This window comes from Streptomyces regalis (assembly GCF_001509475.1).
GTDB classification, from domain to species: Bacteria; Actinomycetota; Actinomycetes; order Streptomycetales; family Streptomycetaceae; genus Streptomyces; species Streptomyces regalis.
On sequence record NZ_LLZG01000392.1, the window covers coordinates 1 to 45089 of the forward strand.

Annotated in this window: 44 protein-coding genes, 1 tRNA gene and 1 pseudogene; 17 read left to right on the forward strand and 29 right to left on the reverse strand. The window is 70.5% G+C overall.

The window, feature by feature from the left end; translation table 11 throughout:
• Positions 1-760, forward strand: a 760-nt coding sequence (locus ADL12_RS54585; protein WP_208614722.1) for a hypothetical protein, incomplete at its 5' end; no start/stop codon positions are given.
• A 29-nt stretch (positions 761-789) separates the two neighbouring features.
• Here ADL12_RS54585 and ADL12_RS41145 read toward each other — a convergent pair.
• Positions 790-1770 carry an NAD(P)H-quinone oxidoreductase gene (locus tag ADL12_RS41145; protein WP_062713064.1) on the reverse strand — a complete coding sequence of 327 codons (981 nt, stop codon included), beginning with the start codon at positions 1768-1770 and terminating at the stop codon, positions 790-792.
• Between the two features lie 167 nt (positions 1771-1937).
• Here ADL12_RS41145 and ADL12_RS41150 point away from each other — a divergent pair, with 167 nt between their 5' ends.
• Together ADL12_RS41150 and ADL12_RS41155 are read left to right on the forward strand one after the other, a co-directional pair.
• Positions 1938-2984, forward strand: a complete 1047-nt coding sequence (locus ADL12_RS41150) for an ATP-binding cassette domain-containing protein (protein ID WP_062713065.1) — start codon at positions 1938-1940, stop codon at positions 2982-2984.
• Positions 2981-3829 (forward strand): ABC transporter permease, encoded by an 849-nt coding sequence (locus ADL12_RS41155; RefSeq protein ID WP_062713066.1) that lies wholly within the window; start codon positions 2981-2983, stop codon positions 3827-3829. Before ADL12_RS41150 ends, ADL12_RS41155 begins: the two co-directional genes overlap by 4 nt.
• Before the next feature lie 12 nt (positions 3830-3841).
• Here ADL12_RS41155 and ADL12_RS41160 read toward each other — a convergent pair whose 3' ends face one another.
• The 6 genes from ADL12_RS41160 to pdhA form a co-directional block, all read right to left on the reverse strand.
• Positions 3842-4939, reverse strand: a complete 1098-nt coding sequence (locus ADL12_RS41160) for a potassium channel family protein (protein ID WP_062713068.1) — start codon at positions 4937-4939, stop codon at positions 3842-3844.
• Positions 4936-6306, reverse strand: coding sequence for a molybdopterin molybdotransferase MoeA (locus ADL12_RS41165; protein ID WP_062713070.1), 1371 nt, complete (start codon positions 6304-6306; stop codon positions 4936-4938). The genes ADL12_RS41160 and ADL12_RS41165 overlap by 4 nt, the downstream gene beginning before the upstream one ends.
• Complete coding sequence (locus tag ADL12_RS41170) at positions 6303-7274, reverse strand: NTP transferase domain-containing protein (protein WP_062713079.1); 972 nt, start codon at positions 7272-7274, stop codon at positions 6303-6305. The genes ADL12_RS41165 and ADL12_RS41170 overlap by 4 nt, the downstream gene beginning before the upstream one ends.
• Before the next feature lie 67 nt (positions 7275-7341).
• Positions 7342-8841, reverse strand: a complete 1500-nt coding sequence (locus ADL12_RS41175) for a dihydrolipoamide acetyltransferase family protein (RefSeq protein ID WP_079052551.1) — start codon at positions 8839-8841, stop codon at positions 7342-7344.
• Positions 8841-9845, reverse strand: a complete 1005-nt coding sequence (locus ADL12_RS41180; protein WP_062713083.1) for an alpha-ketoacid dehydrogenase subunit beta — start codon at positions 9843-9845, stop codon at positions 8841-8843. The genes ADL12_RS41175 and ADL12_RS41180 overlap by 1 nt, the downstream gene beginning before the upstream one ends.
• Positions 9842-10978 carry a pyruvate dehydrogenase (acetyl-transferring) E1 component subunit alpha gene (gene pdhA / locus ADL12_RS41185; protein ID WP_062713085.1) on the reverse strand — a complete coding sequence of 379 codons (1137 nt, stop codon included), beginning with the start codon at positions 10976-10978 and terminating at the stop codon, positions 9842-9844. The genes ADL12_RS41180 and pdhA overlap by 4 nt, the downstream gene beginning before the upstream one ends.
• Before the next feature lie 191 nt (positions 10979-11169).
• Between pdhA and ADL12_RS41190 the strand changes: the two genes are divergently transcribed.
• Positions 11170-11655 (forward strand): Lrp/AsnC family transcriptional regulator, encoded by a 486-nt coding sequence (locus ADL12_RS41190; RefSeq protein WP_062713087.1) that lies wholly within the window; start codon positions 11170-11172, stop codon positions 11653-11655.
• Between the two features lie 16 nt (positions 11656-11671).
• Here the strand turns inward: ADL12_RS41190 and ADL12_RS41195 are convergent, their stop codons facing one another.
• From ADL12_RS41195 to ADL12_RS41205, 3 genes are all read right to left on the reverse strand, one after another.
• Complete coding sequence (locus ADL12_RS41195; RefSeq protein ID WP_062713089.1) at positions 11672-11875, reverse strand: hypothetical protein; 204 nt, start codon at positions 11873-11875, stop codon at positions 11672-11674.
• A 98-nt stretch (positions 11876-11973) separates the two neighbouring features.
• Positions 11974-12564, reverse strand: a complete 591-nt coding sequence (locus tag ADL12_RS41200) for a TetR/AcrR family transcriptional regulator (protein WP_062713091.1) — start codon at positions 12562-12564, stop codon at positions 11974-11976.
• Entirely contained in the window at positions 12561-14078 is a 1518-nt protein-coding gene (locus ADL12_RS41205; protein ID WP_062713093.1) for a 3-hydroxyacyl-CoA dehydrogenase, read from the reverse strand. Before ADL12_RS41205 ends, ADL12_RS41200 begins: the two co-directional genes overlap by 4 nt.
• 160 nt (positions 14079-14238) lie before the next feature.
• On the opposite strand from ADL12_RS41205, the gene paaN reads away from it, so the two are divergent.
• Positions 14239-15930 carry a phenylacetic acid degradation protein PaaN gene (paaN, locus tag ADL12_RS41210; RefSeq protein WP_062713095.1) on the forward strand — a complete coding sequence of 564 codons (1692 nt, stop codon included), beginning with the start codon at positions 14239-14241 and terminating at the stop codon, positions 15928-15930.
• A 69-nt stretch (positions 15931-15999) separates the two neighbouring features.
• Here paaN and ADL12_RS41215 read toward each other — a convergent pair whose 3' ends face one another.
• Genes ADL12_RS41215 through ADL12_RS41225 form a run of 3 tightly spaced genes read right to left on the reverse strand, consistent with a single transcriptional unit; the run spans position 16000 to position 18757 of the window.
• Positions 16000-16743, reverse strand: coding sequence for a TrmH family RNA methyltransferase (locus ADL12_RS41215; RefSeq protein WP_062713097.1), 744 nt, complete (start codon positions 16741-16743; stop codon positions 16000-16002).
• The gene (locus ADL12_RS41220; RefSeq protein ID WP_062713099.1) at positions 16740-17966 is read right to left on the reverse strand and encodes an HTTM domain-containing protein; all 1227 of its coding nucleotides are present in this window, start codon (positions 17964-17966) and stop codon (positions 16740-16742) included. Before ADL12_RS41220 ends, ADL12_RS41215 begins: the two co-directional genes overlap by 4 nt.
• A complete protein-coding gene (locus ADL12_RS41225) occupies positions 17963-18757 on the reverse strand; it encodes a DUF5819 family protein (protein ID WP_062713100.1) in 795 nt (264 codons plus the stop codon). The genes ADL12_RS41220 and ADL12_RS41225 overlap by 4 nt, the downstream gene beginning before the upstream one ends.
• A gap of 230 nt (positions 18758-18987) precedes the next feature.
• Between ADL12_RS41225 and ADL12_RS41230 the strand changes: the two genes are divergently transcribed.
• Positions 18988-20121 (forward strand): acyl-CoA dehydrogenase family protein, encoded by a 1134-nt coding sequence (locus tag ADL12_RS41230; RefSeq protein WP_062713103.1) that lies wholly within the window; start codon positions 18988-18990, stop codon positions 20119-20121.
• A gap of 19 nt (positions 20122-20140) precedes the next feature.
• Here the strand turns inward: ADL12_RS41230 and ADL12_RS41235 are convergent, their stop codons facing one another.
• The 4 genes from ADL12_RS41235 to ADL12_RS41250 form a co-directional block, all read right to left on the reverse strand.
• Positions 20141-20470: a rhodanese-like domain-containing protein gene (locus ADL12_RS41235; protein ID WP_062713141.1), complete on the reverse strand. Its 330-nt coding sequence runs from the start codon at positions 20468-20470 to the stop codon at positions 20141-20143.
• A 98-nt stretch (positions 20471-20568) separates the two neighbouring features.
• Positions 20569-21471, reverse strand: coding sequence for a J domain-containing protein (locus ADL12_RS41240; protein WP_062713104.1), 903 nt, complete (start codon positions 21469-21471; stop codon positions 20569-20571).
• A 227-nt stretch (positions 21472-21698) separates the two neighbouring features.
• Positions 21699-23150 carry a DUF2252 domain-containing protein gene (locus tag ADL12_RS41245; protein ID WP_062713106.1) on the reverse strand — a complete coding sequence of 484 codons (1452 nt, stop codon included), beginning with the start codon at positions 23148-23150 and terminating at the stop codon, positions 21699-21701.
• A 141-nt stretch (positions 23151-23291) separates the two neighbouring features.
• A complete protein-coding gene (locus tag ADL12_RS41250; RefSeq protein ID WP_062713108.1) occupies positions 23292-23654 on the reverse strand; it encodes a winged helix-turn-helix transcriptional regulator in 363 nt (120 codons plus the stop codon).
• A gap of 140 nt (positions 23655-23794) precedes the next feature.
• Here ADL12_RS41250 and ADL12_RS41255 point away from each other — a divergent pair, with 140 nt between their 5' ends.
• Positions 23795-24445: an FMN-dependent NADH-azoreductase gene (locus ADL12_RS41255; RefSeq protein WP_062713110.1), complete on the forward strand. Its 651-nt coding sequence runs from the start codon at positions 23795-23797 to the stop codon at positions 24443-24445.
• Between the two features lie 169 nt (positions 24446-24614).
• Here the strand turns inward: ADL12_RS41255 and ADL12_RS54590 are convergent, their stop codons facing one another.
• Both ADL12_RS54590 and ADL12_RS41260 read right to left on the reverse strand, forming a co-directional pair.
• Positions 24615-24821 carry a hypothetical protein gene (locus tag ADL12_RS54590; protein WP_159053457.1) on the reverse strand — a complete coding sequence of 69 codons (207 nt, stop codon included), beginning with the start codon at positions 24819-24821 and terminating at the stop codon, positions 24615-24617.
• A gap of 25 nt (positions 24822-24846) precedes the next feature.
• Entirely contained in the window at positions 24847-26166 is a 1320-nt protein-coding gene (locus ADL12_RS41260; RefSeq protein ID WP_079052552.1) for a glycosyltransferase 87 family protein, read from the reverse strand.
• A gap of 153 nt (positions 26167-26319) precedes the next feature.
• On the opposite strand from ADL12_RS41260, the gene ADL12_RS41265 reads away from it, so the two are divergent.
• On the forward strand, positions 26320-26682 hold the full coding sequence (locus tag ADL12_RS41265; RefSeq protein ID WP_062713112.1) for a DUF1304 domain-containing protein: 363 nt from the start codon (positions 26320-26322) through the stop codon (positions 26680-26682).
• A 133-nt stretch (positions 26683-26815) separates the two neighbouring features.
• Here the strand turns inward: ADL12_RS41265 and ADL12_RS41270 are convergent.
• Positions 26816-26899, reverse strand: a tRNA-Leu gene (locus ADL12_RS41270).
• Between the two features lie 496 nt (positions 26900-27395).
• Here ADL12_RS41270 and ADL12_RS41275 point away from each other — a divergent pair.
• The 7 genes from ADL12_RS41275 (at position 27396) to ADL12_RS41305 (ending at position 36816) form a co-directional block, all read left to right on the forward strand.
• On the forward strand, positions 27396-28268 hold the full coding sequence (locus tag ADL12_RS41275) for an FhaA domain-containing protein (protein ID WP_062713114.1): 873 nt from the start codon (positions 27396-27398) through the stop codon (positions 28266-28268).
• Positions 28269-28278: 10 nt separating this feature from the next.
• Positions 28279-28794, forward strand: a complete 516-nt coding sequence (locus ADL12_RS41280; RefSeq protein WP_062713116.1) for an FHA domain-containing protein FhaB/FipA — start codon at positions 28279-28281, stop codon at positions 28792-28794.
• A gap of 90 nt (positions 28795-28884) precedes the next feature.
• The gene (locus ADL12_RS41285) at positions 28885-30459 is read left to right on the forward strand and encodes a Stp1/IreP family PP2C-type Ser/Thr phosphatase (protein WP_062713117.1); all 1575 of its coding nucleotides are present in this window, start codon (positions 28885-28887) and stop codon (positions 30457-30459) included.
• A gap of 27 nt (positions 30460-30486) precedes the next feature.
• A complete protein-coding gene (locus ADL12_RS41290; RefSeq protein ID WP_062713118.1) occupies positions 30487-31929 on the forward strand; it encodes an FtsW/RodA/SpoVE family cell cycle protein in 1443 nt (480 codons plus the stop codon).
• Positions 31926-33401: a peptidoglycan D,D-transpeptidase FtsI family protein gene (locus ADL12_RS41295; protein ID WP_062713119.1), complete on the forward strand. Its 1476-nt coding sequence runs from the start codon at positions 31926-31928 to the stop codon at positions 33399-33401. The genes ADL12_RS41290 and ADL12_RS41295 overlap by 4 nt, the downstream gene beginning before the upstream one ends.
• Before the next feature lie 169 nt (positions 33402-33570).
• Positions 33571-35574, forward strand: coding sequence for a Stk1 family PASTA domain-containing Ser/Thr kinase (gene pknB / locus ADL12_RS41300; RefSeq protein WP_062713120.1), 2004 nt, complete (start codon positions 33571-33573; stop codon positions 35572-35574).
• Between the two features lie 201 nt (positions 35575-35775).
• Positions 35776-36816 carry a restriction endonuclease gene (locus ADL12_RS41305; RefSeq protein ID WP_062713121.1) on the forward strand — a complete coding sequence of 347 codons (1041 nt, stop codon included), beginning with the start codon at positions 35776-35778 and terminating at the stop codon, positions 36814-36816.
• A gap of 98 nt (positions 36817-36914) precedes the next feature.
• Here the strand turns inward: ADL12_RS41305 and ADL12_RS41310 are convergent, their stop codons facing one another.
• The 6 genes from ADL12_RS41310 to ADL12_RS41330 are packed head-to-tail and all read right to left on the reverse strand — an operon-like array spanning position 36915 to position 41290.
• Positions 36915-37676 carry a class E sortase gene (locus ADL12_RS41310; RefSeq protein WP_062713122.1) on the reverse strand — a complete coding sequence of 254 codons (762 nt, stop codon included), beginning with the start codon at positions 37674-37676 and terminating at the stop codon, positions 36915-36917.
• 13 nt (positions 37677-37689) lie between these two features.
• Positions 37690-38934, reverse strand: coding sequence for a class E sortase (locus tag ADL12_RS41315; protein ID WP_062713124.1), 1245 nt, complete (start codon positions 38932-38934; stop codon positions 37690-37692).
• Positions 38931-39569, reverse strand: a complete 639-nt coding sequence (locus ADL12_RS41320) for an aminodeoxychorismate/anthranilate synthase component II (protein WP_062713126.1) — start codon at positions 39567-39569, stop codon at positions 38931-38933. Before ADL12_RS41320 ends, ADL12_RS41315 begins: the two co-directional genes overlap by 4 nt.
• The gene (locus ADL12_RS53460) at positions 39566-39763 is read right to left on the reverse strand and encodes a hypothetical protein (protein WP_167364469.1); all 198 of its coding nucleotides are present in this window, start codon (positions 39761-39763) and stop codon (positions 39566-39568) included. The genes ADL12_RS41320 and ADL12_RS53460 overlap by 4 nt, the downstream gene beginning before the upstream one ends.
• 17 nt (positions 39764-39780) lie before the next feature.
• Positions 39781-40494 (reverse strand): class E sortase, encoded by a 714-nt coding sequence (locus ADL12_RS41325; RefSeq protein ID WP_062713128.1) that lies wholly within the window; start codon positions 40492-40494, stop codon positions 39781-39783.
• Between the two features lie 19 nt (positions 40495-40513).
• Positions 40514-41290, reverse strand: coding sequence for a DUF881 domain-containing protein (locus tag ADL12_RS41330; protein WP_079052553.1), 777 nt, complete (start codon positions 41288-41290; stop codon positions 40514-40516).
• A 141-nt stretch (positions 41291-41431) separates the two neighbouring features.
• On the opposite strand from ADL12_RS41330, the gene crgA reads away from it, so the two are divergent.
• Positions 41432-41686 carry a cell division protein CrgA gene (gene crgA, locus ADL12_RS41335; protein WP_062713132.1) on the forward strand — a complete coding sequence of 85 codons (255 nt, stop codon included), beginning with the start codon at positions 41432-41434 and terminating at the stop codon, positions 41684-41686.
• A 326-nt stretch (positions 41687-42012) separates the two neighbouring features.
• On the opposite strand, the gene ADL12_RS41340 is transcribed toward crgA, so the two are convergent.
• Both ADL12_RS41340 and ADL12_RS41345 read right to left on the reverse strand, forming a co-directional pair.
• Positions 42013-42897: a rhomboid family intramembrane serine protease gene (locus ADL12_RS41340; protein ID WP_062713135.1), complete on the reverse strand. Its 885-nt coding sequence runs from the start codon at positions 42895-42897 to the stop codon at positions 42013-42015.
• A gap of 103 nt (positions 42898-43000) precedes the next feature.
• A complete protein-coding gene (locus ADL12_RS41345) occupies positions 43001-43534 on the reverse strand; it encodes a peptidylprolyl isomerase (protein ID WP_062713137.1) in 534 nt (177 codons plus the stop codon).
• Positions 43535-43861: 327 nt separating this feature from the next.
• Here ADL12_RS41345 and ADL12_RS41350 point away from each other — a divergent pair, with 327 nt between their 5' ends.
• Positions 43862-44575 carry a DUF5324 family protein gene (locus tag ADL12_RS41350; protein ID WP_062713139.1) on the forward strand — a complete coding sequence of 238 codons (714 nt, stop codon included), beginning with the start codon at positions 43862-43864 and terminating at the stop codon, positions 44573-44575.
• A gap of 103 nt (positions 44576-44678) precedes the next feature.
• Here ADL12_RS41350 and ADL12_RS41355 read toward each other — a convergent pair.
• Positions 44679-45089: pseudogene (locus ADL12_RS41355) on the reverse strand (hypothetical protein); the annotation flags it as partial.

Genomic DNA, 45089 nt, shown 5'->3' on the forward strand with positions numbered 1-45089 from the left:
GCACCGGCCTTCCTCCCCATCCACGGGTCCGAGGTCGTCCGTCTCCCCCCGTGTGGCCGCGTCCCCCTCCTCCCCCTCCGTACCTGCGACCGGCCCCGAGGCCTCCTCCAGTTCCTCGGCCGGGCCCCGGCTTTCCTCCGCCGCTGAGGCTCCATCCGGGGGACCCTCCGCCTCCTCCGATCCCTCGGCCCCGTCCGGGGAGCCCGGGAAGGCCGAGGGGACCGGGAAGTCCGGGGAGACCCGGGATCCGCGGGATACGCGGGAGACACGGGCGTCGTCCACCTCTCCCGCCCACGCGCCCACCGCTTCCCGTCCCGCCCCCTCCGACAAGCCGTCCCGGGCCGGGAGCAGGGCGGGTGAAGGACGAGAGCGGCCGGGGCGGAAGAAGGGGCCGCTGGAGGACGAGGAAGCCGCGGAGGAGGAAGCCGGGGAGGAGGAGTCGGACGGCGGCGTCGGTGACGAGGACGGCCCGGGCTCGGCGTTGCCGGAGGACGAAGGCGACGGCGACGGCGACGGCGAGGACGACGGCGAGGACGACGGTGGGGGCGTGGCCGAGAGCCCGGACGGCGCCGGTGACTCCGGCCGGGACGCCTCCACGGTGCCCTCCGCCCCGTCCGCCCGTCCCGTAGGGCAGCCTGGCCGGCATGCCGAGGGCCCCGCCGAGCCCGTACTGCAGGTCCTGCCCCTCGGCAGCGGGCTGGTCCTGATCGGGCTCGGTCTGGGCCTCGCCTTCGTCGGTCTCCGGTTGCGGCGCGGCTAGGGGTGCCCTCGACGCGCCGGACGACAGTCCTACGGCGCGACGAGGAGCACCTTGCCGACGTGCCCGCTGTCCTCCACCACACGGTGGGCCTCGGCCGCGTCGTTCATCGGGATCTCGCGGTCGACGATCGGGCGTACATGGCCGGCGTCCAGCAGCGGCCAGACGTGCTCGCGTACGGCCGCGACGATCGCCGCCTTCTCGTCGAGCGGGCGGCGCCGCAGCGAGGTCGCGCTGATGGCGCCGCTCTTGCCCAGCAGCGCGCCGATGTTGAGCTCGCCCTTGACGCCGCCCTGCATGCCGATGATGGCGAGCCGGCCGTTGACGGCGAGGGCCTGGACGTTGCGGTCGAGGTACTTGGCGCCCATGTTGTCGAGGATGACGTCGGCGCCGGCCCCGTCGGTGGCCTTCTTGACCTCGGCGACGAAGTCCTGTTCCCGGTAGTTGACCAGGATGTCGGCGCCCAGCTCGGCGCACCGGTCGAGCTTCTCCTTGCTGCCCGCCGTGACGGCGACCTTGGCGCCGACGGCCTTGGCGAGCTGGATGGCCATGGTGCCGATGCCACTGGAGCCGCCGTGCACGAGCAGGGTCTCGCCGGGGCGCAGGTGGGACACCATGAAGACGTTGGACCAGACCGTGCACACCACCTCGGGCAGGGCTGCGGCCTGCGTCAGGCTCACGCCCTTGGGCACGGGCAGCAGCTGGCCGGCCGGCACGGCGACCTTCTCGGCGTAGCCGCCGCCCGCGAGCAGCGCGCACACCTCGTCGCCGACGGCCCAGCCGGAAACGCCGGGACCGAGCGCGGCGATCCTGCCGGAGCACTCCAGGCCGGGGTAGGGGGAGGCGCCGGGCGGCGGGTTGTAGAAGCCCTGGCGTTGCAGGATGTCGGCGCGGTTGACGGCCCCGGCCACCACCTCGACCAGCACCTCGCCCTCACCGGGCACGGGATCGGGGACCTCGTCCCACACCAGCGCCTCGGGCCCACCAGGTTCGGGAATCGTGATCGCATGCATGGCACGGACGCTACTCCCCGGGGCCTGGGTCCCCGGTCCCGAGTCCCTCGGTCCTTGGGCGGGTCCGGGCAAAATCCGTGTGCGGCACCGATGAGTATGCGCGACCGTAAAAGTCTCTCCATGCGTAGCCCACGAATGCGGAAGGCCACTCGGAAGGACCCCGAAGCATGAGCACGCAGACGACATCCGGTCTCGCGATCGAGACCGCGGGCCTGGTGAAGACGTTCGGTGAGACACGGGCCGTCGACGGCGTGAACCTCGCGGTTCCGGCCGGCACGGTCTACGGCGTCCTCGGCCCGAACGGCGCCGGCAAGACGACCACGGTGAAGATGCTCGCCACCCTCCTACGACCCGACGGCGGCGAGGCCCACATCTTCGGCCACGACGTCGTGCGTGAGGCCGACGAGGTGCGCAGCCGGGTGAGCCTCACCGGCCAGTACGCCTCCGTGGACGAGGACCTCACCGGCACCGAGAACCTGGTCCTGCTGGCCCGGCTCCTCGGCCACGGCAAACACGCCGCGCGGGAGCGTGCCGCGCAGCTCCTGGAGGCCTTCGGGCTGACGGACGCGGCCGGGAAGCAGGTCAAGAACTACTCCGGCGGCATGCGGCGCCGTATCGACATCGCCGCGTCCATCCTCAACACCCCCGAGCTGCTCTTCCTCGACGAGCCGACGACCGGCCTCGACCCGCGCAGCCGCAACCAGGTGTGGGACATCGTGCGCGCGGTCGTCGCCCAGGGCACCACCGTGCTTCTGACCACTCAGTACCTGGACGAGGCCGACCAGTTGGCGTCCCGGATCGCCGTCATCGACCGCGGCAAGGTGATCGCCGAGGGAACGAAGGGCGAGCTGAAGGCGTCCGTGGGCGCCGGTTCCGTGCATCTGCGGCTGCGCGAGGCTGCGCAGCGGCCGGAGGCCGAGCGCGTGCTGCGGACGACCCTGGACGCGGACGTGCAGCTGGAGCCCGATCCCGTGGCCCTCACCGCGCGCGTCGGCTCCGGTGCGGCCAACGGGCGGGGCGCGGCGGAACAGGCCGCCCGCGCGCTCGCCGAGCTGGCCCGCACCGGCATCACCGTCGACAACTTCTCGCTGGGCCAGCCCAGCCTGGACGAGGTGTTCCTCGCACTCACCGGACACGACACCCACGACGCCCGCGACACCCGCGACAACGACGACAAGGACGACAAGGACGACAAGGACGAGGTGGCGGCATGAGTACCGCGACGCAGACCGAGAGCAAGGAACTCGCCCCCGTCAGCGCCGAGTCGCTCGCCGCGCTGCTCGTCTCCGGGGAGCGGCCGCCGCGGCCCAGCGCCTGGTCGGCCTCGATGACCTTCGGCTGGCGGGCGATCCTCAAGATCAAGCACGTACCGGAGCAGCTCTTCGACGTCACCGCCTTCCCGATCATGATGGTGCTGATGTACACGTACCTGTTCGGGGGCGCCCTGGCCGGGTCCCCGAAGGAGTACATCCAGTTCCTGCTGCCGGGCATCCTGGTGATGTCGGTCGTGATGATCACGATGTACACGGGTGTCTCGGTGAACACCGACATCGAGAAGGGCGTCTTCGACCGGTTCCGGTCGCTGCCCATCTGGCGGCCGTCGACCATGGTGGGCTATCTGCTGGGCGACGCCCTGCGCTACACCATCGCGTCCGTCGTGATGCTCACCGTCGGCATCATCCTGGGCTACCGCCCGGACGGCGGGGTCGGCGGCGTGCTCGCCGGGATCGCACTGCTGGTGGTCTTTTCCTTCGCGTTCTCGTGGATCTGGACGATGTTCGGGCTGATGCTGCGCTCCGAGAAGTCGGTGATGGGCGTCAGCATGATGGTGATCTTCCCGCTCACCTTCCTGTCCAACGTCTTCGTCGACCCGAGGACCATGCCGGGCTGGCTCCAGGCCTTCGTCAACAACAGCCCGATCACCCATCTGTCCTCAGCGGTCCGCGGGTTGATGGCGGGCGACTGGCCGGCGGACGAGGTCGCCTGGTCACTGGGCTGGGCGGGCCTGTTCGTGCTGGTCTTCGGGCCGATCACGATGCGGCTGTACAACCGCAAGTAGCGGGGCGGGACGTCAACCCTGGGGCAGACGCCGGGCATCAGGTGCGACCTGAGTGCCCGGCGTCGCGCGCACGATGGTGATGAGCCGGTCCGTCAACTGCAGACTCCCGACCTCGGGATCGTCGTATCCGAGCACCCGGTGCCCGCGTATGACGCTCAACACCAGGTCGTCCGTCTGCCGCGGGCCCTTGCCCACCTCGGCCTTTATGACCGGCCGTTCGACGATGTCGAGCCCGCTGCCCTGCTGGATCAGATCCTCCAGGACCATCCCGGCGGCGGGGCTGAGCACGGAGAGGCCGAGCAGTCGGCCGGCGGCGCTGGCGCTGGTGATCACCGCATCGGCGCCGGACTGCTTCAGCAGCGGCGCGTTCTCCTCCTCGCGCACCGCGGCCACGATCTTCGCGCCGCGGTTGAGCTGCCGGGCCGTCAGCGTCACCAGGACGGCGGTGTCGTCGCGCTGGGTCGCGATGATGATCTTCCGTGCCTTGTGCACCTCGGCCCGCTTCAGGACCTCGCTGCGCGTGGCGTCCCCCGTGACCCCGGCGTACCCGTCCGCGACCGCCGCGTCGATCACCTTGGAGCTGGGGTCGACCACGACGACCTGATCCTTCCCCAGGCCCGTCGCGCAGACGGTCTGGATCGCCGAACGTCCCTTCGTCCCGAACCCGATGACGACGGTGTGGTCGCGCAAGGTGGACCTCCAGCGGGTCAGACGCCATTCCTCCCGGGTCCGTTCGGTGAGGACCTCGAGCGTGGTGCCGACCAGGATGATCAGGAACAGCACTCGCATGGGCGTGATGACGAAGATATTGGTGAACCGGGCGGCGTCACTGACGGGGGTGATGTCGCCGTATCCGGTGGTGGAGAGGCTGACGGTCGCGTAGTAGAAGGCGTCCAGAAGGTCGACGGAACCGTCGGAGTTGTCGTCGTAACCGTCGTGGTCGGCGTAGACGATCAAGGCCGTCGCCACGAGCAGCGTCAGGGCCAGCGTGACCCGCTTGGCGACCTGCCGGAACGGATGCTCCACGATCTTCTTCGGGAGCTTCACCCGATAGGTCGCGCTCCGCTCGTCCGCCCGCCGGGCTATCGCGTCCTGGCCCGGAAGTTTCACGTGAAACACACCTCGATGCCGGCACTCGCCCAGGGCAGGTCGAGCAGTTCGGTCTCCTGCCCCGCGCGGACACCGCCCGGTGGTACGACGGCGATGGCGTCGGCCGCCGCCATGCCCCGCAGCATGGCCGGCCCGTGGTAGTGCAGCGGCACAGCATGGTCGCCGCGCAGCACGACAGGGATGAGCCGGGTGTCGTACGGATGCCCGTGCGCCGCTTCCTTCAGGGGCAGCGTGTACCGCTCCGGGGTCGGGCGGACGGCGAGCGTACGCAGCACGGGTTCGGCGAGGGTGAGCAGGCCGGAGACGGCGGCGAGGGGGTTGCCGGGCAGGCCGACGAGGTGCTGGTTCTCCTTGGTGCGGGCCAGCAGCATGGGGTGGCCGGGCCGCACTTTGACACCGTCCACGAGGAGTTCGGCGCCGATGCGCTGCAGCGTGGGGTGGACATGGTCGACGGGGCCAGCCGCGGTGCCGCCGGTGGTGACGATGAGGTCGGCGTCGGAGCGGGTGAGGGCCTTGTGCAGGGCCTTGGCGTCGTCGCCGAGCCTGCGCACCGAGGTGACCTCGGCACCGAGTGCGCGCAGCCAGGGCGGCAGCATCGGGCCGAGCGCGTCACGGATCAGGCCGTCGCGCGGGAGCCCTTCGGTGAGCAACTCGTCGCCGAGGACGAGGACTTCGACGCGGGGGCGGGTTACGGCGGTGACGGTGTCGTATCCGGCGGCGGATGCCAGGCCGAGTACGGCCGGGGTCACGAGGGTGCCGACGGCGAGCAGTTGATCGCCGTTACGGCACTCCTGGCCGCGTGGGCGGATGTCCTGGCCGGGCTCGATCTCCCGGCTGGTGTGCAGGCGGTCCTTGGCGTCCGTACGGCCGTGCTCGCTGCGCAGGACGGCGGTGGTGTCCGGCGGGATCCGGGCGCCGGTCGCGATGCGGACGGCCTCTCCGTCGGTGAGCGGTTCGGGCTCGGCGTGCCCGGCCAGGACCCCTTCGTCCCGTACGTCCCAGGGGCCGGGGCCCGCGACGGCCCAGCCGTCCATCGCCGAGGTGTCGAAGGAGGGCAGGTCGGTGAGGGCGGTGAGAGGGGCGGCCAGGGTGAGGCCGAGAGCGGCGTCGAGGGGGACCGAGACGGGAGCGCGGCCGGCGGACCGGGCGGCGGCACGCGCGACGCGGGCGGCGGTGTCGCGTGCCTCGCGCCAGGGGGTGGCCTTGTGGTGGCGGTCCGGGGTGGGGGAGCCAGGGGCGTGCGGGGCGGATACGGGCATGTGGTCGCCGGGGGTGTGGGGGCCGTTGTGTTCCTTCACGAGGGCGAGCACCTCCTCGACGTCGAAATCCTCGGCGTCCTCGTCCGCCTTGATACCGCGGGCGGTCATCCGGCGTCCGGGCGGGTGTCGGGCGTAGCGTCGGACTTGGCGTCGGGGGCCGCGTCGGACTTGGCGGCGGCCTCCTCCTCCGCCCAGCGCAGGGCGAGGGCGGCGGCCCTGCGGGATGCCTCGGCGACCGCTTCAGGGCCTCCCTCGCCTCCCCCTGCCTGCGCTGCCGCGTACCCGACCAGGAAGGTGGTCAGCGGGGCCGCGGGCCGCGCCACGCCGTGGGCGGCGTCGCGGGCGAGATCGAGCAGGAGCTTGGTGTCGACGTCGAGCTCGATGCCGAGCTCGTCCTTGACTGCGGAAATCCATTCATCCAACACGTGCCCATGCTCCCTGATGCGTGCCCTGGCGGTGGCGATGTCGTCCCAGGTGTCGCAGTCGAACGACGCGACGGGGTCGGGGACGCGGGTGAGGCCGAGCGCGCCGGTCAGCCGGCGCAGGGGGAGGCCGGTGAGGCCGTCGTGCCCCTGGCCGAGCGCCTCCAGTTCGCGGCGCAGCGCGGCCGCGCGGTACGCGGCGACGAGCGGCTGGTCGCGGCCGTCGGCGTCGGTGAGCAGCGCGCCGTCGGCGCCGCTGGTGCGCAGGGCGGCCAGCAGCCGCCGGACCGTGCCGTCGTCGAGGAACGGCAGGTCGGCCGAGAGGACGACGACCCGCTCCGCGGTGGTGTGGCGCAGCCCGGCGTCGAGTGCGGCCAGCGGGCCGCCGCCCGGCGGGTCCTCGCGCGCCCAGGTGACCGGCCGCGCGGTCGGACGGGGGTCGGCGACGACGACGGTGGACCGCGCGTCGGCGCAGGCGGCGAGCACCCGGTCGAGCAGCGGGCGGCCACCGACGCGCACCCCTGGTTTGTCCGCGCCGCCGAGCCGCCGCGCGGCACCGCCGGCGAGCACGACGGCGTCGTACGCGACGTCGTGCCCGGACTCCTGCTGGGCGTCGGCGGCGCCTTGCGCACCCGGCGGTTCGTACGCGGTCACCCCCCGAGTATGCGTGCCTCCACGATCACAGGGAACGCAGGGGAAGCAGCCGGCCCCGGGGGGTGTGTCACAGCGTGCGCAGCAGCACCGCCGGCTGTTCCACGCAGTCCGCCACATATCGCAGGAAGCCGCCGGCCGTGCCGCCGTCGCAGACCCGGTGGTCGAAGGTGAGCGCGAGCTCCACGACCTGCCGCACCGCCAGCTCGCCCTCGTGCACCCACGGCTTGGGGATGATGCGGCCGACGCCGAGCATCGCGGCCTCGGGGTGGTTGATGATCGGCGTGGAGCCGTCGACACCGAACACGCCGTAGTTGTTCAACGTGAAGGTGCCGCCGGTGAGTTCCGCGGGCGTGAGGGTGCCTGTGCGGGCCGCCTCGGTCAGCCGGGCGAACTCCGCGGTCAGCGACTCCGCGTCGCGCGCGTGCGCGTCCCGTACGACCGGGACGACCAGGCCCCGCTCGGTCTGCGCGGCGAATCCGAGGTGCACATGGTCGAGCTGGACGATCTCCCTGGCCTCCATGTCGACCGTGGAGTTGAGCTCGGGGAACCGGGCGAGGGCGGCGGTGCAGATGCGGGCCAGCAGGGCGAGGAGGGAGATCTTCGGCCCACCGGCGGCGTTCATCGCGGTCCGCGCCCGCATGAGCTCGGTCGCGTCGGCGTCCACCCAGCAGGTCGCGTCCGGGATCTCCCGCCGGCTGCGGGAGAGCTTGTCGGCGACGGCACCGCGGATGCCCTTGAGGGGGGTGCGGATACCGCCGAGGGGGGCGGAGGAGCGGATGGGGGCCTGCGCGGGCGGGACGGCGGCGGAGGCGGCCGGAGCCGTCGGCGTCACGCGCGGGTGCGGCTCGGCCGACGGCTGGGCCGTCCGCCCGTGCACCTCGGCGGCCCGCAGCGCGTACTCGACGTCGGCCCGCAGGATCAGCCCGTCCGGTCCGGAGCCGTGCAGCTCCCTCAGGTCCAGGCCGTGCTCGCGGGCGAGGCGGCGCACGAGCGGGGAGATCACGGGCACAGGGCCCTCACGGGTCTCCTGGTCGGCCGGTGCCACGTCACGGGCGTGGCCGACGGGGCCGTGCCCCGCAGCTGTGCCGACGGGCCGCGCGACGCCCGGGGCGGGGGCGTGCTCGGCGGCCGGCGTGCCCGCGCGCGCGGCGGCACCGTTCGCCGCCCCGCCCGACGGCTGCCCCGCCGGTGCCACCGGTGCCGTCGGCGCGGTCGGCCGTACGCGCCTGCGGCGCGCCGGTGCCTCGGAGGTGCCGTACCCCACCAGCACGTTCCCGGAGCCCTCGGGCTCGGCGCCGGAGGCGGGCGCCCCCACCGCCACCGTCAGCAGCGGCGCCCCGACGGGCAGCTCCGTGCCCTCCTCACCGAAGCGGGCGGTGACCACACCGGCGTAGGGGCAGGGGATGTCGACCATCGCCTTGGCCGTCTCGACCTCGACGACCGGCTGGTCGACGGCGACGAGGTCGCCGACCTCGACAAGCCAACGAACAATCTCCGCTTCGGTGAGCCCCTCCCCGAGGTCGGGGAGCTTGAACTCCAGGCTGTGCATGTCAGAAGCGTGTGCCATCAGCTCTCGGCCTCCCACTGCAGACGCCCCACGGCGTCCAGGATCCGGTCCACGCCGGGCAGGTGGTGACGCTCCAGCATCGGCGGCGGGTAGGGGATGTCGAACCCGGCCACACGCAGCACCGGCGCCTCCAGGTGATGGAAGCAGCGCTCCGTGATCCGGGCCGCGATCTCCCCTCCCGGGCCGCCGAACCCGCCCGACTCGTGCACGACGACCGCTCGCCCGGTCCGCCGTACCGAGGCGGAGACCGTCTCGTCGTCGAACGGCACCAGCGAGCGCAGGTCGACGACTTCCAGGTCCCACCCCTCCTCCCGCGCCGCCTCGGCGGCTTCGAGGCAGACGGGCACGGACGGTCCGTACGTAATGAGCGTGGCGCTCCGGCCCGAGCGCCGCACCACCGCGCGGCCAATCGGTTCAACGTCCGTCGGATGCTCCGGGTTCCAGGAGTCCTTCGACCAGTACAGGCGCTTGGGCTCCAGGAAGACGACCGGGTCGTCGGAGGCGATGGAGGCGCGCAGCAGGCCGTAGGCGTCGGCGACGGTCGCGGGCGTGACGACATGGAGCCCCGGAGTCGCCATGTAGTACGCCTCGGAGGAGTCGCTGTGGTGCTCGACGCCGCCGATGCCGCCGCCGTAGGGGACGCGGACGGTGATCGGGAGCGGCATCTTGCCGCGCGTGCGGTTGCGCATGCGGGCGACGTGCGAGATGAGCTGCTCGAAGGCCGGGTAGGCGAAGGCGTCGAACTGCATCTCCACGACCGGGCGCAGCCCGTACATGGCCATGCCCACCGCCGTGCCCAGGATCCCCGCCTCGGCCAGCGGCGTGTCCGTGCAGCGGTCCTCGCCGAACTCCTTGGCGAGGCCGTCGGTGACCCGGAAGACACCGCCGAGGGTGCCGACGTCCTCGCCCATGACATGCACGGTGGGGTCGTCGGCCATGGCGTCGCGCATCGCGCGCGTGAGGGCCTGCGCCATGGTGGCCGGCTTGACGGCGACGGTGGTCATCGGTGCGACCCTTCCGACTCGGCGTCGAGCTCGGCGCGCAACTGGGCCCGCTGTTCGCGCAGTTGCGGGGTGGGCTCGGCATACACGTGGGCGAACAGGTCCATGGGGTCGAGCACCGGGTCCTGGTTCATGCGCTCGCGCAGATCGGCGGCCATCGCCTCGGCGGCGTCCCGCGCGGCCTGCTTGCCGGCCTCGTCGAGCAGGCCGCGCTCGGTCAGTTCGTGCTCCAGGAGGGCGATCGGGTCGTGTCCGCGCCAGGTCTCCACCTCGGAGTCGCCGCGGTAGCGGGTCGCGTCGTCGGCGTTGGTGTGGGCGTCGATGCGGTAGGTGATCGCCTCGATCAGTGTCGGTCCGCCACCGGCGCGCGCGTGCCGTACGGCGTCGCTGAGCACCTCGTGCACGGCGGCCGCGTCGTTGCCGTCGACCAGGCGGCCGGGCATGCCGTAGCCGACGGCCTTGTGGGCCAGCGACGGGGCGGCGGTCTGCTTGGCGAGCGGGACGGAGATCGCGAAGCCGTTGTTCTGGACCAGGAAGACGACCGGCGCCTGCCATACGGCGGCGAAGTTCAGCGCCTCGTGGAAGTCGCCCTCGCTGGTGCCGCCGTCGCCGACCATGGCGAGCGCGACCACGTCGTCGCCCTTGAGGCGGGCGGCGTGCGCGAGGCCGACGGCGTGCGGGAGCTGGGTGGCGAGCGGCGTGCACAGGGGGGCCACGCGGTGCTCGTGCGGGTCATAGCCGGTGTGCCAGTCGCCGCGCAGCAGGGTCAGCGCCTGGACGGGGTCCAGGCCGCGGGCCACGGCGGCGAGGGTGTCGCGGTAGCTGGGGAACAGCCAGTCGCGGTCCTCCAACGCCAGCGCGGCGGCGACCTCGCAGGCCTCCTGGCCGGTGGTGGAGGGGTACACGGCGAGGCGACCCTGCTTCGTGAGCGCGGTCGCCTGCGCGTTGTACCGACGGCCCCGCACCAGCTCGGCGTAGAGCCGGCGCAGCAGGCCCGGGTCGGCCTTCGCGGCGGCCTCGGTGCCGAGGACGCGATACGGCTCCGCGTCGGGCAGCAGCGGCGCGGGGTCCATGCGGGGCTGCCAGGCGGGCGGCGGCGATGGCCGATACGCGCCTCGCTGCTCCATGACCGTCATGACGGCACCTCCTCGTGGGAGCGGCTACGGGGAGGCGCAGCTCTTGTGATGCGCCTCACCTACCGATTGTTCGGTCGTCGGCACATTTTGGCTACAGGCCCCCTCAGGCTGTGGACAAACGGTTCTCCACAGCCTCCAATGAACGCAGTACGTCCACGGCAGGAAGGTGGGGGGACATGTCGCCTGAACAAATGGCCGAGAGCCCGGACAGCGGCACCCCCCTGCCGCCCCCGCGTCCGCTCGACGCCATCGATCAGGACATCCTCCAGATGCTCCAGGCGGACGGCCGCGCGTCGATACGGTCGGTCGCCGAGCGGGTCCATGTCTCGCGCGCCAACGCCTACGCACGCATCAACCGCCTCATCGAGGACGGCGTCATCCGCGGTTTCGGCGCCCGCGTCAACCACGAACGCGCAGGCCAGGGCACCTCGGCGTACATCACCCTGAAGATCGTCCAGAACTCCTGGCGCACGGTGCGCGAGCAGCTCAGACAGCTGCCGGGCGCCTCTCACATCGCCCTCGTCGGGGGCGATTTCGATGTGCTGCTCCTGGTCCACACCTCCGACAACAGGGCGCTGCGCGAGCTGGTCCTCACCCGGCTCCAGGCGATCCCCGAGGTCCTCAGCTCGCGCACGCTGCTGGTGTTCGAGGAGGAGGACCTGGAGCCGCAGGGCTGAGCGTGCGCCCCGGTCGTCAGCCCGAGGCCATCGCCATGGCCGACACCACCACGAGCAGGACGAACGCCCAGCAGACCGCACCCCCGAGGACACGGAAGGTGTTCCCGCCCCACAAGGAGTACTCCCACACGAGGAGCGGCAACCCCAGCAGCGTGGCCACGGCGGGCGCCCGCCACCACGTCGGGTCGTCGGCAGTGGACCGGACGTCGTTCTGGATCATGCGTCACAGCCCACCAGCCGAGGGCGCACCGAGGCGTCGGGCGACGTACTCATCCGGCCACGCGCGCGTACTCAGGCCGGCGTCGCGGCAGGCGGCGTTCAGTCCGCCTGCCGCAGCCCTCCGAAGACCAGCCGCACCACCGCGTCCGCGACTTCGCGCTCGTTCATGCCGCGGCCGTCCGGGCGGTACCACTCCACGATCGAGTTGATCATTCCGAAGACGAGCCGCGTCGCCAGCCGTACCTCCACGTCGGCCCGCACCTCCCCGTCGGCGGCGGCCGCCTTCAGCAGATCGGCGACCCGGTGGTCGAAGTCGCGGCGCCGCATCAGGGCCCACCGCTCGGTCTCCGTGTTGCCGCGCACGCGCAGCAGCAGCGTCACATAGGGCAGCTCGGTTATGAGCACCTCGACCATGCGCCGTACGACGTACTCCAGGCGGTCGGCGGCGTGCCCCACGCGCGCGTGCTCCTCGTCGAGGATCCCGAAGAGCCCGTCGAGCGCCCGGCTGACGGCGCGGCGCAGCAGCTCCTCCTTGCCCGTGACGTGGTGGTAGATCGACGACTTGGAGATGCCGGCCGCCTTGGAGAGGTGCTCCATGGAGGTGCCGTCGTAGCCGCGCTCGTTGAAGATCCGCACGGCGACGGAGAGCAGCGTCTCCGGCGTGTACGTGTCGCGCTTGGCGGTGGTCATGAGGTGTTGCCCTCCCGCTTGTCGGAGGCGTACGCGTGGCGGTACAGCGCGAGGGACGGCGCATAGCGCCCCGACGGGTCGCGCAGGTGCAGGTCGTCGAGGAGGGCGTACGCCCAGTTGCGGCCGAGCCTGCGGCTCCACTCGAAGGGCCCGAGCGGGTAGTTGACGCCGAGGCGCATCGCGGTGTCGATGTCCTCCTCGGTGGCCACGCCCTTGGCGACGGCGTCGTGCGCCAGGTCGACGATGCGGGCGACCGTGCGGGCGACGATCATGCCGGGGACGTCGCCGATGACGCTGACGTCCTTGCCGAGCGCCTGGAAGAGGCCGGTGGCCTCGGCAAGGGTCTGCGGCGAGGTGTCCTGGGAGGCGGACAGGGCGATCCGGGTGGCCCGGCGGTAGTCGAGGGCGAGGTCGAAGTAGACGACGTCCCGGAACTCCACCGAGGTCTGGCCGTCGGCGAGCGCCAGCTGGCCGCCGCTGGGCAGCACCAGACGGGTGCCGTGGTCCTCGTCCTCCTCGCGCACCGGGATGCCCGCCTCACGGATCAGGGCGAGGAGCTCGGAGGCCGGGCCCAGGTCGCCCTCCGCGACGACGTAGGCGGGCGGCTGCTGCCGTTCGGCGGTGTGCGGCTCAGCACGCTCGGCGTCCTCTGCGTAGTCGTACCAGCCGTGCCCGCTCTTGCGGCCGAGCCGGCCGGACTCGACCAGGCGCCGCTGGGCGAGCGAGGGCGTGAAGCGCACGTCCTGGAAGAAGGACTGCCACACGGAGTGCGTGACGGACTCGTTGACGTCCTGCCCGATGAGGTCGGTGAGCTCGAACGCCCCCATCTTGAAGCCGCCGCACTCGCGCAGGACGGCGTCGATGGTGGCCGGGTCGGCTCCTTGCGCCTCGTAGACCGCGAAGGCCTCGGCGTAGAAGGGCCGGGCGATGCGGTTGACGATGAAGCCAGGAGTGTCGGCGCAGGCGACCGGCGTCTTGCCCCAGGCGCGTGCCGTCTCGTACGCGCGCGTGGCGTACGTGACGTCGGTGGCGAACCCGGAGACGACCTCGACGAGCGGCAGCAGCGGCGCGGGGTTGAAGAAGTGCAGGCCGACGAAGCGGACCGGGTTGGCGAGGGCGCCGCCGATCGCGGTGACGGACAGGGACGAGGTGTTGGTGGCGAGCAGGCAGTCCTCGCCGACGACGCCCTCCAGCTCCCGGAACAGCTCCTGTTTGACGTCGAGGCGCTCCAGGACGGCCTCGACGACCAGGGCGCAGTCCGCGAGGTCGCCAAGCGACTCGGCGGGCAGCAGCCGGGCGCGGGCCGCGTCGCGGTCGGCGCCGGTGAGGCGGTCCTTCTCGACGAGCCGGTCGAGGCGGGCGCCGATCGCGTCGGCCGCGGCCTGGGCGCGCCCGGGAGCGGCGTCGTACAGCCGTACGGGATGGCCCGCCACCAACGCGACCTGGGCGATGCCCTGGCCCATGGTGCCGGTGCCGACAACGGCCACGGGGCTGCTGAGGTCGAGTGCTGTCATGTGCGCGATCCTCCCGCACGGGGTTTTCCACAGATGCGGCGGACCCCCTTGAACCGACCGATCGTTCGGTTACTCTAACTCTGACTGCCTGTTCCTGCCCATGTTTCTGCCCAGGTCATGAGCTCAACGGAGAGCTCTGGAAACGAGGAGTTGGTCCCGCATGGCCGCCGAACTGACCGCCCACGAGCTGATCGCCAAGCACCGGCCCACCCTCGACCAGGCGCTGGAGGCGATCCGCACGCGCGCGTACTGGTCCCCGCACCCGGAGCACCCCAAGGCCTACGGCGAGAACGGCAGCCTGGACGCGGCGGCGGGCAAGGCCGCCTTCGACGCCCTCCTCGGCAACCGCCTCGATCTCGGCCAGGCCGGCACGGACGACTGGGTGGGCGGCGAGGTCTCCCCGTACGGCATCGAGCTGGGCGTCGAGTACCCGCACGCGAACATCGACGAGCTGCTGCCGGCCATGCGGTCCGGCATGCGCGCGTGGCGGGACGCGGGCGCGGAGATGCGCGCGGTGGTCTGTGTGGAGATCCTCAAGCGGATCAGCGACCGCACGCACGAGTTCGCGCACGCGGTCATGCACACCTCCGGCCAGGCCTTCATGATGGCCTTCCAGGCGGGCGGCCCGCACGCGCAGGACCGTGGCCTGGAGGCGGTGGCGTACGCGTACGTCGAGCAGGTCCGCACGCCCGACGCGGCGGAGTGGACCAAGCCGCAGGGCAAGCGCGACCCGCTGGCGCTGAACAAGCAGTTCACGCCGGTTCCGCGCGGGATCGCGATGGTCATCGGCTGCAACACCTTCCCGACCTGGAACGGCTACCCGGGCCTGTTCGCCTCCCTCGCCACCGGCAACGCGGTCCTCGTCAAGCCCCACCCACGCGCGGTACTGCCGCTCGCACTCACCGTGCAGGTCGCCCGGCAGGTGCTCGCCGAGGCCGGCTTCGACCCGAACCTGGTCGCGCTGGCCGCCGAGCGCCCCGGCGAGGGCATCGCGAAGACGCTGGCCACCCGCCCGGAGATCCGGGTCATCGACTACACGGGATCGACCGTGTTCGGTGACTGGCTGGAGGCCAACGCCCGCCAGGCGCAGGTCTACACGGAGAAGGCCGGCGTCAACACGGTGATCGTCGACTCGACGGACAACTACAAGGGGATGCTGTCCAACCTGGCCTTCTCCCTCTCCCTGTACAGCGGCCAGATGTGCACCACCCCGCAGAACCTGCTCATCCCCCGCGACGGCATCCGCACCGAGGAGGGCCCCCGGACCTTCGACGAGGTCGTCGCCGACCTCGCCCGCTCCGTCGACGGCCTCCTCGGCGACGACGCCCGCGCGAACGCCCTGCTCGGCGCGATCGTCAATCCGGACGTCAAGGCCCGCCTGGAGGCCGCGGCAGGGCTGGGCGAAGTCGCCCTCGCCTCCCGGGAGATCGCCAACCCGGAGTTCCCGGACGCGGTCGTGCGCACGCCGGTGATCGTCAAGCTGGACGGGGCCAAACCGGACGACGAGGCCGCCTACATGAGCGAGTGCTTCGGGCCGGTCTCGTTCGCGGTCGCGGTCGATTCGGCTGCGGACGCGGTGGAGTTGCTGCGGCGGACGGTCCGTGAGAAGGGCGCGATGACGGTCGGCGCGTACACCACCGACGAGGAGGTCGAGCAGGCCGTACAGGAGGCTTGCCTCGAGGAGGCGGCCCAGCTGTCGCTGAACCTGACGGGTGGGGTGTACGTCAATCAGACGGCCGCGTTCTCCGACTTCCATGGGTCGGGCGGCAACCCTGCGGCCAACTCGGCGCTCACCGACGGGGCGTTCGTCGCGAACCGGTTCCGAGTTGTTGAGGTGCGTCGGGAGGCCTGAGAGCTCGGGGGTACGGGTCATTGCGCGGCTGCGGGCCGATTGTGGCTGGTCGCGCAGTTCCCCGCGCCCCTAAAGGGCGTTGTCCGACCCCGCGCTCCAGTGGTACAGCGTCATCGCCACGCTGGTCGCCAGGTTGTAGCTGGAAACCTGCGGGCGCATCGGCAGCGACAGCAAATGGTCGGCACACGCGCGTAGTTCGGGCGACAATCCACTCCGCTCGGACCCGAAGGCGAGGACCGCGTCGTCCGGGAGCTTGATGCCCCGGATGTCGTCGCCCTCCGGGTCCAGGGCGAAGACCGGCCCGGGTGGCAGCTCGTCCACGCCCAGTCGTTCCACGGCCGTCGCGAAGTGCAGGCCCGCTCCGCCGCGTACGACCGTGGGGTGCCAGGGGTCCAAGGTGCCGGTGGTCACCACGCCGGTCGCTCCAAAGCCCGCGGCCAGGCGGATCACGGCCCCGGCATTGCCCAGGTTGCGCGGGTTGTCCAGGACCACGATCGGGGCGGTGCGCGGGGTGTGCGCCAGCTGCTCGAGGTTGGCCGTGCGGGACGGACGTACCGCCAAGGCGGCCACCGCCGTGGGGTGCGGGCGGGGCACGAGCGAGGTGTACGTCGACTCCGGGACCTGCGTCAGAAGCGCGTCCAGGGCGTCCCGTACGTCTGGGGCCAGCTCCTCGGCGAGAGCGAGGGCGGCTTCCCGGTCGACGGCGACCGCCACGGGGACCTCGGCTCCGAAGCGCACGGCGTGCTTGAGGGCGTGGAAGCCGTCAAGCAGGACGGAGGTGCCGGCGAGCCGGTTCCAGGAGGTCACGGTCATGCCGTGAAGCCTACGTGCGCGTGCTCGGGGTTCTCCGGGGTGCGCGGCTCGGGGAGTGCCCTACGGTCGTCACCGCGCCGGACCGGACCCGACAGTCGCTCGCGCGCGCGTGCAGCCCACTCGCCCAGACGGCGCAGGAACGGCGTCGGCAGGAAGACCGCGTCCGCCGCGATCATCGCCAGCGAGAAGAACGGCAGGCCGAGGACGACCGCGATCACGGCGTGCTCGGTGATCATCGCGGCGAGGAGGACGCTCTTGACCCGCCGGTTGAACAGCGTGAACGGGAAGGCGACCTGCACGACGACCGTGCCGTAGGTGATGAGCATCACCATGGTGCCGCTGGACGACAGCACGTCGGCGAGGGCCGGCCAGGGCGAGAAGTAGTCAAGGTGCAGCGGGTAGTAGACGGCGGTGCCGTCCTGCCAGCGGGACCCCTGGATCTTGTACCAGCCGGCGGTCGCGTAGATCAGGCACGCCTCGGTCGTGATCACCAGCAGGGCACCGTTGTGCACGATATTGCCGACGACGTCCAGCAGGATGCGGGGCTGGGCGGTCCGGGCGCGGCGGCCCACGATCCACCACACGGCCTGCCCCAGCCAGACGCCCCACAGGATCACCGGAACGGTCAGGTCGCCGTCGAGACGGCCCGCCGCGGTCACCGCGACCAGCGCGAAGCCGAGCACGCTCCACAGGGCCGGGCCGACCCGGTCGGGCCCGATCCGCTCGCCACGCGCGTGTGCCTCGCGCGTGAGCCGTGCCCGGCGCTCGTCCAGCGACCAGACCTGGCCGCAGCGCGTGAACACGAGGTAGAGGCACATCAGGTGCAGGACGTTGTCGCCGCCGTCGCCCATGAAGATGGAGCGGTTCTGCAGCGAGAGCACACCGACCATGAACAGCACGGACATCGTGCGGGTGCGCCAGCCGAGCAGCAGCAGCACGCCGGCCAGGACGGCAAGGGCGTACACGGACTCGAACCAGAACTGGCTGCTCGACCACATCAGCGCGGTGAACGAGCCGTTCGTCCCGATCAGCTGCTGGGCGAGGTCGAAGTCCCAGGGGCCGTCGGGGCCGTACAGCTCCTGGCGGTGAGGGAACTCACGCAGCAGGAACAGCAGCCAGGTCGCGGTGAAGCCGATGCGGATCACGGCTGTCTGGTACGGGCCGAGGGCGGACTCGGTGACGCGGGCGATGCCCGAGGAGATCGCGAGGGTGAAGCGGTTCACCGGGAGCCTCCCTCGGCCGCGTCCGCGGCATCGGTCCCGTCCTGCGGTACCCACCACCACGGCAGCATGCGGTAGGCCGGCTTGTCCGAGACCTGCTCGTCGCTCCACGTCGGCGGGCGCACATTGGTGGTGCGGGAGCGGACCTGGACGCGTTCGACGACGCCGCCCTCGCCGGCCGCGTTGGCGCGGTCGAGGCGCAGCTGCACTATGTGCCGCAGATACGTCTCGGACAGGGCGCCGCGCAGACCCACGGGACGGTTCCCGGCGTCGTGCGTGGCGACGAAGAAGTCCCAGGCCCGGCGCAGCTCGTTCTGCTGGGTGTGGCTGGGCAGCAGATTGCCGTCGATGGCCCGGCCGTCCTGGGCGGACAGGTCGTACCAGCCGGTGGTACGGGTGCCGCCGTCGGCCGTGCCGACCTTGGCGCGGACCTGCACCGCGATGTTCTGCTGCAACGGGTTGGGCGCGAACAGCTTCCAGTTCTGCTCGAACTCCGGGTATATCCAGTCGTCGATCGCCTTGCCGTGCTGCTTGGTGACCGTGTTCGGCGGCGCGACGTGCAGGAAGACCATGCCGACGTGGACACAGACGGCGATGGCCACGACGGCGAGGGCGAGGGCGGCCCCGATCTGGTAGCGCAGGGAGAGCGCGGCCACGCCGGTGCGGGGTTCGGGGGACGGCGAGGCGGGCGGGATGGGCGCGGCGGGCGAGGGCACGACGACGGGCAGGGCGCCCTGCGGCTCCTCCTGCGGCCCGGGCGGGGCGGCCGAGCCTGCGTCGTACGCGTCTGCCATTCCGTTTCGTTCCCCGATTCCGGTTCCGGTCCGTCTTCCCTCAGCGCTCGCACGGGAACGGTACTCAGGCCCACCCGCCGGGCACAGCCCCTGTCGGGCCGCCGTCGTCCACACCTTACGGGGGTCCTACGAGACCTTACGGGGGTCCGCCGAGGACCATTCCCTTCTTCTAGAACCTGTTCTATCTTGACGCTCCGTCAGATCGCCGTGCGTGTGGAAGGGCAGGGACCGTGGACTTCACCTTCACCGAGGAGCAGCAGGCGGCGGCCGAGGCGGCGCGCGGAGTGTTCGCCGGGGTCGCGCCGGACGCGGTGCCCTCCCCCGCGCTCACGCCGGGCGCCGTCGCCGACGACTTCGACCGCCCGCTGTGGGGCCGGCTCGCGGACGCGGACCTGCTGAGCCTGCTGCTCGCCGAGGAGTACGGCGGGGCGGGCCTCGACGCCATCGCGCTGTGCCTGGTGCTGCGCGAGTCGGCGAAGGTACTGGCCCGGATGCCGCTGCTGGAGAGCAGCGCGGCGACGGCTGCGGTCCAGGCGTACGGCGGTCCGGAGCTGAAGGCCGAGCTGCTCGCCCGTGCGGGGCGCGGCGAGATGGTGCTGACGGTCGCCGCGCACGGCCGCACCGGCCATGACCCGGCCGAGCTCGCGGTGACCGCCCGGCAGGACGGTGCGGGCTGGGTCCTGGACGGGGTGCAGACCGCGGTGCCTTGGGCGTACGACGCCGATCTCGTGGTCGTCCCGGCCCGTACGGCCGCCGATCGGACCGTCCTCGCGCTGGTGCCGCGCGGTGCGGAGGGGGCCTCGCTCGCCGAGCAGTTCTCGACCAGCGGGGAGCGGCTGGGGGAGCTGCGGCTGGAGTCGGTGCGGCTCGCGGCGCGGGACGTCGTCGACGCCGAGGGGGCCTGGGAGTGGCTGCGGGAGCTGCTGGCCACCGGGACGTGTGCGCTGGCGCTCGGGCTGGGTGAGCGGGTGCTGGGGATGACGTCCGAGTACGCGAGCAAGCGGGAGCAGTTCGGTCATCCGATCGCCACGTTCCAGGCGGTCGCCGTGCAGTCCGCCGACCGCTACATCGACCTGCGCGCGATGGAGGCCGCGCTGTGGCAGGCCGCGTGGCGGATCGCCTCGGGGGCGTCGGGGGCGCTGCCCGCCTCCGCAGACGTGGCCGTGGCCAAGATCTGGGCGTCGGAGGGCGTACGGCGGGTCGTGCAGACGGCCCAGCATCTGCACGGCGGCTTCGGCGCGGACGTCGACTATCCGCTGCACCGGTACCACGCCTGGGCCAAGTACCTGGAGCTGGCGCTCGGCCCGGCAGCGGCGCACGAGGAGGCGCTGGGGGACCTGCTGGCGGCGCATCCGCTGGGTTGACCGGCGGATCCCGGCCGGCCTACAGGACGAAGCCGGGCCGGCCCTCGTCGTTCACCACGGGACGTCCTACCGCCGCCCAGACCTGCATGCCGCCGTCGACGTTCACGGCGTCGATGCCCTGCTGGACGAGGTACATCGCGACCTGCGCCGAGCGGCCGCCGGAGCGGCAGATCACATGGACGCGGGCGTCCTGCGGGGCGGCCTCGGTCAGCTCGCCGTAGCGGGCGACGAACTCGCTGATCGGGATGTGCAGGGCGCCTTCGGCGTGACCCGCCTGCCATTCGTCGTCCTCGCGGACGTCCAGGAGGAAGTCGTCGTCCTTGAGGTCGGTGACCTCGACCGTGGGCACGGCAGATCCGAAGTTCATGACTCCGACGCTACCTGACGGGGACGGGAGCGTTGACGGCTCCTCAGCCCCGCGCCCCTTTGGGGGCGATCTCTGTGCCCCTAGCCGAGCAGTGCCGCCAGCTGGGCCTCCCGCTCCGCCACCTGGGCCAGGAGCTGTTCGGCGATCTCCTCCAGGAGGCGGTCGGGGTCGTCCGGGGCGATGCGGAGCATCGCGCCGATCGCGCTCTCCTCCAGGTCCTTCGCGACGAGGGCGAGCATCTCCTTGCGCCGGGCGAGCCATTCGAGGCGGGCGTAGAGCTCCTCCGCGGGGGTCGGGCCCTGCTCCTTGGGTACGGGCCCCGCGGCCCACTCCTCGGCCAGCTCCCGCAGCAGCGCCTCGTCGCCGCGGGCGTAGGCGGCGTTGACGCGGGTGATGAACTCCTCGCGCCGGGACCGCTCGGCCTGTTCCTGAGCCAGGTCCGGGTGGGCCTTGCGGGCCAGCTCGCGGTAGAGCTTGCGGGCCTCGTCACTGGGGCGCACGCGCTGCGGCGGCTGCACCGGCTGGTCCGTGAGCATCGCCGCGGCCTCCGGGAACAGGCCCTCACCGTCCATCCAGCCGTGGAACAGCTCCTCGACGCCGGGCATCGGCAGCACCCGGGCGCGTGCCTCGTCGGCCTTGCGGATGTCCTCGGGGTCGCCGGTGCGGGCGGCCGTGGCCTCGGCGATCCGGGCGTCCAGCTCGTCGAGGCGGGCGTACATGGGGCCCAGCTTCTGGTGGTGCAGGCGGGAGAAGTTGTCCACCTCGACGCGGAAGGTCTCCACCGCGATCTCGTACTCGATCAACGCCTGCTCGGCGGCCCGCACGGCCCGCTCCAGCCGCTCCTCGGGTCGCCCCGCACCGTCCTCGGCCGTCACCTGCGCCTCACCACCCTGCTCAGCTCCACCGACGGGCACCTCGGCACCGCCCCGCGTCCCCGCAGCAGCGGGCTCGGCCTGGGACTGCTCAGCTTCCGGGGTCGTCACCCGACCAGCGTAGGCCACGCCGTGACTGCGTCGGCCGAGCCGAGCCCCCGACACCGCCGCCCTGAGGGCACCGGCGTTGTTGCGGGCCCTGCTGGGGCTGCCGCCCCAGACCCCGCTTCGGCCCTGAACGGGCCTCGTCCTCAAACGCGCGCCGCGTACCCCCCACCGCACCCGCACAGGCCACCGCAGGGACCCCGCCCACGCATCCGCACTGCGTCACACCCCCGTCACACCCCGACCTCCGCCGCAATCCGCCCCGCCCCCACCGCCGCCACCAGTGCCGCGTGGTCCGCTTCCGTGCGGTCGGCGTAGGTGACGGCGAACGTGGCGATCGCCTCGTCCAGTTCCTCGTTCTTGCCGCAGTAGCCGGAGATCAGGCGGGGGTCGGCGCTGTGGGAGTGGGCGCGGGCCAGGAGGGCGCCGGTCATGCGGGCGTAGTCGTCTATCTGGTCGGCGGCCAGCGCGGCCGGGTCGACGCTGCCCTTGCGGTTGCGGAACTGGCGTACCTGGAAGGGGAGTCCGTCGACCGTCGTCCAGCCCAGCAGGATGTCGCTGACCACCTGCATCCGCTTCTGCCCGAGGACCACGCGCCGTCCCTCGTGCCCCGCCTCCGGCGCCTCGAAGCCGGCCGTCACCAGGTGCGGGACCAGGGCCGAGGGGCGGGCCTCCTTCACCTGGAGGACCAGGGGCTCGCCACGGTGGTCCAGGAGGAGAACGACGTACGAGCGCGTGCCCACGCTGCCCGTGCCCACCACGCGGAACGCCACGTCGTGCACCGAGTGGCGGGACACGAGGGGGTGGCGGTCCTCGGAGAGCGTGGTGACCCAGCTCTCCAGCGACGATGCCACCGCTGCCGCCGCCGCGTCCGGGACCCGGCGCAGTACCGGCGGGGCGTCGACGAAGCGCCGGCCGCCGTCCTCGGTCGGCTCCGTCGACTTCGCCGCGAAGCGCCCGCTGGTGTTGGCCCGCGCCTTCTCCGCGACCCGCTCCAGCGTGCCGAGCAGGTCATGGGCGTCGGTGTGGGAGACGAGCTCCTCGTCCGCGATCGCGTTCCACGCGTCCAGCACCGGGAGCTTGGCCAGCAGCCGCATGGTGCGCCGGTAGGCACCGACCGTGTCGTGCGCCGCCTTGCGGCACGCGTCCTCGTCGGCGCCCGCCTCCCGGCCCGCGAGCACGAGCGAGGCGGCGAGCCGCTTGAGGTCCCACTCCCAGGGGCCGTACAGCGTCTCGTCGAAGTCGTTCAGATCGATGACCAGGCCGCCGCGCGCGTCGCCGTACAGACCGAAGTTCGCCGCGTGCGCGTCGCCGCAGATCTGGGCGCGCACCCGGGTCATGGGGGTGCGGGCGAGGTCGTACGCCATGAGACCCGCCGAGCCGCGCAGAAACGCGAAGGGCGTCGCCGCCATCCGGCCGACCCTGATCGGGGTGAGGTCGGGAAGCCGGCCGAGGTTGGACTCCTCGACGGCCGCCACGGCGTCGGGACGGGCGGCGTCGAGGTCGAAGAGCGCGTGCTCACCACGCGGCACCCGCCTGCGCAGCGCCTTGCCCTCCTCCTTCGGTGACCCACCGCCGGGCCACTGCGCGAAGCCGCGCACCCGGGGCAGCCGACGCGCCACGGATTCCGACGCCGCCGCAGCCGGAGCCGCCTCCGCCGTAGCCTCGCCACCGACCTCGGTCATCCCGACCGCCTTCCCCGCTCACGCACGAACATCAACTCGTGCCGACGGTACAGCCGGTGGCCGAAACACGTCACACCCTGTGGACAACTCCGCGGATGTGGAAAACCCGGCTCGGCGGCCCATCGGCTGTCGTTGGTGGCCTCAGCAGCCCTCGGGGCGCTCCCCGTCCGCCAGATACGTCTTCGCCCACCCGGCCAGCTCGGTCAGCGCGGGCTCCAGCGCGGCGCCTGCCTCCGTCAGCCGGTACACGACCCGCAGCGGCGGCCCCTCGTACACCTCGCGCACGACGAGTCCCGCGGCGACCAGCTCGGTGAGCCGGTCGGAGAGCATGCGCTCGCTGATACCGGGAATCGCCCGGCGCAGCGCGACGAAGTACGCGGGCCCCGCGGTCAGGACGGACACGATCGGGCCGGTCCAGCGCTTGCCGAGCAGTTGGAAGACGCGGGTGATGCCGTCGTCGACCCGCTTGCACGCCGCTACGTCGTGACTCCGCTCACCCGCCATGCCCTCAGGGTACTGCTATGCCGTACGGGGATGAAAAAAAGTAAGTGACTGTGTTATCCATAGTCGAGTACGAATTTTCAGTCCGCGCGGGCAGATCCCCGGCCGGGTCCGTCCGCTGCCGTCCCCTCCTGGAGACCCCCATGGCAACGCTCCTGCACATCGACTCCTCGGTCTTCCCCACCGACGCCTCCGCCTCCCGCACGGTCACCGACGCCTTCCGCCGCACCTGGCAGGAACAGCACCCCGAGGGCACGGTGATCCACCGCGACCTCGCCACGAACCCCGTGCCGCACATCTCCGCCCACGCCCACACCGCCGGCTTCTCCGATCCGGCCACGCACACCCCCGAGCAGGCCGCGGCCTTCGCCGAGCGGGTGCAGCTGATCGAGGAGCTGGAGCGTGCGGACGCGGTGCTGATCGGCGCACCGATGTACAACCTGACGATCCCGTCGACGCTGAAGGCCTGGCTGGACAACGTGGTCCTGTTCGGCCGTACGGCGGGCGACGCCCAGTCGGTCAAGGGCACCCCGGTCACCGTCATCGCGAGCCGCGGCGGCGCCTACGGTCCGGGCACGCCGCGCGAGGGCTACGAGTACGTGCAGAACTACCTGTCGGCGATCCTGGCCGACTTCCTCGGCACCGACCTCGGCTTCATCGTCCCGGAGCTCACGATGGCCCCGGTCAACCCGCAGATGGCCGACCTGGTCCCCCTCTTCGAGGCCTCCCGCGAGCGCGCCCTCGAGGAGGCGGCCACGAAGGCAAAGCAGCTCGCGCAGCGGCTCGCGGCGTAGCCGAGGCCCGCGGCCGGCGTGGCTCGGGTTCGCGGCGTGGCGCGGTCGGTGGCAGCACGCGCGCGCAGGGGCCCGCTCCAGCGGTGCGGGTTCCCAGGCGTCCCTGCGCGCGCGTGGCGGGGAGTTGGAAGCGCAGTCGGAGGTCGGAGTCGAAGTGGGCCACGACGCCTCACCGAGCGCCGTCGACTCCCCGCACCGACACACCGGTCGAGTATCCCGGCCGGTTCCCCGGCGGATCCCCCGCCGCGTACTGCCCCACCGACGGCAGGCACAGCGCCACGACCAGCCCGACCACCGCCGGCACGGTGACCCGCGCCAGATACGCGCCCCGGCACTCCGCCACTGCCCAGTGACGGCCGCCTCGACGCTCCAGCACCCCCCAGGGATGCGCACCCCGCCCCTCACCCACGCCCGACACCCGCCCCCACCAACCGCCCGACCCGACGAGCAGCCGCCACCAGCTCCGTACGCCGGAACCAGGCGGCCAGAACCAGCGGATAGACCAGGTACCCGAACCGCGTCGCCGGGATCAGGCACATCGCCAGCCCCAACCCGAGCGCCAACCGGTCCGCCGCCGCGACGACGGTCCGGGGCGGACGTACCGCCAACGACACCGCCACGCCGACGGCGGCGGCCGCGAGGGCTGCCATGGCGAGGACGGAACCGCCGGGGACGTACGTGGCCAGCAGGTACCCCGGCAGCGGGCTGGCCGCGGGCGAGTGCACCCCGCCCTCACCGAGCGGGAAGAGCACCACGTGCTCGACGAAGGCATGCGGGTCGGCCAGGGCCGCCGGCACCACCGCCACCGCGGCCCCCAGCACGGCGACCACACCGGCCCGCACCGCCGCCCGCCGCCCCGCCGTCACCGCGAGCAGCACCAGCCCCACCGGCAGCAGCGGCCAAGCCGTCCACTTCAGCGCGGCCGCGGCCCCCATCGCCAGCCCCGCCGCCGTACCGGACCCGCCCCGGCCGGCGAGCGCCAGCCCCAGGCACATCAGCCCGATCACCGGAAGGTCGACCCCACCGACGGCCAGCGGCAGCGCCACGGCCGGGAAGGCCGCGAGGACAAGCACCGCGGCGCCCGCCCCCGAACCCCCGCCCATCCCGAGGGAGTTGCGCCCGGAGCGCCGAGCGGCGACGAGCATGCTCGCCAGGAACGCCGCGCAGAACCACACCCGGGCGTCCGCGAGCGGTGTGCCGCCGAACAGCGCGTGGGGTATCCCGAACAGCGCCATGCCGGGCAGGTAGGGGTTGTAGTCGTCGACGCCGGCCGGATGCGGCAGGTACGGGCTGCCGGAGTGCAGCAGCAGGCCGCCCGACTGCTCGACGACACGCACCTCCGACTGTGCGGCACCCGCGACGATCATGAACGCCAGCGGGACCACGACCGATCCGAGCAGCGCGGCGACCGCACTGCGCCCGCTCCAGGGCCGCGGCGCCCGGCGGGCGAACTCCGCCGCGACGCCGTATCCGACGGCGGCACAGGCCCCCCAGATCCGGTGCGGTGTGAGGGTCGTGACCAGGGCCAGCGACAGCGCGAAGCCCGCGCATCCGAGCCAGAACAGCACGTCCCGGCGCACACGGGGAGCTCTGCCGGACGGCTTACGGCTGCCCTGGAGGAGCGCCTTCCGTACGGGGGCGGGAGCCGGGACGGGCACGGGCACGGGCACGGAACCGCCGGGCCTTACTCCGGCTACGAAGGAGAGTGACTCGGGTGGCATCGGCGGGCTCCTGGGGAAGGGGAGCTCCAATCTCGCGCCGAGGCCCCAGCGGCCACCTCGGCCGAACGGCCACCGTTCACCACCCTCGCGCCAGGCAGCTCAGCCGAAAGACCGACCGAACGACCCCAGACACCTCACCGGCACAATCACCGCATGCATCTGATCTCTGTCGTCCTCGTCGCCCTCATGGCGCTGCTGCACGCCTACATCCTGGTCCTGGAAATGTTCCTGTGGCAGCGCGGCCCGGGCCGCCGCTTCTCCGGCTTCGACGCCGAGATGGCCCGTTCCACCGCGGCACTGGCGGCCAACCAGGGCCTCTACAACGGCTTCCTGGCCGCGGGCCTGGTCTGGGGCCTCATCGCCGACGACCCGACCGGTTACCGCGTCCAGATCTTCTTCCTGTCCTGCATCATCGTCGCGGGCGTCTACGGCGCGGCCACCGCCAACCGCCGCATCCTCTTCGCCCAGGCCCTGCCCGCCGCCGTGACCCTCGCCACGGTCATCGCCGCCGGCTGAGTCCCGCGCCGTGACCTGAGAGCTTCATCACAGGTCACGGCCGCCGAGGAGGCCGTACCGAAGCACAACGCGGCGAACGCGACACAACACAACAGAAAAGGCGGCATCGTGATCGATGCCGCCTCTTCGAGAGTGCGCGAGGGGGGAGTTGAACCCCCACGCCCTTGCGGGCACTGGAACCTGAATCCAGCGCGTCTGCCTATTCCGCCACCCGCGCATTGGGTGTGTCCTCGGGCTTCTTCCCTTGCGGTCCGGCGCCTTCCGACACGCAGAACATTAGCACGCCGACCAGGGTGAGTTCACATCCCTTACCCCTGGGCAGCCGCCCTGCAGCCGCCCACCAGCACCGTCGGCGCTCCCCCCGACGGCACCGACCGAGCCGCGGTGCCCTCCGTTCCGTATCAACGAGTATCTGTTCACGTATCAACCTCGTACCGGTACCACGTATCTCCCCAGGAGCCGGTCGGGGTCCACAGTCAGGTGCGGGACACTGGTCTTCGGCCGCCTCTACGATCCATGGCAGGACTATGGGCCTGAGGAGTTCGAAGCAGAGCTCCACAGGGAACTTCGAGGGCGTCGACACCCGTCGACCGGGCCGACAGGGGGAACCAGCCGATTTACCGGCGCGTGGATACGATCAGTAAGCAGTACCAGGTAAAGCAGTGCCCGCCCCGCGGGATGCAGGACGAAGCAGGCGACGGAGGAGGTGCCCCATGGGAGTCCTGAAGAAGTTCGAGCAGCGTCTCGAAGGTCTGGTCAACGGCACCTTCGCCAAGGTGTTCAAGTCCGAGGTCCAACCCGTGGAGATCGCGGGAGCGCTCCAGCGCGAGTGCGACAACAACGCGACCATCTGGAACCGCGACCGTACGGTCGTCCCCAACGACTTCATCGTGGAGCTGAGCGCGCCGGACTTCGAGCGCCTGAGCCCCTACTCCGGCCAGCTCGGCGACGAGCTCGCCGGCATGGTCCGCGACTACGCCAAGCAGCAGCGCTACACCTTCATGGGCCCGATCAAGGTCAACCTGGAGAAGGCCGACGACCTCGACACCGGCCTGTACCGCGTGCGCAGCCGTACGCTCGCCGGCTCCACCGACCAGCAGGGCGGCGGCCGACAGGCTCCCGCGCCCGCCGCCCCGGCCGGGCGGCCCGGCGGCGCCCCGGGCGGCTACGGCTACCCGCCGGCCGCCGCACCCACAGGCGCCCCGCCCATGCCGGCCGCGCCGCCCCCCGGCGGCCGCCCCGGCGGTTACGGCTACCCGCAGCCCGCGGGCGGCCAGCGCCCCGCGGCCCCCGCAGCCGGCGGACGCACCCGCTACTGGATCGAGATCAACGGCACCCGCCATCAGATCTCCCGCCCGACGCTGGTGCTGGGCCGCAGCACCGAAGCCGACGTGCGGATCGACGACCCCGGCGTCTCCCGCCGGCACTGTGAGATCCGGACCGGAACGCCCTCGACGATCCAGGATCTCGGGTCCACCAACGGCATCGTGGTGGACGGGCAGCACACCACCCGCGCTACGCTCCGCGACGGCTCGCGGATCGTCGTGGGCAGCACCACCATCATTTACCGGCAAGCCGAAGGGTGAAGCGGGGGCAATGTCAGAGCTGACCCTCACGGTCATGCGGCTGGGTTTCCTGGCCGTACTGTGGCTGTTCGTGATCGTGGCCGTGCAGGTCATCCGCAGCGACCTGTTCGGTACGCGCGTCACCCAGCGCGGCTCCAGGCGCGAGGCCGGCCGGCCGCAGCAGGCCGCCCGGCAGGCGGCAGCGCCTCCGCAGCAGCGCGGCCAGCAGGGCGGCGGCCGCCAGCGCCGTAACGCCCCCACCAAGCTGGTCGTGTCCGAGGGCACCCTGACCGGCACCACCGTCGCGCTCCAGGCCCAGACCATCACCCTGGGCCGGGCGCACGACAGCACCATCGTGCTGGACGACGACTACGCCTCCAGCCGGCATGCCAGGATCTACCCGGACCGCGACGGCCAGTGGATCGTCGAGGACCTGGGCTCCACCAACGGCACGTACCTCGACCGAACGCGGCTGACGACCCCCACACCGATTCCGCTGGGCGCGCCGATCCGCATCGGCAAGACCGTCATCGAGCTGCGGAAGTAGTACGACAATGAGCGAGCGGAGCGAGCACGCAGCGGAGGACCGCACGACGGGCCCCGGCGCGCTCCCGACCGGAGGGTGGGCACCGTGCGGATGTACCCGGAGCCGACGGGCGAGGTGCGCATGAGTCTGTCACTGCGCTTCGCCGCCGGATCGCACAAAGGCATGATCCGGGAGGGCAACGAGGACTCCGGATACGCCGGACCCCGCCTGCTCGCCATCGCCGACGGCATGGGCGGCGCCGCCGCCGGCGAGGTCGCCTCCTCGGAGGCCATCTCGACGATCGTCGCCCTCGACGACGACATCCCCGGCTCGGACATCCTCACCTCGCTCGGCACCGCCGTACAGCGCGCCAACGACCAGCTGCGCGCGATGGTCGAGGAGGACCCCCAGCTCGAGGGCATGGGGACAACCCTGACGGCCCTGCTGTGGACCGGACAGCGGCTCGGCCTCGTCCACGTCGGCGACTCGCGCGCCTACCTGCTGCGCGACGGCGTCCTCACCCAGATCACGCAGGACCACACCTGGGTGCAGCGCCTCGTCGACGAGGGACGCATCACCGAGGAGGAAGCCACCACCCACCCGCAGCGCTCCCTGCTGATGCGCGCGCTGGGCAGCGGCGACCACGTCGATCCCGACCTGTCCATCCGCGAAGTCCGCGCCGGCGACCGGTACTTGATCTGCTCCGACGGCCTGTCCGGGGTGGTGTCCCACCAGACCCTGGAGGACACCCTCGCCAGCTACCAGGGCCCCCAGGAGACCGTGCAGCAGCTGATCGAGCTCGCGCTGCGTGGCGGCGGCCCCGACAACATCACCGTGATCATCGCCGACGTCCTCGACCTGGACACCGGCGACACCCTCGCCGGGCAGCTGTCCGACACCCCGGTCGTGGTCGGCGCCGTCGCCGAGAACCAGAACCACCTGCACGACAACGGCATCATGCAGACCCCCGCCGGACGGGCCTCCGGGCTCGGCCGCCAGGTCCCCGGACAGGGCGGCGGAGGCGGCGAGTTCGGCCCGCCCGGCTCCGGCGACACCACCGGCTACATCCCGGCGGGCAGCTTCGGCGACTACACCGACGACGACTTCGTCAAGCCGCGCACGGGCCGCAAGTGGCTGAAGAGATCCTTCTACATCGCCCTCGCGCTCGGCGTGATCGGCGGCGGCCTGTACGGCGGCTGGCGCTGGACGCAGACGCAGTACTACGTCGGCGCCAACGAGGAACACGTCGCCCTGTACCGGGGGATCAGCCAGGACCTGGCCTGGGTCTCGCTCTCGAAGGTGGAGAAGGACCACCCCGAGATCGAACTCAAGTACCTGCCGCCGTACCAGAAGAAGCTGGTCGAGGCGACCATCGCCGAGGGCGGCCTGAAGGACGCCCAGGCGAAGATCGACGAGCTCGCCCTGCAGGCCTCGGCGTGCCAGAAGCGGGCCGAGCAGCAGGCCGCCGCGAGCGAGAAGAACTCCAGGACGGGCGAAGGCGAGGCCGGAGGCACCACGGGAACCACCCGTACCTCTCTTACGTCCAAGGCGACACCGACGCCGAATCCGTCGGCCACCGACTCCCCGAAACCGTCCACCTCCCCGACACCGACTGCGACGCCAAACCCCGGCCCCACTCTCTCGGAGGAAGAGCAGAAGGTCGTCTCGAACTGCGGTACGCAGTAGGCAAGCCGTGAGAGGCCCCGTCACACGATGAGCAGTACTACGAACTCGCCGACGCATCACACGTCCACGATCGGCGCCATCGGCGCGCCGAGCAGGCGCAACACCGAGCTCGCCCTGCTGGTGTTCGCGGTCGTCATCCCGGTGTTCGCCTACGCCAACGTGGGGTTGGCGATCAATGACGAGGTACCGGCCGGCCTGCTGAGCTACGGAATCGGCCTCGGCCTCCTGGCCGGCATCGGCCACCTCGCCGTACGCAAGTTCGCGCCGTACGCGGACCCGCTGCTGCTGCCTCTGGCGACGCTGTTGAACGGGCTGGGGCTCGTGGCGATCTGGCGGCTGGACCAGTCGAAGCTGCTGCAGTCGCTGCCCACCTACATCACGGCCGCGCCCCGACAACTGCTGTACACCGCGCTCGGCATCGCGCTGTTCGTCGTCGTGCTGATCTTCCTCAAGGACCACCGTGTCCTGCAGCGCTACACATACATCTCCATGTTCGTCGCTCTCGTGCTGCTCCTGCTGCCCCTGGTGCCCGGACTCGGGGCCGACGTCTTCGGCGCCAAGATCTGGATCCGCGTCCCCGGCCTCGGCTCCGTCCAGCCCGGAGAGTTCGCGAAGATCGTCCTCGCCGTCTTCTTCGCCGGCTACCTGATGGTCAAGCGCGACGCCCTCGCCCTCGCCAGCCGCCGCTTCATGGGCCTGTACCTCCCCCGCGGCCGCGACCTCGGCCCGATCCTCGTCGTCTGGGCGATGTCGATCCTGATCCTGATCTTCGAGACCGACCTCGGTACGTCGCTGCTGTTCTTCGGAATGTTCGTCATCATGCTGTACGTCGCCACCGAGCGGACCAGCTGGATCGTCTTCGGTCTGCTGATGTCCGCGGTCGGCGCCGTCGGCGTGGCGTCCTTCGAGTCGCACATCCAGCAGCGCGTCGACGCCTGGCTCGACCCGATGCGCGAGTACACGCTCAGCCAGCAGGGCGTCTGGGGCCACTCCGAGCAGGCCATGCAGGCCCTGTGGGCCTTCGGCTCCGGTGGCACCCTCGGCACCGGCTGGGGGCAGGGCCACTCCGAGCTCATCCGGTTCGCCGCCAACTCCGACTTCATCCTCGCCACCTTCGGCGAGGAGCTCGGCCTGGCCGGCGTCATGGCGCTTCTGCTGCTGTACGCGCTCATCGTGGAACGCGGCGTGCGCACCGCACTCGCCGCCCGCGACCCCTTCGGCAAGCTCCTCGCCATCGGCCTCTCCGGCGCCTTCGCGCTCCAGGTCTTCGTCGTGGCCGGCGGTGTCATGGGCCTCATCCCGCTGACCGGTATGACCATGCCGTTCCTGGCCTACGGCGGTTCCTCGGTGCTCGCCAACTGGGCCCTCATCGGCATCCTGATGCGCATCAGCGACACCGCCCGCCGCCCGGCACCCGCCCCTGCCCCCAACCCCGACGCCGAGATGACCCAGGTGGTCCGCCCGTCATGAACAAGCCCCTGCGCCGGATCGCCATCTTCTGCGGCTTCCTGATCCTCACCCTGCTGATCCGGGACAACTGGCTCCAGTACGTCAAGGCCGACAGCCTCAAAGAGGACCCCAAGAACCGCCGCGTCCTCATCGCCCGCTACGCCATCCCCCGCGGCGACATAATCGTCGGCGGCAACCCGATCACCGGGCACGCGGAAACCACGTCGGGCGACTTCAAGTTCAAGCGCACGTACAAGGACGGCGCCATGTGGGCGCCCGTCACCGGCTTCGTCTCGCAGGCCTACGGCGCCAACCAGCTGGAATCCATCGAGGACGGCATCCTCAGCGGCACCGACGACCGGCTCTTCTTCCGCAACACCCTCGACATGATCACGGGTAAGGACAAAGAGGGCGGCAACGTCGTCACGACCCTCAACGCCGCCGCGCAGAAAGCCGCGTACGCCGGCCTGAAGAAGCAGGGCGGCAAGGGCGCCGTCGCCGCCATCGAGCCGTCCACCGGCAAGATCCTGGCGCTGGCCTCCTTCCCGTCGTACGACCCCTCCACGATCGCCGGCGGCAGCACCTCCGACGAAGAGGCCTGGAAGAAGCTCCAGAAGAAGAACAACCCCGACGACCCGATGCTCAACCGGGCGCTGCGCGAGGTCTACCCGCCCGGCTCCACCTTCAAGGTCGTCACCGCTGCCGCGGCGCTGGAGGACGGGCTGTACAAGACCGCGGACGAGAAGACGAACTCGCCGGACCCGTGGGTCATGAAGGGCACCACCACCAAGCTGCCGAACGAGGGCAACATCCCCTGCGAGAACGCGACGCTGCGGGTCGCCCTCCAGTGGTCCTGCAACACCGTCTTCGGCAAGATCGGCTCCGACCTCGGCAACGACAAGATGCTGGAGGAGGCCAAGAAGTTCGGCTTCACCGAGGAGCAGTTCACGCCGGTCCGCACCAGCGCGTCAGTCTTCTCCGACGACATGAACCCCTCGCAGACCGCGCTGTCCTCCATCGGCCAGTTCAACACCGCCGCCACCCCCCTGCAGATGGCCATGGTCGCCTCGGCCGTCGCCAACGACGGCACGCTGATGAAGCCGTACATGGTCGACGAGGTCCAGACGCACAACCTCGACCCCCTCGAGAAGACCACCCCCGAGGAGATGAGCAAGCCGCTGTCGGCGGAGAACGCCCAGATCCTGCAGTCGATGATGGAGACGGTCGTCGAGGACGGCACCGGCAAGAAGGCTCAGATCGAGGGCGCCAAGGTGGGCGGCAAGACCGGTACGGCCCAGCACGGTGTCGAGAACAGCGAGAACCCGTACGCGTGGTTCATCTCCTACGCCAAGCTCGACGACGGCAGCTCGCCGGTCGCCGTGGCCGTGGTGATCGAGGACGACGAGGCGGTCCGCGACGACATCTCCGGCGGCGGCCTCGCGGCCCCCATCGCCAAGAGCGTCATGGAGGCGGTCATCGACAGTAAGAAGTGACCCCGCTCACGTCCCCTTCACATTGGTGCACGTTGCGATACCGGTCCTGTATCGGGTTACGGGCTTGGCCAGGTCACACAAGATGAGCCGGGTACGGTATGCCCGGACGGCACACCGACGCACCCACAAGGGTGACGGCGGGACCGACGGAGAGGGCTGGTAGGTAGCTATGGAAGAGCCGCGTCGCCTCGGCGGCCGGTACGAACTGGGCCAGGTGCTCGGTCGTGGTGGCATGGCGGAGGTCTACCTCGCGCATGACACACGCCTCGGCCGCACCGTGGCGGTGAAGACGCTGCGCGCGGACCTCGCGCGCGACCCGTCCTTCCAGGCCCGGTTCCGCCGGGAGGCCCAGTCGGCCGCCTCGCTCAACCATCCCGCGATCGTGGCGGTCTACGACACGGGCGAGGACTACATCGACAACGTGTCGATCCCGTACATCGTCATGGAGTACGTGGACGGCTCGACACTGCGTGAGCTGCTCCACTCCGGCCGCAAGCTGCTGCCGGAGCGCGCCATGGAGATGACCATCGGCATCCTCCAGGGCCTCGAGTACGCCCACCGCAGCGGCATCGTCCACCGCGACATCAAGCCCGCGAACGTCATGCTGACGCGCAACGGCCAGGTCAAGGTGATGGACTTCGGCATCGCCCGCGCCATGGGCGACTCCGGCATGACGATGACCCAGACCGCGGCCGTCATCGGCACCGCCCAGTACCTCTCACCGGAACAGGCCAAGGGCGAGCAGGTGGATGCTCGCTCGGACCTGTACTCGACCGGCTGTCTGCTCTACGAGCTCCTGACGGTCCGCCCGCCGTTCGTCGGCGACTCCCCGGTCGCCGTCGCGTACCAGCACGTACGTGAAGAGGCGCAGGCCCCGTCCGTCTTCGACCCCGAGATCACGCCCGAGATGGACGCGATCGTGTTGAAGGCTCTGGTCAAGGACCCCAACTACCGCTACCAGTCGGCCGACGAGATGCGCGCCGACATCGAGGCCTGCCTCGACGGGCAGCCGGTGGCGGCGACCGCGGCCATGGGCTCCGTCGGCTACGGCGGCTACCCCGACGACCAGCCGACCACGGCCCTGCGCACCGCGGACGCCGGCGCCACGTCGATGCTGCCGCCCATGAACCCCGACGACGGCGGCTACGGCTACGACGACCGCATCGACCGGCGCCGCCAGAAGAAGTCCAACACCTCGACGATCCTGCTGGTCGTCGCGGCTGTGCTGGTCCTCGTGGGCGCGATCCTCATCGGCAAGTGGGTGTTCGACGGGAATAAGGCGAGCAACAGCCAGGTGCCTGTTCCAAGCCTCATCGGCGAGACCGAGAACAGCGCGAAGGAACTGCTCGGCAACGTCGACCTCAAGCTGGGGACGGTCACGCCGAAGGAGTGCGCGAACCAGCCCAAGGGCCAGATCTGCGAGCAGGACCCTGCTGCAAAGACCAAGGTCGACAAGAACTCCAAGGTCAACATCGTGGTGTCGACCGGTGCGCCGAAGGTGAGTGTGCCGGATGTCACGGGCCTGACCTTCGACAAGGCGAAGGCCCAGCTCGAGGACAAGGGCTTCACCGTCGAGCAGAAGACCGAAGAGTCCGACCGGACTCCAGGCATCGTCATCAGACAAAACCCAGACGGTGACACAGAGCGGGAGAAGGGCTCGACGATCACCCTCACGGTCGCCAAGGAGAAGGCTCAGTCGACCGTCCCGGACGTCGCCGACAAGTCCTGCGAGGACGCGAAGGCCCAGATGTCGGCCAACGAGTTGGTCGGCACCTGCGTCGAGGTGGAGACCCAGGACCCCAACAAGGTCGGCAAGGTCATCGACACCGACCCGGCGATCGGCTCCCAGGTCGAGAAGAACTCGCCGGTGCAGATCCGGATCGGCAAGGCCGCCGAGCAGGAGCAGGTGGCGGTGCCGACCGTGACCCAGCTGACGGTCAAGGACGCCAGGAAGGCCCTCGAGGGCGTCGGCCTGACGGTGGGCAACGTCCAGGGCTCCACGAACGACCAGGCCATCGTCTTCCAGCAGGACCCGCAGCCGAACACCCCGGTCGCCAAGGGCACACCGGTCAACCTGGTCGCGTTCGATCAGGGCGGCAACAACAACGGCGGCGACGACGACGGCCAGATCTTCGGCGGCGTGACCGGAACGGCGGCCCGCACGGAGGACTGACCCGGCATACATGGTTGAGCCCCGGCACCCTGAGCAGGGTGCCGGGGCTCAACCATGTCCGCTGCGGTGTCCAGAGGTTGGCCGGACACTCGTTCCTTCGTCGATCGTGTCTTCACATTTCATGACTCGTTGATCCGGTGGGGTGGGGAGTCAGAGCTCTGCCCCGGCCATACGGCCACACCGCGACCGGAAGGGCAGAACGTGATCGACCAATCGGCACTGCTGGAGTCGAAGAGCCTGCGCGACAGCGTGCTGGAACGAACCGACGTGCTCGACAAGGTGAAGGCGCTGTCACTGCTGCCGGACGGGATGCATGTGACGACGGCGATGGTGGCGGCGTACTTCGGCGTCACCGCCGAGGCGATCCGGCAGCTCAAGGCACGCCACCGCGAAGAGCTGTCGTGCAGTGGAATGGTGACGCTTCAGGGCCCTGAGCTCGCAGAATTCAAGCGTGACGTCTTGTCACGCTTTCCCGGAGGTTATCCACAGCCCCGGGCGAGCCTCACTCTCTACTCACGCCGCGCCGTCCTGAACATCGCCATGCTCCTCCGCGACAGCGAGGTCGCGCGTCAGGTGCGCACGTACTTGCTCGACATGGAGTACCTGGTCCGCACACAGCCTGTGGAAAACCCAGCCCCCGCCGACGTCGCATCCCTCGACGACCGCATCGACCAGCGCATCACCCACATCCTCGGCAAGACCGTGGTCCCCATGTTCAACGCTTTGATCGCCACCGCCGGCGAACACCGCCGCGAACTCATCGACCTCCGCGACGACGTCCAGAACGTCGAACGCAAGCTGTGCTGGCACCACCGGCGGATCAGCACCCTGGAAGAGGACGCCCCGAGGGACCAGGTCAGGGCCTCCATCGCGGCCATGACCTGGCAGGCGTTCGAGCGTCATGTCGCCGACCTGCTGCGCCGGGACGGCTGCACGGACGTCGTCGTACGGCAGGCCCGCAGCGACCGGGGCATCGACGTCACCGGGCGCACGGCCGACGGACGCAGCGTGGCCGTCCAGTGCAAGAACCGGGCAGGTCGCTCGTCCGTCCCCAGCGCTGACATGCAGAAGTTCGCCGGAGCAACGCGCGCGATCGGCCAGGTCGATATCGCACTCTTCGTCGCCACCTGCAACTTCAGCAGCGAAGCACAAGCGATCGCCGATCTGAGCGGAGTCATCACCGTCAACCGCGACGAGCTGGAGGCATGGAGCGCAGGAGTGCGTCTCAAAGCCCTGCGATAGGCATCGCATGCGAAAAGCCCGAAGCCGCAAAAGGAAGTTGCGGCTTCGGGCTTCCGCCATGTTAGGTGACTGCCCCCCCTCAAAGAGGGTCAGTCACGTCAGCGCAACTCCTCCGGCAACGTCCGCTCCTCATCCACCTTCTCCACCCGCTCCAGCTCCCCCCACACCACATACCGGTACCGGCTCGTGTACACCGGCGTGCACGTCGTCAGCGTGATGTAGCGGCCCGCCTTCGTCTTGCCCGACTCCTTCGGGACGGCGGAGAGGACCTTGACGTTGTACTTCGAGGTCTCGGGGAGGACGGCGTAGACCTTGTAGACGTACCACTTGTCCTTCGTCTCGAAGACGATCGGATCGCCCTTTTCGAGCTTGTGGATGTTGTGGAACTTCGCGCCATGACCGTCCCGGTGGGCCGCGAGGGAGAAGTTGCCCTTCTTGCCCGAGGTCGGAAGAGCCGCCTTGACCGGGTCGGTGTAGTAGCCGGCGACGCCGTCGTTGAGGATCTTCGACGTCGTGCCCTTCTCGACCAAGATCTCACCCTTGGTCATCGCGGGCACGTGGAGGAAGCCGATGCCGTTCTTGGCGTCGTACTCGGCGGGACGGCCGGAGTCCTCGTCCTGCTGGGCCCAGATGTCACGGACCTTGTCGGCCTGTTTGTCCGCCGCACGGTCGGCGACGACGTTCGTCCACCACAGGGAGTAGACGACGAACAGGCCCAGCACCAGGCCCGCCGTGATGAGGAGTTCCCCGAACACGCTGACCGCCATAGCGATCCGCCCCATGCCGCGGCGGCGAGCCGGGGGGCGCCGTGACGCGGGGGCGGCCGTGTGCTCTTCCGTGCCCTCGGTGGTCGATGCCACTTTTCATCTGCCCTTAACTGACGAGCGCATCCGGCTTGCCCTTGCTGCGCGGCCGTTCCTCGACCATCTTGCCCCAGACGATCAACCGGTACTTGCTGGTGAACTCCGGCGTGCATGTGGTGAGCGTGATGTAGCGGCCCGCCTTGGTGAAACCCGAGTCCCGCGGAACCGGATCAAGCACGCTCACATTGCTCGGCGACGTCACCGGCAGGATCGACGCCATCTTGTACACGAAGTACTTGTCCTGCGTCTCCACGACGATCTCATCACCCGGCGTGAGCCGGTTGATGTACCGGAACGGTTCGCCGTGAGTATTGCGATGCCCGGCCAGCCCGAAGTTGCCGGTCTTGGCGTCCGGCATCGCCGTCTTCAGCTTGCCCTCGCCGTAGTGACCGACCATGCCCCGGTCGAGCACCTTCTTGTTGCTGACGCCCTCCGCGATCGGGACGACGACGTCCAGCTTCGGGATGTGGAGAATGGCGAAGCCCTGCCCCGGCTCGAAGGACCCCGGAGCGCGCTTGCCGCTCGCCCAGTCGTCCTGGAGGCTGCTCGCCTCCTTGTCCGCCTGCGCATGCGCCCGGACGTTCGTCCACCACAGCTGGTAGCTCACGAACAGCAGCATCAGCACACCGGTAGTGATGAACACCTCACCGATCGCCCGGCTGGCAAGGACGGCCGGGCTGGGCTTGCGCGCGCGAGCCTGCCTACGGGCCTCCACGCGCGAGAGGGGGGCCTGAGAGGCCTCCGAGTCACTCTCGGCGGAATCGACGGCTTCGGACTCCGGACGGGAGCCCCCATGACGCCCGTGACGCCCCTTGGCGGCCCTTCTGCGGGCCGCACGGCCGCCCGTTGGGGTTCCTGTGGCTGAGGAGGCGGAGGAGGCGGGAGAAGCCAATGTGGACTGGTCGGCGGGCGGATCGGGTATCCGCAGCGCTACGGTCTCGTCGTCGGGTGGCGGTATGTACGGTTCTGCGGACGGCTCTACATACGGTTCCGCGTACGGCTCTTGGGCCGCCGCAGCCCCCTCGCTGCCGTAACCGTCAACGCCGTAACCCTCGCTGCCGTAACCCTCAGCGCCCGCGGCGCCCTGCCCCTGAGCGACGTACCCCTCCCCGCCGTACCACTCCCCGAGCGCACCGGACTCCTCGTACGGCTGCTGCCCGTACGAGGTGCCCTGATCGCCGACGCCGCTGTAGGAATCCGTGAAGGACTCCCCGTACGCGGCACCGGACTCGCGCTCGGGGCGCAGCGCGGTCACGCCCTGGCCCTGCCCACCACCGGGGCGAGCCCCGCCGACCTCGCCACCGCACCCTGGTCGCCGCACTCCACCAGCCAGTTGGCCAGCATCCGGTGCCCGTGCTCGGTCAGCACCGATTCCGGGTGGAACTGCACGCCCTCGACGGGGAGTTCACGGTGGCGCAGACCCATGATGATGCCGTCGTGCGTCCGAGCCGTGACCTCCAGCTCGGCCGGCACCGTCTCCGGCTCCGCCGCCAGGGAGTGGTAACGGGTCGCGGTGAAGGGCGTCGGCAGGCCCGCGAAAACGCCCCTGCCCTCGTGCTCGACCAGCGAGGTCTTGCCGTGCAGCAGCTCCGGCGCACGGTCCACCACACCGCCGTACGCCACCTGCATCGACTGCATGCCGAGACAGACACCGAAGACCGGCACCCCCGTCGAGGCACAGTGCCGCACCATCTCGATGCAGACCCCCGCCTCCTCCGGCGTACCCGGGCCCGGCGACAGCAGCACGCCGTCGAAGCCGTCCTGGGCATGCGCCGTCGACACCTCGTCGTTGCGCAGCACCTCGCACTCGGCACCCAGCTGGTACAGGTACTGGACCAGGTTGAAGACGAAGCTGTCGTAGTTGTCCACGACGAGAATGCGCGCGCTCACTGGCCCTCCACCGTCACATCACCGAAGGGAAGCAGTGGCTCGGCCCACGGAAAGACGTAGTTGAACAGGACGTAGACAACGGCCACGACCAGAGCGAGCGAGATCAGCGCCCTCACCCACGCATTCCCCGGCAGATGCCGCCAGATCCAGCCGTACATGCCGTCCCTTCCGTCGCACCACGGCACCAGACTCACGCCGTACAGCCAACAGACTAACGGCGCAACGCCTCCGGTTTCCCGGCCTCCACAGGCTGTGCGGAGTCCAGATGCGCCCACACGATCAGCCGGTGACTGTGCCCCCACTCCGGATCACACGTGGTCAGGGTCAGATAGCGGCCCTCGCGCGTATACCCCGACTTACGTGGCACAGGGTCGATCACCTCAACGTCCGAGGGGAGGGTTTTGTAGGGGCCTTTGTCGATCCGATACGTGAACCAGGTCGTTCCGTCCGTCAGCACCACCGCGTCGCCGCGGCGCAGCCTGGGGAAGTCCTTGAAGGGATCGCCGTACGTACGCCGGTGGCCGGCCACCGAGAAGTTGCCCTTCTGACCGAGCTGGGCGGTGTTCGCGTAGTGGCCGAGCCCCTTCTTCAGCGTCTTGGTGGCGGTGCCTTCGAGAACCGGCTTGTTCCACGTGAAACCAAGGCGCGGGATGTACATGATCGCGAAAGGCCTGTCCACGGTGTACGGGGCAGGCTTCGGCGGACTCGCCTGCGAGCTCTCACTCGGACTCGCGGTGCCGCCGGGTGCCGCGGGCGTCGGGCGTACCGCCCCGTGCGCCCACTGCTCCTGTAACTGATCGATCTGGTCGTCCATGACGCTGTCGGCCTTCACGCCGGTCCAGAACAGCACATAGACGACAAAAAGAACGATCACCGTACCGACGGTGATACACAGCTCGCTGACGGTCCTGACGACGACACGCACCGGCAGCTCCAGAGAAGGCTCACTCCACGGGCTTGGCGTACTGCAGATCCACTGTGCCCGAGTAGCCCGGCAGAGTCACCGTCCCGTCCTCGGTGACTTTCCAGCCGAGACCGTAGACATTGACGTACACCATGTAGTTCTGGATCGCCCGCGAAGCCGCCAGCGCCTTCTGCATCTTCTCCGGATCGCCAACCGCTGTGATCTTGTACGGCGGTGAGTAGACCCGGCCCTGGAGGATCAGCGTGTTGCCCACGCAACGGACCGCGCTCGTGGAGATCAGCCGCTGATCCATGACCTTGATGCCCTTGGCGCCGCTCTGCCACAGCGCGTTGACGACGGCCTGGAGGTCCTGCTGATGGATGACCAGGTAGTCCGGCTGCGGCTCGGGGTAACCGGGGAGCTTGGCGGTGGCGTCCGGCGGGGCGTCGTTGAGCGTGACCGTGATCGCCTCGCCCGTCAGCCTCTGCGTACCCGCGCTCTGCTCCAGCGCCGCCAGCTTGTCGTCCTCGGCCTTGGTACTGCCGTCGTCCCGCTCAGCCAGCGCCTCCACGTCGTCACGCAGGGCAGCGTTGGACTCGTTGAGCTCACCGTTCCCGTGACTGCGCTCCTGAATCAGGTCCGAAAGCTTCAGGAGCGAGGCATCCGTACGGATATTAGTGCCCTTGGCCGTATTGAAACTGGTAAAGAAAATGAGCCCCGCCAGAGCGAAGACAGCCGCAGTCAGCACCCGCACCGGCCGAAAGCGGCCGCGGACAGGGCTGGATCCTGACCCGGGGGAGTCGGCAGAATTGCTCAACGTACCCTTATCTCCTTCGGCGCCGCGGAAGCACTACGCTAACGGACGCCCGGGGGAGCAATCAGAGTCCCCTTGTACGCTGCCCCGAGCCAGCCACAGTTCCCTGCGCGGCCACGCAGCGCATCGACAGGAGAGACCCTCGTGCCGAAGTCACGTATCCGCAAGAAGGCCGACTACACGCCGCCGCCGTCCAAGCAGGCGACCGCCATCAAGTTGAACAGCCGCGCCTGGGTCGCACCCGTGATGCTGGCCATGTTCTTGATCGGCCTCGCCTGGATCGTCGTCTTCTACGTGACCGACGGTTCGCTACCCCTCGACGCGCTGGGCAACTGGAACATCGTGGTGGGCTTCGGCTTCATCGCCGCCGGGTTCGGCGTCTCCACACAGTGGAAGTAGCGGTCGCAGCGGCAGCCGAAGCGGCAGTCGAAGCGACGGCCACTTCGTGGTGAACACACCTGTGCCCAGGGCTATCCGCTGAGTTATCCACAGCCGTTTTCCACAGTGTTGAAAAAGAAAAGACGATCTGTGGATAACTCATCGGCCGTTGACGCCGGTGTGACGGAACTACCGGTCAACCACTCCGGACCGAAAACTTGTTCGCCCCCTGCCTGACCTGCGAAAACACTGGTCAGTGACAGGGGGCACAGTTGTTCCCGCACGGTATGCACAAGATCCGCCACCCGCTGTGGACAACAGCTGGCTCACGTGGATAAAGGCCCTGCTCAGGTGAGCTGCAGCGTCCTCAACGCGGTCATCAGGACGACGGCGGCCACTACCACCGCGCACGTGCCGTACTGGACCAGCGTTCGACGCTGACGCGGGGCGTGGACCATGGCGTAGCCGATGACGACGCCGGCGACGAGGCCGCCGATGTGGGCCTGCCAGGCGATGTTGTTCCAGCCGAAGGTGAGGATCAGGTTGATCGCCAGCAGGGCCATGATCGGCCGCATGTCGTACTGGAGGCGACGCATGAGGACGGCAGTGGCGCCGAAGAGGCCGAAGATGGCGCCGGAGGCGCCGAGCGAGGCGCTGCTCGGGGCGGCCAGGAGGTAGGTGAGGGCGCTGCCCGCGAGGCCGGAGCAGAAGTAGAGCGCGAGGTAGCGGGCGCGGCCGAGGGCGGCTTCGAGGGGGCCGCCGAGCCACCACAGGCTGAGCATGTTGAAGGCGATGTGCCAGATGGCCTCGTGCGTGAACATCGAGGTCACGAGGCGCCACCACTCGCCTTGGGTGACGCCCTCGGTGGGGTTGAAGGGGGCGGGGGGCCAGGTGCCGATGAGGACGAGGTCGTTCAGGAGTGTGGTGCTGGTCTGGACGGCGATGAAGACCGCGAGGTTGATCCCGATGAGGATCTTGGTGAGGAGGCGGGGGTCGGCGGTGACGGTGCCGCCGGCGATGGTGCGGGGGCGGGCGGCGCCCGGGGCGTGTCCGGTGCCGGAGCCGCCGCGGACGCAGTCGGGGCATTGGAAGCCGACGGAGGCGCTGACCATGCAGTCAGGGCAGATCGGGCGGTCGCAGCGGGTGCAGCGGACGCCGGTCTCGCGGTCCGGGTGGCGGTAGCAGAAGGGCAGGCTCTGCGCGTCCTGCGGGCTGCCTGCCGGCTGGTCCATGCGGTCCCCTAGGTCGTCGTGCGCGATGCACGTCCTCAATGCACCGCCCCGCTCATCCTTACGGACGAGCGGGGCGTTTGGTTCCCTGGGGGAGGTGTCGGACTCAGCCTTCGCGGGTCTCGACGAGGACCGACTCGATGACGACGTCGTTGACGGGGCGGTCGGTGCGCGGGTTGGTCTGGGTGGTCGCGATGGCGTCGATGACCTTCTGGCTGGCGGGGTCGGTGACCTCGCCGAAGATGGTGTGCTTGCGGTTCAGCCAGGTCGTCGGGGAGACGGTGATGAAGAACTGCGAGCCGTTGGTGCCCGGGCCGGCGTTGGCCATGGCGAGCAGGTAGGGCTTGTCGAAGCGGAGGTCGGGGTGGAACTCGTCCTGGAACTGGTAGCCGGGGCCGCCGGTGCCGTTGCCGAGCGGGTCGCCGCCCTGGATCATGAAGCCGCTGATGACGCGGTGGAAGACCGTGCCGTCGTAGAGCTTGGCGGTGGACTTCTCACCGGTGGTGGGGTTCGTCCACTCACGCTCGCCCTTGGCGAGCTCGACGAAGTTCTTGACCGTGATCGGCGCGTGGTTCGGGAAGAGCCGGACCTGGATGTCGCCGTGGTTGGTCTTCAGGGTGGCGTAAAGCTGCTCGGCCACGATCTGCCTTCCGTTGTCTTCCTGTGACCCCCCGATCCTCGCACGGCCGGGGAGTCGCGTCGCCCGCCGCTTGTTCATCGGCACGCAACGGGGGCGATCCCTTGCAGAAAACTGCTCGACTGGTCACGGGACAGGGCGCGCTGCGCGGGGATCCGTGGCATTGTCGACGACAAGCTCCCGTTGCCCCGTATTGATCCGCTATTGCGCTTGATCTACTCCATCCGCACCCATATGCCTGCCTTCACATGCTGTGGAGCGGTCGGGGAGGCATGATCCGTAAAAGGGTGGAGAGTCGAAATACCGTACGCCACCGAGGAGGAGGATCCCGTGACCCGCATCGACAGCGTGCGCGCCGCGACCGGCTCGGCGAAGGACAGCGTGCTGCACGCCGCGGAAGTGGTGGCGCCCTACGCCGACACTGCCAAGGACAGGGCCGCGCACTACGCACACGAGGCACGCGTACGGCTCGCGCCGAAGGTGTCGCAGGCCACCGAGCAGGCCCGCGCGCAAGCCCTGCTGCAGTACGGCGCGCATGTCGCGCCGCGTCTGGAGCAGGCCCGTGCGCATGTGCCGACGAAGGTCGACCTGGCCGCTCATGAGGCGGCCGTCCGTACGCGCAAGGCGGCCCGGCAGGCCGCCGACTATTCCCGGCCGAGGATCGAGCAGGCGGTGGCCGCGGCCGGGCCCGTCAGGGGCGAGGCCGCTGCGCGCGGTGCGGCCGCGCTGGCCGCGCTGCGCGGTCAGGTCTCGCCGAAGGAGATCGAGAAGCTGGTCCGCAGGCATCAGCGGCGTGCCAAGGCCGGCCGTGCCGCGAGGGTGCTGGCGGTGGTCGGTGCTCTCGCAGGTGGTGCCTTCGCCGCCTGGAAGTGGTGGGACAAGCAGGCCAACCCGGACTGGCTGGTCGAGCCCCCTGCCGCGACCGAGGTACCCGCGTCGAACGGTCTCACCTCTGTGGACGGTTCCGGCCAGTCCGTTCTTGATCCTGAGGTCCAGGCGAAGGAGGCCGAGGAGGAGGCTGCCCGGCGCGACGAGGGCCGGTGACGTGTAGGCCGGTGACGGTCGGCATGTCGAACTGCGCCGTGGGGCGGGGGACTTGAGGGTCCCCCGCCCCACGGCGATGTTTCACGTGGAACATCGGCTGGGCTCAGGGGAAGGCCGGTCTGTTTTGCGGGGAACGGCGTGCGGGGTCGTGGGTTCGGGGGCGTGACGGCAGGGGGTCGAGCTTGTGGCTGCGCTGCGGAGTGTCCTGGACTGCCGGGACGGGTGTGGCGAGGGCGCGTATGCGGTCGGTGAAGTCGGGGTCGGGGAGGGGGAGGTCCAGGTCGTCGTCGACGTAGGCGACGGCGGCGGGGATGTAGTGCAGGACGGCGTTGACCGGGTCGGGGACGGGCGAGGTGTCGGGCTTGAGGGCGCGCAGGACGCGCAGGGTGGTGCTGATCTCGTCCTCGGGCTCGGGGCTTGAGTCGTCGATGCGGATGGTGGCGTCGACCACGGGGGTGTTCTGGTGGTGGGGGTTCTCGCCCTGGGGGTGCCCACCCTGGGGGTCGTCGTCCTG

Bases quoted from the DNA above. Each gene is read 5' to 3' on its own strand.
- pdhA (WP_062713085.1), bottom strand. From the start codon at position 10,978: ATGACGGTCATGGAGCAGCGAGGCGCGTATCGGCCATCGCCGCCGCCC.
- ADL12_RS41255 (WP_062713110.1), top strand. From the start codon at position 23,795: ATGGCAACGCTCCTGCACATCGACTCCTCGGTCTTCCCCACCGACGCC.
- ADL12_RS41190 (WP_062713087.1), top strand. From the start codon at position 11,170: ATGGCCGAGAGCCCGGACAGCGGCACCCCCCTGCCGCCCCCGCGTCCG.
- ADL12_RS41200 (WP_062713091.1), bottom strand. From the start codon at position 12,564: ATGACCACCGCCAAGCGCGACACGTACACGCCGGAGACGCTGCTCTCC.
- ADL12_RS41245 (WP_062713106.1), bottom strand. From the start codon at position 23,150: ATGACCGAGGTCGGTGGCGAGGCTACGGCGGAGGCGGCTCCGGCTGCG.
- ADL12_RS41340 (WP_062713135.1), bottom strand. From the start codon at position 42,897: ATGGACCAGCCGGCAGGCAGCCCGCAGGACGCGCAGAGCCTGCCCTTC.
- ADL12_RS41205 (WP_062713093.1), bottom strand. From the start codon at position 14,078: ATGACAGCACTCGACCTCAGCAGCCCCGTGGCCGTTGTCGGCACCGGC.
- ADL12_RS41280 (WP_062713116.1), top strand. From the start codon at position 28,279: ATGTCAGAGCTGACCCTCACGGTCATGCGGCTGGGTTTCCTGGCCGTA.
- ADL12_RS41250 (WP_062713108.1), bottom strand. From the start codon at position 23,654: ATGGCGGGTGAGCGGAGTCACGACGTAGCGGCGTGCAAGCGGGTCGAC.
- pknB (WP_062713120.1), top strand. From the start codon at position 33,571: ATGGAAGAGCCGCGTCGCCTCGGCGGCCGGTACGAACTGGGCCAGGTG.
- ADL12_RS41260 (WP_079052552.1), bottom strand. From the start codon at position 26,166: ATGCCACCCGAGTCACTCTCCTTCGTAGCCGGAGTAAGGCCCGGCGGT.
- ADL12_RS41295 (WP_062713119.1), top strand. From the start codon at position 31,926: ATGAACAAGCCCCTGCGCCGGATCGCCATCTTCTGCGGCTTCCTGATC.
- ADL12_RS41145 (WP_062713064.1), bottom strand. From the start codon at position 1,770: ATGCATGCGATCACGATTCCCGAACCTGGTGGGCCCGAGGCGCTGGTG.
- ADL12_RS41155 (WP_062713066.1), top strand. From the start codon at position 2,981: ATGAGTACCGCGACGCAGACCGAGAGCAAGGAACTCGCCCCCGTCAGC.
- ADL12_RS41290 (WP_062713118.1), top strand. From the start codon at position 30,487: ATGAGCAGTACTACGAACTCGCCGACGCATCACACGTCCACGATCGGC.
- paaN (WP_062713095.1), top strand. From the start codon at position 14,239: ATGGCCGCCGAACTGACCGCCCACGAGCTGATCGCCAAGCACCGGCCC.
- ADL12_RS41175 (WP_079052551.1), bottom strand. From the start codon at position 8,841: ATGGCACACGCTTCTGACATGCACAGCCTGGAGTTCAAGCTCCCCGAC.
- ADL12_RS41195 (WP_062713089.1), bottom strand. From the start codon at position 11,875: ATGATCCAGAACGACGTCCGGTCCACTGCCGACGACCCGACGTGGTGG.
- ADL12_RS41215 (WP_062713097.1), bottom strand. From the start codon at position 16,743: ATGACCGTGACCTCCTGGAACCGGCTCGCCGGCACCTCCGTCCTGCTT.
- ADL12_RS41275 (WP_062713114.1), top strand. From the start codon at position 27,396: ATGGGAGTCCTGAAGAAGTTCGAGCAGCGTCTCGAAGGTCTGGTCAAC.
- ADL12_RS41285 (WP_062713117.1), top strand. From the start codon at position 28,885: ATGTACCCGGAGCCGACGGGCGAGGTGCGCATGAGTCTGTCACTGCGC.
- ADL12_RS41150 (WP_062713065.1), top strand. From the start codon at position 1,938: ATGAGCACGCAGACGACATCCGGTCTCGCGATCGAGACCGCGGGCCTG.
- ADL12_RS41165 (WP_062713070.1), bottom strand. From the start codon at position 6,306: ATGACCGCCCGCGGTATCAAGGCGGACGAGGACGCCGAGGATTTCGAC.
- ADL12_RS41225 (WP_062713100.1), bottom strand. From the start codon at position 18,757: ATGGCAGACGCGTACGACGCAGGCTCGGCCGCCCCGCCCGGGCCGCAG.
- ADL12_RS41265 (WP_062713112.1), top strand. From the start codon at position 26,320: ATGCATCTGATCTCTGTCGTCCTCGTCGCCCTCATGGCGCTGCTGCAC.
- ADL12_RS41180 (WP_062713083.1), bottom strand. From the start codon at position 9,845: ATGACCACCGTCGCCGTCAAGCCGGCCACCATGGCGCAGGCCCTCACG.